This window comes from Duganella violaceipulchra, from assembly GCF_019166075.1.
GTDB classification, from domain to species: Bacteria; Pseudomonadota; Gammaproteobacteria; order Burkholderiales; family Burkholderiaceae_D; genus Rugamonas; species Rugamonas violaceipulchra.
The window spans coordinates 171,936-229,606 of sequence record NZ_JAHTGR010000001.1; the positions used below are offsets into that span (position 1 = coordinate 171,936).

42 protein-coding genes (2 of these 42 cut by a window edge) are annotated in these 57,671 nt (G+C 66.7%); 28 read left to right on the forward strand and 14 right to left on the reverse strand.

Annotated features, from left to right (window positions below; translation table 11 throughout):
* Window positions 1-419, reverse strand: partial view of a 3-oxoacid CoA-transferase subunit A gene (locus KVP70_RS00710; RefSeq protein ID WP_217940109.1) — the 5' portion only. Its footprint begins 247 nt before the window's first position; 419 of the gene's 666 nt are visible here — the first part of the coding sequence; the start codon lies at window positions 417-419; its stop codon lies beyond the left edge, outside the window.
* A gap of 135 nt (window positions 420-554) precedes the next feature.
* On the opposite strand from KVP70_RS00710, the gene KVP70_RS00715 reads away from it, so the two are divergent.
* Window positions 555-1,394 carry an IclR family transcriptional regulator domain-containing protein gene (locus tag KVP70_RS00715; RefSeq protein WP_217940110.1) on the forward strand — a complete coding sequence of 280 codons (840 nt, stop codon included), beginning with the start codon at window positions 555-557 and terminating at the stop codon, window positions 1,392-1,394.
* On the opposite strand, the gene KVP70_RS00720 is transcribed toward KVP70_RS00715, so the two are convergent.
* On the reverse strand, window positions 1,391-2,482 hold the full coding sequence (locus tag KVP70_RS00720; RefSeq protein ID WP_217940111.1) for a porin: 1,092 nt from the start codon (window positions 2,480-2,482) through the stop codon (window positions 1,391-1,393). The two genes, KVP70_RS00715 and KVP70_RS00720, sit on opposite strands and share 4 nt — an antisense overlap.
* 209 nt (window positions 2,483-2,691) lie before the next feature.
* Here KVP70_RS00720 and KVP70_RS00725 point away from each other — a divergent pair, with 209 nt between their 5' ends.
* Complete coding sequence (locus KVP70_RS00725) at window positions 2,692-3,867, forward strand: ABC transporter substrate-binding protein (RefSeq protein ID WP_217940112.1); 1,176 nt, start codon at window positions 2,692-2,694, stop codon at window positions 3,865-3,867.
* A 13-nt stretch (window positions 3,868-3,880) separates the two neighbouring features.
* Here the strand turns inward: KVP70_RS00725 and KVP70_RS00730 are convergent, their stop codons facing one another.
* Entirely contained in the window at window positions 3,881-5,608 is a 1,728-nt protein-coding gene (locus tag KVP70_RS00730) for a tannase/feruloyl esterase family alpha/beta hydrolase (protein ID WP_217940113.1), read from the reverse strand.
* An 11-nt stretch (window positions 5,609-5,619) separates the two neighbouring features.
* On the reverse strand, window positions 5,620-6,780 hold the full coding sequence (locus KVP70_RS00735) for an ABC transporter substrate-binding protein (protein ID WP_217940114.1): 1,161 nt from the start codon (window positions 6,778-6,780) through the stop codon (window positions 5,620-5,622).
* 119 nt (window positions 6,781-6,899) lie between these two features.
* Here KVP70_RS00735 and KVP70_RS00740 point away from each other — a divergent pair, with 119 nt between their 5' ends.
* On the forward strand, window positions 6,900-7,946 hold the full coding sequence (locus tag KVP70_RS00740) for an RNA-guided endonuclease InsQ/TnpB family protein (RefSeq protein WP_217940115.1): 1,047 nt from the start codon (window positions 6,900-6,902) through the stop codon (window positions 7,944-7,946).
* Window positions 7,947-8,092: 146 nt separating this feature from the next.
* Window positions 8,093-8,584, forward strand: a complete 492-nt coding sequence (locus KVP70_RS00745; protein ID WP_229224498.1) for a MarR family winged helix-turn-helix transcriptional regulator — start codon at window positions 8,093-8,095, stop codon at window positions 8,582-8,584.
* Window positions 8,585-8,591: 7 nt separating this feature from the next.
* On the opposite strand, the gene KVP70_RS00750 is transcribed toward KVP70_RS00745, so the two are convergent.
* A complete protein-coding gene (locus KVP70_RS00750) occupies window positions 8,592-10,397 on the reverse strand; it encodes a sigma-54-dependent Fis family transcriptional regulator (protein ID WP_217940116.1) in 1,806 nt (601 codons plus the stop codon).
* Between the two features lie 290 nt (window positions 10,398-10,687).
* Between KVP70_RS00750 and KVP70_RS00755 the strand changes: the two genes are divergently transcribed.
* The 8 genes from KVP70_RS00755 to KVP70_RS00790 all read left to right on the forward strand — a co-directional run bounded on the left by KVP70_RS00755 (window position 10,688) and on the right by KVP70_RS00790 (window position 22,941).
* The gene (locus KVP70_RS00755) at window positions 10,688-12,157 is read left to right on the forward strand and encodes a benzaldehyde dehydrogenase (RefSeq protein ID WP_217940117.1); all 1,470 of its coding nucleotides are present in this window, start codon (window positions 10,688-10,690) and stop codon (window positions 12,155-12,157) included.
* 24 nt (window positions 12,158-12,181) lie between these two features.
* The gene (locus tag KVP70_RS00760) at window positions 12,182-12,949 is read left to right on the forward strand and encodes a coniferyl-alcohol dehydrogenase (protein ID WP_217940118.1); all 768 of its coding nucleotides are present in this window, start codon (window positions 12,182-12,184) and stop codon (window positions 12,947-12,949) included.
* A 62-nt stretch (window positions 12,950-13,011) separates the two neighbouring features.
* A complete protein-coding gene (locus KVP70_RS00765) occupies window positions 13,012-14,715 on the forward strand; it encodes a DUF1302 domain-containing protein (RefSeq protein ID WP_217940119.1) in 1,704 nt (567 codons plus the stop codon).
* Window positions 14,716-14,728: 13 nt separating this feature from the next.
* A complete protein-coding gene (locus KVP70_RS00770; RefSeq protein WP_217940120.1) occupies window positions 14,729-16,087 on the forward strand; it encodes a DUF1329 domain-containing protein in 1,359 nt (452 codons plus the stop codon).
* Between the two features lie 15 nt (window positions 16,088-16,102).
* Window positions 16,103-17,218 (forward strand): YCF48-related protein, encoded by a 1,116-nt coding sequence (locus KVP70_RS00775; RefSeq protein WP_229224499.1) that lies wholly within the window; start codon window positions 16,103-16,105, stop codon window positions 17,216-17,218.
* A gap of 37 nt (window positions 17,219-17,255) precedes the next feature.
* Window positions 17,256-19,685 (forward strand): efflux RND transporter permease subunit, encoded by a 2,430-nt coding sequence (locus KVP70_RS00780; protein ID WP_217940122.1) that lies wholly within the window; start codon window positions 17,256-17,258, stop codon window positions 19,683-19,685.
* 83 nt (window positions 19,686-19,768) lie between these two features.
* Complete coding sequence (locus KVP70_RS00785; protein ID WP_217940123.1) at window positions 19,769-21,661, forward strand: carboxylesterase/lipase family protein; 1,893 nt, start codon at window positions 19,769-19,771, stop codon at window positions 21,659-21,661.
* Window positions 21,658-22,941 carry a thiolase family protein gene (locus KVP70_RS00790; RefSeq protein WP_217940124.1) on the forward strand — a complete coding sequence of 428 codons (1,284 nt, stop codon included), beginning with the start codon at window positions 21,658-21,660 and terminating at the stop codon, window positions 22,939-22,941. Before KVP70_RS00785 ends, KVP70_RS00790 begins: the two co-directional genes overlap by 4 nt.
* Here the strand turns inward: KVP70_RS00790 and KVP70_RS00795 are convergent.
* Complete coding sequence (locus tag KVP70_RS00795) at window positions 22,918-23,373, reverse strand: MarR family winged helix-turn-helix transcriptional regulator (protein ID WP_020702876.1); 456 nt, start codon at window positions 23,371-23,373, stop codon at window positions 22,918-22,920. The two genes, KVP70_RS00790 and KVP70_RS00795, sit on opposite strands and share 24 nt — an antisense overlap.
* Window positions 23,374-23,492: 119 nt before the next feature.
* Between KVP70_RS00795 and KVP70_RS00800 the strand changes: the two genes are divergently transcribed.
* From KVP70_RS00800 to KVP70_RS00810, 3 genes are read left to right on the forward strand one after another with little or no spacing between them, the layout of a single operon-like run.
* The gene (locus KVP70_RS00800) at window positions 23,493-24,326 is read left to right on the forward strand and encodes a p-hydroxycinnamoyl CoA hydratase/lyase (protein ID WP_217940125.1); all 834 of its coding nucleotides are present in this window, start codon (window positions 23,493-23,495) and stop codon (window positions 24,324-24,326) included.
* Between the two features lie 35 nt (window positions 24,327-24,361).
* The gene (locus KVP70_RS00805; protein ID WP_217940126.1) at window positions 24,362-25,816 is read left to right on the forward strand and encodes an aldehyde dehydrogenase; all 1,455 of its coding nucleotides are present in this window, start codon (window positions 24,362-24,364) and stop codon (window positions 25,814-25,816) included.
* A 14-nt stretch (window positions 25,817-25,830) separates the two neighbouring features.
* The gene (locus KVP70_RS00810; RefSeq protein ID WP_217940127.1) at window positions 25,831-27,699 is read left to right on the forward strand and encodes a feruloyl-CoA synthase; all 1,869 of its coding nucleotides are present in this window, start codon (window positions 25,831-25,833) and stop codon (window positions 27,697-27,699) included.
* Between the two features lie 4 nt (window positions 27,700-27,703).
* Here KVP70_RS00810 and KVP70_RS00815 read toward each other — a convergent pair whose 3' ends face one another.
* Entirely contained in the window at window positions 27,704-30,829 is a 3,126-nt protein-coding gene (locus tag KVP70_RS00815) for a glycoside hydrolase family 2 TIM barrel-domain containing protein (protein WP_217940128.1), read from the reverse strand.
* A 73-nt stretch (window positions 30,830-30,902) separates the two neighbouring features.
* Entirely contained in the window at window positions 30,903-33,866 is a 2,964-nt protein-coding gene (locus tag KVP70_RS00820; RefSeq protein ID WP_217940129.1) for a TonB-dependent receptor, read from the reverse strand.
* Between the two features lie 389 nt (window positions 33,867-34,255).
* Between KVP70_RS00820 and KVP70_RS00825 the strand changes: the two genes are divergently transcribed.
* From KVP70_RS00825 to KVP70_RS00835, 3 genes are read left to right on the forward strand one after another with little or no spacing between them, the layout of a single operon-like run.
* Window positions 34,256-36,412, forward strand: a complete 2,157-nt coding sequence (locus KVP70_RS00825; RefSeq protein WP_217940130.1) for a putative Ig domain-containing protein — start codon at window positions 34,256-34,258, stop codon at window positions 36,410-36,412.
* Between the two features lie 24 nt (window positions 36,413-36,436).
* Window positions 36,437-38,710: a discoidin domain-containing protein gene (locus tag KVP70_RS00830; protein ID WP_217940131.1), complete on the forward strand. Its 2,274-nt coding sequence runs from the start codon at window positions 36,437-36,439 to the stop codon at window positions 38,708-38,710.
* 11 nt (window positions 38,711-38,721) lie between these two features.
* The gene (locus tag KVP70_RS00835) at window positions 38,722-39,336 is read left to right on the forward strand and encodes an NF038129 family PEP-CTERM protein (RefSeq protein ID WP_217940132.1); all 615 of its coding nucleotides are present in this window, start codon (window positions 38,722-38,724) and stop codon (window positions 39,334-39,336) included.
* Window positions 39,337-39,339: 3 nt separating this feature from the next.
* On the opposite strand, the gene KVP70_RS00840 is transcribed toward KVP70_RS00835, so the two are convergent.
* A complete protein-coding gene (locus tag KVP70_RS00840) occupies window positions 39,340-40,785 on the reverse strand; it encodes a glycoside hydrolase family protein (protein WP_217940133.1) in 1,446 nt (481 codons plus the stop codon).
* A 22-nt stretch (window positions 40,786-40,807) separates the two neighbouring features.
* The gene (locus KVP70_RS00845) at window positions 40,808-42,421 is read right to left on the reverse strand and encodes a glycoside hydrolase family 43 protein (protein ID WP_229224500.1); all 1,614 of its coding nucleotides are present in this window, start codon (window positions 42,419-42,421) and stop codon (window positions 40,808-40,810) included.
* Between the two features lie 95 nt (window positions 42,422-42,516).
* On the opposite strand from KVP70_RS00845, the gene kduI reads away from it, so the two are divergent.
* The 10 genes from kduI to KVP70_RS00895 are packed head-to-tail and all read left to right on the forward strand — an operon-like array spanning window position 42,517 to window position 53,550.
* Window positions 42,517-43,365 (forward strand): 5-dehydro-4-deoxy-D-glucuronate isomerase, encoded by an 849-nt coding sequence (kduI, locus tag KVP70_RS00850; protein ID WP_217940134.1) that lies wholly within the window; start codon window positions 42,517-42,519, stop codon window positions 43,363-43,365.
* 8 nt (window positions 43,366-43,373) lie between these two features.
* Window positions 43,374-44,129 carry a 2-dehydro-3-deoxy-D-gluconate 5-dehydrogenase KduD gene (kduD, locus tag KVP70_RS00855; protein WP_217940135.1) on the forward strand — a complete coding sequence of 252 codons (756 nt, stop codon included), beginning with the start codon at window positions 43,374-43,376 and terminating at the stop codon, window positions 44,127-44,129.
* Window positions 44,126-45,151 (forward strand): sugar kinase, encoded by a 1,026-nt coding sequence (locus tag KVP70_RS00860; RefSeq protein WP_217940136.1) that lies wholly within the window; start codon window positions 44,126-44,128, stop codon window positions 45,149-45,151. Before kduD ends, KVP70_RS00860 begins: the two co-directional genes overlap by 4 nt.
* Window positions 45,138-46,187, forward strand: a complete 1,050-nt coding sequence (locus KVP70_RS00865) for a hypothetical protein (protein ID WP_217940137.1) — start codon at window positions 45,138-45,140, stop codon at window positions 46,185-46,187. The genes KVP70_RS00860 and KVP70_RS00865 overlap by 14 nt, the downstream gene beginning before the upstream one ends.
* A 3-nt stretch (window positions 46,188-46,190) precedes the next feature.
* Entirely contained in the window at window positions 46,191-47,405 is a 1,215-nt protein-coding gene (locus KVP70_RS00870) for an AGE family epimerase/isomerase (protein WP_217940138.1), read from the forward strand.
* On the forward strand, window positions 47,402-48,343 hold the full coding sequence (locus KVP70_RS00875) for a carbohydrate kinase family protein (protein ID WP_217940139.1): 942 nt from the start codon (window positions 47,402-47,404) through the stop codon (window positions 48,341-48,343). Before KVP70_RS00870 ends, KVP70_RS00875 begins: the two co-directional genes overlap by 4 nt.
* A 7-nt stretch (window positions 48,344-48,350) precedes the next feature.
* On the forward strand, window positions 48,351-50,279 hold the full coding sequence (locus KVP70_RS00880) for a glycoside hydrolase family 97 protein (RefSeq protein ID WP_217940140.1): 1,929 nt from the start codon (window positions 48,351-48,353) through the stop codon (window positions 50,277-50,279).
* On the forward strand, window positions 50,276-51,535 hold the full coding sequence (locus KVP70_RS00885; RefSeq protein WP_217940141.1) for an oligosaccharide MFS transporter: 1,260 nt from the start codon (window positions 50,276-50,278) through the stop codon (window positions 51,533-51,535). The genes KVP70_RS00880 and KVP70_RS00885 overlap by 4 nt, the downstream gene beginning before the upstream one ends.
* A gap of 10 nt (window positions 51,536-51,545) precedes the next feature.
* Window positions 51,546-52,709, forward strand: coding sequence for a glycoside hydrolase family 88 protein (locus KVP70_RS00890; protein WP_217940142.1), 1,164 nt, complete (start codon window positions 51,546-51,548; stop codon window positions 52,707-52,709).
* A 25-nt stretch (window positions 52,710-52,734) separates the two neighbouring features.
* Window positions 52,735-53,550 (forward strand): hypothetical protein, encoded by an 816-nt coding sequence (locus KVP70_RS00895; RefSeq protein WP_217940143.1) that lies wholly within the window; start codon window positions 52,735-52,737, stop codon window positions 53,548-53,550.
* Here KVP70_RS00895 and KVP70_RS00900 read toward each other — a convergent pair.
* The 4 genes from KVP70_RS00900 to KVP70_RS00915 form a co-directional block, all read right to left on the reverse strand.
* Complete coding sequence (locus KVP70_RS00900) at window positions 53,540-54,607, reverse strand: LacI family DNA-binding transcriptional regulator (RefSeq protein WP_217940144.1); 1,068 nt, start codon at window positions 54,605-54,607, stop codon at window positions 53,540-53,542. The genes KVP70_RS00895 and KVP70_RS00900 overlap by 11 nt on opposite strands.
* A 376-nt stretch (window positions 54,608-54,983) precedes the next feature.
* Window positions 54,984-55,439: a cache domain-containing protein gene (locus KVP70_RS00905; RefSeq protein ID WP_217940145.1), complete on the reverse strand. Its 456-nt coding sequence runs from the start codon at window positions 55,437-55,439 to the stop codon at window positions 54,984-54,986.
* Between the two features lie 114 nt (window positions 55,440-55,553).
* Window positions 55,554-56,843, reverse strand: a complete 1,290-nt coding sequence (locus KVP70_RS00910; RefSeq protein ID WP_217940146.1) for an NAD(P)/FAD-dependent oxidoreductase — start codon at window positions 56,841-56,843, stop codon at window positions 55,554-55,556.
* A protein-coding gene (locus KVP70_RS00915) for a glutamine synthetase family protein (protein WP_217940147.1) crosses the window boundary here: on the reverse strand, window positions 56,840-57,671 show its 3' portion. Its footprint extends 515 nt past the window's final position; the window shows 832 of its 1,347 coding nt (coding positions 516-1,347); its start codon lies beyond the right edge, outside the window — the gene reads right to left on this strand; the stop codon is at window positions 56,840-56,842. Before KVP70_RS00915 ends, KVP70_RS00910 begins: the two co-directional genes overlap by 4 nt.

The following is a 57,671-nucleotide window of genomic DNA, read 5'->3' on the forward strand; positions in this document are numbered from 1 at the left end:
TCGATCAGGCGCGTCTCCTTGCCCTCGGCCAGCAGCGTGCCGTAGCCGGTCGGCGAGAAGAAACCGCCGATGCCGGCGCCGGCGGCGCGGATGCGTTCCGCCAGGTTGCCTTGCGGGGTCAGTTCCAGCTCGATCTCGCCGGCGCGGTACAGCGCGTCGAAATGATGGGAGTCGGCCTGGCGCGGGAACGAGCAGATGATCTTGCGCACCCGTTTGGCCTCGAGCAGCGCGGCCAGTCCCGTTTCGCCGTTGCCGGCGTTGTTGTTGACGATGGTGAGGTCGCGCGCGCCCTGCGCGATCAGCGCGTCGATCAGCGCGGACGGCATGCCGGCGTTGCCGAAGCCGCCGATCATGACCGTCGCGCCGTCGTGGATGTCAGCCACGGCGCCCTCCAGTGATGCAAAAGTTTTGTCGATCATATGCCTGCCTTTTAAGTTCAATGTGCGATAATCGAACTAATGATTGATTACCGCACATCCAGTGTAGCAACGTAATCGCGCCACGGTCAACAAAAAAACACCTATCGAACTTGCCTACTGCATTAAAATCACGCCATGTCCAAGACCACCAAACCTAAAACCAGCGTCGCCGAGGCTGAGCCGGAGCACGAACCAAGCATCTCCGAACAGATCGACGCGCTGACCGATCCCAGTTTCATGACCTCGCTGGCGCGCGGCCTGGCCGTGGTGCGCGCCTTCAGCGATTCGCGCAAGCCGCAGACCATCGCCAACATCAGCCAGAAAACCGGCATTCCGCGCGCCGCCGTGCGGCGCTGCCTGCATACGTTGCGCGAACTGGGTTATGTGGATGCGGAATTGAACAATTTTTCGCTGCGTCCCAAGGTGCTAACGCTGGGTTATTCCTACCTGTCGTCGACGCCGTTGACGGTGTCGGCCCAGCCCTACCTGAACAACATCAGCCGCGCGCTGAACGAATCGAGCTCGCTGGCGGTGCTGGACGACGACGAAGTGCTCTACGTGGCGCGTGCCGCCACCTCGCGCGTGATGTCGGTGGCGCTCAACACCGGCAGCCGCCTGCCCGCCTACTGCACCTCGCTGGGCCGCGTGATGCTGGCGCACCTGCCGCCGGCGGAGCTGGACCAGTACCTGGCCCGCACCGCGCTGCGGCCGATGACCGAAAACACGGTGGTCAACCAGAAGCGCCTGCGCGAGATCCTGGCCGGCGTGCGCCAGGCTGGCTATGCCGTCAATGACGAGGAACTGGAACTGGGTCTGCGCTCGATCGCGGTGCCGGTGCGCGGCGCGTCCGGCACGGTGCTGGCGGCGCTGAACGTGGGCGCGCAAGCGTCGCGCGTCAGCGTCAAGCAACTGGAAAAAGAGTTCCTGCCCGTGCTGCTGCGCGGCGCCCAGGAACTCTCGATACTGCTGCCTTAGAAGCTGTGACGCAGGCCGGCCATGACGCCGTTCTGCGTCAGGCCTGCGCCGACGGTGCCGCCCGCATCCAGCGCCACTGCCGATGCGCCGGAATTCTGCATGCGGCCCAGCGCTCCATACACGGCGGTGCGCTTCGACAGGTAGTAGGTCAAGCGGGCCACCACCATGTTGGCATCCGAGCTGCTGTTCTTGGTATCGCGGCGCGCCACCTGCACATCCAGCGTGGACAGCGGCGTCACCGGATAGCTCACCCCCAGGAAGTACAGGTCCGACTCGGTCACGCCGGTGACAGCGCGCGTGGTGCGGTCGACGATGCCGCCACCGATCTTGGCCGCGCCCACCTTGGCATAGCCGTTGACGGTGATGCGCTTGTCGCTGTTGTCGCTGCTGGTCAGGCCGCCGGCCGCGCCGACGTTGCCGTACATGATGTCGTAGGAAGTGTTCAGGCCATATTCCGGGGTCTCGTAGCCCACCATGCCGGTGATCTGGCGGCAGGCCTTGGAGTTGCCGGCCACCTCGCCAGGGCAGCCGGTGGCGGCAGGACCGCCCGCGGCCGACGCATCGCGCCCGGTGCTGTAGGTGGCGCCAACCACGAAGTTATTGAAGTTGCCCAGGTAGCCGATGGCGTTGTCGCTGCGCGCGTTCGGCAGGTAAGCATCGATGCTGCCGATCGCGAACAGGTTAGGCCCCAGCACGTCGCCCTTCATCGAGGCGATATAGGTCATGTTGATCTGGCGGCCCAGCGTCACCGTGCCGAACGCACCCTTCAAGCCCACCGACGCCTGGCGGCCGAACAGGCGGTTGCCCTGCCCCATGGTGCCGGTGTCCATCGACAGTCCCATCTCCAGCGTGAACACGGCCTGCAGGCCGTCACCCAGGTCTTCGGCGCCGCGGAAGCCCAGGCGCGAAGGGAAGGAACCGGTCAGCGACGGCATCTTGGTGATGCTGGCGCCGGCGGCATTGGCGTTGGTCGTATAGACCAGGCCTGTGTCTACAAGGCCGTACACCGTGACGCTGCTTTGCGCCATGGCGCCGGTTGCGCTGACCCCAGCCAGCAGCGCCGCAGCGCATCGGATTGCGTTCTTCATTCCAGTCTCCTGTTGTTATTGAATACGTGATTTTTAATGATGTGCGATTATCGAACAATAGGTTGTTAATCGCACATAGATTGGATACTATGCAGGAAGCGCGGCGCTGTCAACCAACGCCGCGTGGCAGAATTGAGTCCCGCCACCGCATCCACTAGCCGCGCCGGGCCATTCTTCATAGAGAAAACAGAAACGCACAGGAGACCAGCATGACGTTGAAAAAATTTGTAGCAATCGCGACACTCGCCACCACCGCGTGGTCGGCGATGCCGCTGGCGCAGGCCCAGGACACCATCAAGATCGGCGTGATCGCCGCCTTCTCCGGCCCCTTCGCCGATTACGGCAAGCAGATGGAGGGCGGCATCAAGGCGTGGATGGCGCAGAACGGCGCCACGGTGGCTGGCAAGAAGATCGAAATCATCTACAAGGACACCACCGGTCCCTCGCCCGAAATCGCCAAGCGGCTGGCGCAGGAGCTGGTGGTGCGCGACAAGGTCGACTTCCTGGCCGGCTTCGGCCTGACGCCGGAAGCGCTGGCCGTGGCCCCCATCGCCGAGCAGGCGAAGAAGCCGATGATCATCATGAACGCCGCCACTTCCGTCATCACCACCAAGTCCAACTACATCGCGCGCTTTTCGATGACGCTGCCGCAAATCTCCGCGCCGATGGCGACGTGGGCGGCAAAGAACAACATCAAGAAAGTGGTCACGCTGGTGGCGGACTACGGCCCCGGCATCGACGCCGAAACGGCGTTCAAGAATGAACTGGTCAAAGGCGGCGGCGCTGTGACCGAAGCGATCCGCGTCCCGCTGCGTAATCCTGAATTCGCGCCCTATATCCAGCGCATCAAGGACGCCAAGCCGGATGCGGTGTTCATCTTCGTTCCGGCCGGCGAGCAAGGCATCGCCTTCATGAAGGGCTACCGCGAGCGCGGACTGGCCGCGGCGGGCATCAAGGTCATCGCCACCGGCGACCTGACCGACGACCACGTGCTGCCGGCCATGGGCGACGCCACGCTGGGCGTGATCACCACCTTCCACTATTCGGCCGCGCACAAGTCGCCGGAGAACACCGCCTTCCTGAAGAGTTTTGCGACCGCCAATCCGGGCGCGGGACGTCCGAACTTCATGGCCGTGGCGGCGTATGACGGCATGGCGGCGATCTACGAGGTGACGCGCAAATTGAACGGCAAGATCGACGGCGACCAAGCCATGGCCATCCTGAAGACCATGCAGCTCAACAGCCCGCGCGGACCGATCAGCATCGATCCGCAAACCCGAGACATCGTGCAGACGGTCTATGTGCGCAAGGTCGAAAAGGTTGGCAGCGAATTCTATAACGTCGAATTCGACCAGTTCACCAACCAGAAAGACCCAGGCAAGTAAGTCGTCCGCCCTGCTACTTGCAGCTGAAGCTGGCCGCATCTTCGATACTGCCGCTGCCGTTGTACTTCGCCACCTGCGGATAAGGGCACAGCGGCCGGGTGCGCGTCGCCGACCACGAAGCCGGCACGTCGGCATTGGCGCCGCCGGCGTTGCCGGGGCCACGCGCACTTGCCACAACGCGTTCCGGCGCCTGCCCCTTCTCCACCCAGCTCACCAATGGCGTCAACATGTCGAACTGGTCGGTGGACGGACCGCCGGAACAATGGTTCATGCCCGGCACCCGGAAGAAGCGCGCAAAGCCGGAGGCGTCGCCGCCGTTGGCCGCGCGCAGATTGTCGTACCACGCCGTGGTGTCGTCGCTGGAGAAGATCGGGTCGCTGGTGCCGTGGTACAGCATCATCTTGGCGCCGCGGTTCTTTATGGCGCTGTAGTCCGTCAGATGCGGCGGCAGCATGAAGGACATCGCGCTTTCGGTATAAACACCGTCGGTCGCCGCGACCTGCGCCAGCAGCGTGTCGATGCTGGATGTCAGCGCGAAGCTGGCGCCGTTGAAGGTGGCCGGATTCACGGGCGGCACCTTCCAGATCATCGCCACCGCACCCGAGTCGAGCTGCAATGGACTGAAGAACTTCCAGAACGCCCAGTTTCCGGTTCCCAGGCCCGAGTCGTATGGGAAGCTTGAATAGAACTTGCTCTTGGCGCTGGTGACGGCGCCCGTGAACAACTGCCCGATTGCCGTCTTCTGCGCGGTGCTGAGACAGCTGCCGTCGCGGCCTTGCGCGCCGCAGGACGGCACGTCGCGCTCCAGGCTGAAGGCTGCCTGGCAGGCCCCGGTGTCCTGCACCATGCCGTCCTTAACGCCGTCCAGCGCATCGCACTTGTCCAGCACCGCGTTCGACACCAGCGCGCGTTCGGCCGCCGTAAAGCCGGTCGACAGGTCGCCCGGCGTAGTCGCCAGCGCCGCATAGGACTGGCCGCCGGCGATGTTGGCGATCGCCGCCAACGGCAGCCGGAAGCCGGGATCGCCGACCAGATAGCCGTCGAACTGTTCGCCGTAGCGGGACGCCACCACCATGGTGTGACGGCCGCCGTTGGAACAGCCGCCGAAATAGGAACGATCCGGACCTTTGCCGTAGGCGGTCTGGATCACGCTCTTGGCCATCGGCGCCAGCTTGGCCGAAGCCTGGTAACCATAGTCCAGGCGCGCCTGCGGATCGAGACCAAACAAAGGCGTCGCCGCCCCGTGGCCCGCATCGGAACTGATCACCGCAAAGCCCTGGTTCAATGCGCTGTCCAACTGCCCGCCGCCGCCGACCTCTCCGACCGCCGTGAGCACCGAGCCATCCAGGCCACCATTGGCCTGGTAGAAAAAGCGCCCGTTCCAATCCACCGGCAGGCGCATCTCGAAACCGATCGCGTAGTTCTGTCCATCTACCGGACCACCCCGCTGGTACATGGATCCCTTTACCAGGCAATGTGCCGGCACCGGCTTGCCTGCGATCGTCAGCACACCCGCAGCCACCGAGGCCGCGCTGGCAATCGTCGTATTGGGATAGGCGATCTCGCCGGCCAAATCCGCACAACCAGCCAGCTTGGCGCCGCCAGCCACAGCCAACTGCGGCAACGCCACCGAGGCGTTGGGAACCGTGCCGCCATCTCCCCCGCAGGCACCCAGGGCTATCGCCGACAGGCAAAGCGCCCCCAGCGGCGCGCCGTTCAAGACACGTCGTTCGTTCATCATGAGGAGTCTCCTTAGTTGGGGCTGACGTCGCGCAGCACGGCGATCGGTTCGTTCACCAGCTTGCCGTTGACCTTCTTCACTTCGCGGATGTACATGTTCTGCACGATGTCGCGCGTGGCAGGGTCGATGCTGATCGGTCCACGCGGACTGTCGCGCTTCATCCCGGCGAGCACCTGCATCGCCTTGTCGCCATTGACGGCGCCGCCGAGTTTGCGGACCGTCTCGTAGATCATGCCCATCGTGTCGTAGGCCGCCACCGTGACGAAGGTGGCCGGCGGACGGCCCGGGTTGGCCTGCGCGTAGGATTTGAGGAAGGCCTTGTTCGTGTCGTTGTCCAGCGTGGGCGCGTAGTTCAGCACCGTTACCGCACCCAGCGCGCGGTCGCCCAGCGCCTCCAGCGTAGGGGTTTCGCTGGTCATGTCGCCGACTCCGAGGAACTTGATGCCCGCCTTGTCCAGGCCCTTGTCGCTGAAGGCTTTCAGCAGGCCGATGCCGTCCTCCACGCCAGGCGCGAAGAAGAACAGCGCGTCCGGCTTTTCATCCTTGATGCGCTGAATGAACGGGGAATAGTCAGGATTGGCCAGCGGCGCCCGCGCCGAGCCCACTACCTTGCCGCCGCCGGCGTTGAACTCCTTGGTGAAGCGCGCCTCCGCATCCAGCCCGGTGCTGTAGTCGCTGACCAGCGTGTAGACTTTGCCGATCTTGTTCTTTGCCGTCCAGGCGCCGAATGGTCCGGTCATCTGATGCATGGTCATGCTGGTGCGCAGCATGTACGGCGACTTGGTGGTGATGCCGTTGGTGACCGCGTTCATGACGATCATCGGCATCTTGGCCTGCGTGGCGATGGGCGCTACCGCCATCGCGCTCGGCGTCAGCGAGAAACCGATCAGGAAGCTCACGTGGTCTCGCGTGATCAGCTCCTGGGCGGCCCGCTTGGACTGGTCGACATTGGTGCCGCCGTCGTCGCGGTAGATGATCTCGATCTTCCTGCCGGCCACCTGGTCGCCATATTGCAGCATATAGGTCTTGATGCCGTCCTCGAACGGCTTGCCGGTGTTGGCGAACGGCCCGGTGAGCGCGGCAATGACGCCGATGCGGATGGGTTCATCGGCCAAGGCCTGGCCGGCCAACAGTATGGTGAAAAGTACGGCAATAGGTGCGCAGCGTTTCATCAGATTTGCTCCGAGAAACCTCGTCCTTCAGGGCGAGGAGTGAAAGGGACCGACTCCTTGGGAGTCGATGCGAGAGAAGAAAATATGGAACTCATGCGTTCCGTAGTGGTCAAATAAATATGAAACTGGTCTACCGATATCGCGTCAAATCCTTGACCGGCCTGCTGAACCAGCAAGCACGGACGGTCAATTTCGTCTGGAACTACTGCAACGACCGGCAAAAGGATGCGTTGCGCTTCTGCCGGCGCTGGCATACGGGATTTGACCTGATCAAGCTGACCACCGGTTGCTCCAAAGAGCTTGGTCTGCATTCGGGCACGGTCAACGACATCTGCCAGCGCTACGCCAACTCGCGCGCCATGTCGCACCGGCCTTACCTGCGCTATCGCGGCCGCAAAGCGATGGGCTGGGTGCCGTTGAAGGGACGTGAGCTCAAGCGCGAAGGCAACGCCTTCCGGTTTGCCGGCCGCACATTTCGTGTGTTTTACTCGCGCCCTCTGCCGGAAGGGAAAATCCTCGATGGCACCAACTTTTCGCGCGACCGGCGCGGCAACTGGTTTCTCAATATTGTCGTCGAGGTGGAACCGGCACCGGTTCGCGCCCCCGCACGCGGGGTCGGTATCGATCTCGGCCTGAAGATGCTGGCGACTTTGAGCGACGGCAGCACCATCGAAGCGCCTCGCTTTTACCGGGAAGCCGAGGCGGCGCTGGCGTGTGCCCAGCGCGCGCGCAAGAAGCGGCGGACCAAGGCCATCCACGCCAAGATCGCCAACCGCAGGCTCAATTTTCTGCACACCCGTACCAGCGCGATCATCGCCGCCTTCGACTATATCGTGGTCGGCAACGTCAATGCGCAGGGACTCGCCCAAACCAGCATGGCGAAGTCGGTCTACGATGTCGGCTGGTCGTCCTTCCGTACACAACTGGCGTACAAGGCTGTTAAGCATGGCGCCTGGTTCGAGGAAGTCGACGAACGTTTCACCACCCAGGTCTGCTCGCATTGTGGTGCATTGCCCGATACGAGGCCAACCGGTATCGCAGACCTTGGAGTAAGAGAGTGGTGCTGTAGCGATTGCGGTGCTGTACATGATCGTGATCTCAATGCTGCGGTCAATATTCTCCGTCGCGGACGTGCGACGCTAGCGGTAGGAATCTCCGCTCTATAGGGCGGAGAGGACGTCAACGTGTCTCCTCGATGGTTGGTGTTGAGATAATTAGTTATGTCTTATAATGATTATAGACTATACGCATTTTCGCGACATTGCAAGCAGCAGGATGGCCGGAGGGGCGCTTTCTTTGTTAGAATCGGACCATGACCACGCAGCCCAAAAAAAAGAAACCAACATTGATCGACGCCGTCCAGGAGGCGGCGGAGCAGCCGCTGGACCAGAGCATGCTCCTGGGCCTGGTGGGCTATAACTGTCGCCGCGCCTACATCAACATCCTGCCGTTGTTTGAAAAGCGGATGGCGAAGTACGAGCTGCGGCCGGTGGATTTCAGTGTATTGAGCCTGTTGAAGGCGAATCCCAACATCAACCAGAAACGGCTGTCGGATGCGGTGAACGTGTCGCCGCCCAACCTCGCCATCCTGCTCGACAGGCTGCAGGAACGGGGACTGCTGCTGCGCCAGCGTAGCCCGCTGGACCGGCGCTCGCAGACGCTTGCGCTGACGCCCGCAGGCCTGAGCATGTGCGCCAAGGCGGAAAAGACCGCCAGCGAGTTGGAAGTGGATGCGACGTCCGCGCTGACCGACGCCGAGCGCGCGCAGCTCGTCAAGCTGCTGCAGAAGATCTACCTGCAGTGACCGGGCTTCAGCCCTGCTGGAGCTTCTTCATCCGGTAGGATAGCTGCGGTCGCGTCAAGCCCAGCGTGCGCGCCGCCGCCGACAGGTTGCCGTCGGCCCGCTTCACCGCCGCCAGTATCAGCGTGCTTTCCAGATTGTCCAGCGACCAGTCCTGCTCATGTTCCGACGCTTGCCGCAACATCTCGGGCAGCACGTCAAGCAGCGACCCGGCGGGGGCAGCCGGTGGCGCGGCTGTTTCGTGGCTGGTCAGGCGTCCGGTCTGGGCCAGCGAAAAATACGAAGTCCGCGATTCTTCTCCGCTGGTGAACAGGTGCGGCAAATCGATGGGGCCATCCTCGTCGGCGTAGATCACGCCGCGCTCCACCAGGTTTTGCAGCTCGCGGATATTACCGGGGAAGTCGTAATTGAGCAGCGCATCGACCGCGCGCGCCGTGAAGCCGGTCACGCGGCGCTGGTGCTTCTGGCCGTAGTGACGCATGAAGTAACCCATCAACAGCGGGATGTCGTCGCGCCGGTCGCGTAGCGGCGGCAGGCGGATCGGGAACACGTTCAGGCGGAAGAACAGGTCTTCGCGGAAGCGGCCCTGGCGGATCTCGTCGCGCAGATCGACGTTGGTGGCCGCCACCAGCCGCACGTCCACCTTCACGCTGCGCACGCCCCCTACCCGTTCGATCTCGCCCTCCTGCAGCGCGCGCAGCAGCTTGCCCTGCGCCACCAGGCTTAGCGTGCCTATCTCGTCGAGGAACAGCGTGCCGCCGGATGCGCGCTCGAAGCGGCCGGGCCGCGACTGGCTGGCGCCGGTGAAGGCGCCACGCTCCACGCCGAACAGTTCCGACTCGATCAGCGTCTCGGGAATCGCCGCACAGTTGACCGCAACGAAAGGCTGCTCCTTGCGGGCGCCGATCTGGTGCAGCATGTAGGCGAACAGCTCCTTGCCGACACCCGACTCGCCGGTGAACAGCACCGTGGCGGCGGTCGGCGCCACACGCTTGAGCATATGGCAGGCCGCGTTGAAGGCCGATGACACGCCGACCATTTCCTTGTCTCCGTACGGACGCCCGTCATCTCCCGGCAGCACCGCCGCCTGCTGATGCTGCCCCGGCCCGCCGTAAGCGGTGGTGCTGACGAACGATTCCGCGTTCAGGAAGCGCAGGTCTTCCTCCACATTGTCCCATTCGTCGGCGGGCTTGCCGATCAGGCGGCAGTGCTTGTGACCCATCGCCGTGCACTCGACCTCGCGGTAGATGGTCAGCCGTCCGATCATCGCGCTGGTGTAGCCGATTGCGTAGCCGGTCTGCATCCAGCACGCCGGCTCCGTGCCGACGCCGAAATCGGCGGTATGCACCTCGGCCTCGCTGGAATGGTGCCACAGGAATTCACCGTGGTAGGTGCCGCGTTCGAAGTCGAATTCAAAATGCAGCGGCTCGACCTTGACCGCGCCTTCCAGCGAATGCATGCGCGGCCCGGCCGCGAACAGCGAGCCGGGTTCGGCGTCGGGCCAGCGCTCGCGCAGCAGCTGCGCATCGCGCGCGCCGGCCGAATAGCCTACTCGTGTCAGCAGGCCACGCGTGCGTTCCGGGCCTATGCTCTCCAGCAGTTCGCGCCGCATCGCTCCCAACGACGAAATGTGCAGCAGCTGCATGCGCTGGCCGTTGAGCCAGATACGGCCATCGCCGGGCGAGAAGTGCAGGCTTTGCGTCAAGTCTTCCAGCGTAGGCGCCGCGCCGGCTTTCAAGTGCTGGCTGTCGCCCTGCGCCAGCACCTTGCCGGCGCGCGACATCTCCGCCAGCGACACGCGAGGAGGTTTGCTCATGTCTCTACTTTCGTCATCGTTCACCAAATCATACATCGGCAGTTCTCCCATTTGATCATTTCATCAATCGCCGGCTCATCTTCTTTTTGCTGCGCTGCGCTGCGTCGAACCATCGAATGCGGCACCGGCGCCCAGCGTAGACGCCACATGGTGCGCCGCAATAAGCACAGTGCACAAAGAGCTGGCACATAACTTGTAATAGCTAAGGCAAGAGCGGTAAGCAGACCATCATGCAACTAGCGTGCTAGCAGGCTGACTTCCCCACCCACCCATCATCAAAAGGAGACAGCATGAACAACGCGAATGCGCTTTTGCACCCATCGATCTGGCAGGGCCTCATCTTCAACGGCGACTGGATCGCCGCCCAAGGCGGCAGCCACACCTTCGCCGAACCCGCGACCGGCGAACAGCTGGGCCGCGTAGGCCTGGCCAACGCCGACGACGTGGCGCGCGCCGCCACGCAAGCACGTGCAGCGCAGGCCGCGTGGGCCACCAGCGACTACAAGGAACGCGCCGCCATCTTCCGCCGCGCGGCAGCCGTCATCGTCGAACACCTCGACGAACTGGCCACATGGATCATGCGGGAGACCGGCGCGATCCGCGCCAAGGCCGATCACGAACTGCGCGAAGCCGGCGCCCACCTGCTGGAAGCGGCGGCGATGCTCACCCAGCCCAAGGGCCAGCTGCTGGCCTCCGCCAGCGGCGAGATGAGCATCGCACGACGCGTGCCGCACGGCGTCATCGGCGTAATCTCGCCGTTCAACTTCCCGCTGATCCTGTCGATCCGCTCAATCGCGCCGGCACTGGCGACCGGCAACGCCGTGGTCCACAAGCCGGACCTGCAAACGCCGGTCAGCGGCGGCGTGCTGATCGCCCGCGTCTTCGAAGCGGCCGGCCTGCCTAAAGGCCTGCTGCACGTGCTGCCCGGCGCCGCCGAAGCGGGACAGGCGATGTGCAGCCATCCCGACATCGCCATGATCGCCTTCACCGGCTCGACCGCGGTCGGCCGCAGTGTCGGCGAACTGGCGGGCCGCAACCTGAAGAAAATGTCGCTGGAACTGGGCGGCAAGAACTCGCTGATCATCCTCGACGACGCCGATCCCGATATCGCCGCCGCCGCCGTGGCCTGGGGCGCGTATCTGCACCAAGGCCAGATCTGCATGGCCTCCGGCCGCATCCTGCTCCAGCGTGGCATCGCCGACGCCGTCATCGAACGCCTGGTGGCCAAGGCCAAACATCTTCCGGTGGGCGATCCGATGAGCGGCAAGGTGGCGCTTGGGCCGCTGATCAACGCGCGCCAGGTGCAGCGCGTGCACGCCATCGTGCAGGACAGCGTGGCCGCCGGCGCCACGCTGCTGGCCGGCGGCACCTACGAGAACCAGTTCTACCAGCCCACCGTGCTGACCGGCGTGCGCCCCGGCATGCGCAGCTTCGAAGAGGAGCTGTTCGGCCCTGTGGCCTCGGTCACCGTGTTCGACACCGACCAGGAAGCCATCGCGCTGGCCTCCGCCACCACCGGTTGCCTGGCGCTGGGCGTGATCACGCCGACGCTGGCGCGCGCCATGTTCATCGTCGACCGTGTGCCGGCCGGCCATGCCCACATCAACGACCAGACCGTGGTGGCCGAAGCGCACGCGCCGTTCGGCGGCGGCGGCACCTCGGGCAACGGCGGCCGTCACGGCGGCACCTCCGACTGGGACGAGTTCACCCAGTGGCAGTGGCTGACGGTGAAGACCGAAGCGCCGCGCTATCCCTTCTAACGCCTATACCAACAAGGAAACCACATGAAGCTACGTAACAAAACCATCGTCGTCACCGGCGCAGCATCCGGCATCGGCGCCGAAGTGGCGCGCCTGGCGCGCTTCGAAGGCGCCACCGTGATCGGCATGGACCGCACCGAGCCAGGCCTGACGCTGGATGGATTCATCTCCGTCGACCTGGGCCAGCCCGCCAGCATCGACGCCGCCGTCGCCCAGCTGCCGCAGCGCGTGGACGCGCTGTGCAATATCGCCGGCGTGCCCGGCACCGCCGATCCGGCCCTGCTGGCGCGGGTCAACTACCTCGGCCTGCGCCACCTGACCGAAGCCGTGCTGCCGCGCATGCCGGCCGGCGGCGCCATCGTCAACGTCGCCTCCATCCTGGGCGCGGAATGGCCGGAGCGGCTAGCGCTGCACAAACAGCTGGCCGCCGTCCGTGGCTTTACCGAAGGCCAGGCCTGGCTTGACGCACATCCCGTTCCAGCCGACACCTGCTACCAATATTTCAAGGAGGCGCTGATCGTCTGGACCTACGTCCAATCGCAGAAATGGTTCCTGCAGCATTCGGTACGCATGAACAGCGTGGCGCCCGGCCCCGTCTTCACGCCGATCCTGGGCGACTTCGTGTCCATGCTGGGCGAGGAACGCGTGCAGCGCGACGCCCACCGCATGAAGCGCCCGGCCTACGCCGACGAAGTGGCCGCCGTCATTGGCTTCCTGTGCAGCGACGAATCGCGCTGGATCAGCGGCGTCAACCTGCCCATCGACGGAGGACTGGCTTCGACCTTTATCTGATGCCTGTCATCCGCCCGGCCGCGCGTTAGCGGCCAACCAAAACTATAACTAGGAGACTGACAATGCAAGCGAACAAACGCCTGAGTCCAACCCTGTTGGCATTGGCCGTGGCGGCCGCCATGCCGGCCGCCCACGCCTTCGAGTTCGAGACCGACAATCCCGATCTCAAGATCAGCTGGAACAACACCTTCAAGTACAGCAGCGCCTACCGCCTCAAGGACGCCGACGCGCGCCTGCTGGCGGGCGGCTATCCTTCGTCCGGCGCTGGCGACTTCACCGGCTATAACCTCGACGACGGCAACCAGAACTTCCGCCGCAAGGGCATCGTCTCCAGCCGCGTCGACTGGCTGTCCGAGTTGGACGTCGGCACCCGCAACCTGGGCATGCGCATCAGCGCCGCCGCCTGGTACGACAGCTCCTACACCGGCAGCAACGACAACGCCTCCGCTTCCAGCAACGCCGTCACGCTGACTGGCAAGGCCGGCAACACCTTCGCCGAGGGCACCCGCCTGCTCCACGGCCGCAACGCCGAACTGCTGGACGCCTTCGTCTTCGCCAAGGGTTCATTGGGCGAGCTGCCCGGCACCGTGCGCGTCGGCCGCCACACGCTGCAATATGGCGAGAGCCTGTTCTTCGGCGCCAACGGCATCGCCAACGCGCAGGGACCGGTGGACCTGGTCAAGCTGCTTAGCGTGCCGGGCGCGCAGTTCAAGGAGATCCTGCGGCCGGTTAATCAGGTATCGGGCCAGTTGCAGGTGCTGCCAAATGTGTCGATCGGCGGCTACTACCAGTTCGAATGGCGCCCGACCCAGATCCCGGGCGTCGGCAGCTACCTCAGTTCCTACGACGCCGCCGGCGCCGGCAGCAGCGCCTTCCTGGTGGCGCCGACCAACAGCGGCGCGCCGGCCTTCTACACCGTCGCCGACCTGAAGGCCAAGAATTCGGGCCAGGGCGGCATGCAGATCAAGTTCTCGCCGGCCGGCTCGGACGTCGAATACGGGTTCTACGCGGCCCGCTATCACGACAAGACCCCCTACTTCTACCTGGGCTTCAAGCCCGGCTTCCCGCCCGGCGCGCCGTCCACCGTGCAGGCCGTGTACGCGGAAGGCATCCGTACCTTCGGCGCCAGCGCCAGCACCGTGCTGCTGGGCGCGAACGTGGCGGCCGAGGTCTCGGTACGCCGCAACACGCCGCTGGTCAGCGATCCAACGCCGAACTTCCTGTCGCGCGCCGGCACCGGCGTGTTCGCCGACAACAGCGGCAATCCTGCCTACGCGGTCGGCAATACGGCGCACGTCAACCTGTCGGCGATCTACGTCATGCCGACCAACCCGTTGTTCCAGGGCGCTTCGCTGCTGGGCGAACTGGCGTGGAACCGCGCCACCAGCGTCACGTGGCAAGGCTCGCTCGATCCGAACACCACGCGCGACGCCACCTCGGCGCGCATGATCTTCGAGCCGGCCTACTACCAGGTGATCAATGGCCTCGACCTGTCGATCCCGATCGGCGTCGGCTACAACATCGACGGCCGCTCGCGCGCCGTGTTCAACTTCAACGGCGGCAGCTCGCACGGCGGCGACTTCAATATCGGCGTCAACGCCACCTACCACCAGGACTGGAAGTTCGGCATCAGCTACGTGCGCTTCCTCGGCGCGGCAGGCACCTTCCTGAAAAATAATCCGGGCACCAACACGCCCATCCTGAGCTTCGCCCAGTCGCTGGCGGACCGCGATTACATCTCCTTCAACATCAAACGCGCATTCTAAGGACAAAACCATAATGAAGACGACCCTGAACCTCACCGCCGCCGCGCTGATGCTGGCCTTCGCCCTGCCGCACGCCGGCGCCGCCGTCACCGCCGAGGAAGCGGCCAAGCTACACTCCACACTGACCCCGCTGGGCGCCGAAAAGGCCGGCAACAAGGACGCCACCATTCCCGCCTGGGACGGCGCCTATGCCAAGGTGCCGGCCGGCTTCAAGGCGGGCGACTTCCGCGCCGATCCCTTCGCCGCCGAGAAGCCGACGCTGGACATCACCGGCAAGAACGTCGACCAGTACGCGGCCAAGCTGTCGGCGGCCACGGTGGCGCTGCTGAAAAAATATCCGACCTACCGCATCGACGTCTATCCAACCCATCGCACCGGCGGCGCGCCGGCCTGGGTGTATGAGAATACCTTCAAGAACGCCACCCGCGCCAAATCCATCGACGGTGGCTTCGGCGTGGAAGGCGCGTTCGGCGGCATCCCGTTCCCGATTCCGAAGACCGGGTACGAGGCCATGATGAACCACCGCCTCGCCTGGACCGGCGAAACCACCGTATTCCCGCTGCGGACCACCATTGTCACGCCGGACGGCAAGCGCGCCACCGCCACCGAGGCCGAACAAACCATCATGCGGCCGTACTACTTCAAGGACGGCAGCCTGGAAAAATTCGACGGCATCTTCCAATTCGGCCGCCTGATCACGCGCGCGCCTGCCTCCAAGGCCGGCGAAGGTATCCTGGTCCACGACGGCATCAGCGAGGCGCAACCGCGCGCGATCTGGCAGTACCTGGTGGGCCAGCGCCGCGTGCGGCGCGCACCGTCGGTGTCCTACGATACGCCGGACTCGGTCACTTCCGGCATCGGCCTGTTCGACGAGGCGTTCATGCTGTTCGGCCCTATCGATCACCATGAGCTCAAGCTGGTCGGCAAGAAGGAGATGTACATCCCCTATAACAACAACCGTGCGGCAGCGGCCAAGATCACCGACCTGGTAGGCCCGCAGTTCCTCAATCCAGACCTGGTGCGCTGGGAACTGCACCGCGTGTGGGAAGTGGAAGCGAGCCTGATCCCCGGCAAGCGTCACGTGGTCACCAAGCGCCGCTACTACCTGGACGAAGACACCTGGCAAATCATCCTGGTCGACGGCTACGATGCGCAAGGGCAGATCTGGCGCGGCAACTACACGCTGACGCTGCTGGCGCCGGACCTGCCGGCCGTGGTGGGCAACGTCATGTGGGGCACCTACAACGTGCAGACCGGCGCCTACCTGTTGAACGAGGCCTCCAACGACCTGGCGACCCAGTACAAGACCATTCCTCGACTGCCGGCCAGCTATTTCGGTCCCGAGGAACTGGCCAACCAGGGTTCGCGCTAAGTGAAGGGGCGCTCGATGAACAAGTTGAATCCACACGCGGCCCGCCACGCGGCGCTGGCGGCGCTGTTCGCCGCATCCAGCGCGCTGGCGCCGGGGGCCTGGGCCGAAGGCGCCGTCGGAGCGGCGGTCGCTCCAGCGGCGTTGATCCAGCCGGCACTAGTCACGCCCAAGGCCTTGAACGCGGCCATGCTGGCCATCGCCGCCGCCGGCCAGCGGCTGGTGGCGGCCGGCGAGCGCGGCACCATCCTGTACTCGGATGATGCCGGCGCCTCCTGGCGCCAGGCCAGCGTGCCGGTCGGCGTCAGCCTGACGGCCTTGCAGTTCATCGACGCCAGGCACGGATGGGCCGTCGGCCACCAAGGCGTGGTGCTGCACAGCGCCGACGGCGGCGCCACCTGGAGCAAGCAGCTGGACGGCATCCAGGCCGCCGCGCTGGTGCTCAAGGCGGCCGCCGAGGTCACGCCCCAGGACCTCGAACGCGCCTTGGCCGACGCCCGGCATCTGGTGGCGGACGGCCCGGACAAGCCCTTCCTCGACCTGCACTTCGCCAACGCCCGCAACGGCTACGTGCTGGGCGCCTACAACCTGCTGTTCAAGACCGACGACGGCGGCGCCACTTGGCAACCGTGGCAACAGCACGTCGCCAATCCCAAGGGCCTGCACTTGTACGGCATGCGCGGCACAGGTGACGCGCTCTATCTGGCCGGAGAACAGGGCCTGCTGCTGCGGTCCATCGACCAGGGGGGCAGCTTCAGCGCCCTCGCCAGTCCATACAAGGGCAGCTACTTCGGCCTGCTGGCCGCGCGCGGCGGCGCGCTGGTCGCCTTCGGCTTGCGCGGCAATGCCTACTGGTCCGGCGACCAGGGCGCCAGCTGGAGCAAGGTCGATACCCGCGTCCAGGCGTCGCTGGCCGGTGGCGCCGAACTGGCCGACGGCACGCTGGTGCTGGTCAGCCAGGGCGGCGACGTGCTGCTCAGCCGCGACCAGGGCCGCAGCTTCGCCGCGCAGAGCGGCGCCGCATTGCCGCCCGCACTGCCGCTGGCCGCCGTGGCGCAAGCCCGCGACGGCGCGTTAGTGGTGGCCGGCTTGCGCGGCCTGCGCCGGGTAGCCGTGCCTGCATCGCCGCGCTAGCGCCTTCCCCCCTTCACACGAATATGGCTGGAACATCATGCACACAGATCAAGATTTGGAACAACAGCCGGTGGTACGACGGCTACAAGACTTCGACACCAGCTCCGGTAACTTGGGGGAACGCGCGCTGTTCAACTACCGGCCGCTGGTCATCCTGCTTTGCCTGCTGGCGACCATCGTGCTGGGCTACCAGGCCACGCGCATCAAGCTCAATGCCAGCTTCGAGAAGATGATCCCCAGCGCCCATCCCTACGTGGTCAACTACCTCGCCAACAAGGCCGACCTGAATGGACTGGGCAACTCGGTGCGCATCGCCGTCGAAGCGACCGGCGGCACTATCTACGACCGCGCCTACCTCGACACGCTGCAACGCCTGAACGATGAAGTGTTCCTGCTGCCGGGCGTGGACCGGCCCTTCATGAAATCGTTGTGGACGCCCGGCACCCGCTGGGCCGCCGTCACCGAGGAAGGCCTGGACGGCGGCACCGTCATACCGGATGGCTACGACGGTTCGGCCGCCACGATGGCGCAGCTGCGCGCCAACGTGGCGCGTTCCGGCGAGATCGGCCAGCTGGTGGCGGCGGACTTCAAGTCCAGCATCGTCTTCGTCCCGCTGCTGGAACAGAATCCGCAGACCGGCCAGGCGCTCGACTACGGCGCCATGTCGGAGCGGCTGGAACAGATCCGCGCCAAATACCAGAAGGAAGGCGTGCGTATCCACATCACCGGTTTCGCCAAGATCGTCGGCGATCTGATCGAAGGCCTGCAACAGGTGTTGATGTTCTTCCTGCTGGCGATCGCCATCGCCGGCGCGGTGCTGTTCTGGTACACGCGCTGCTGGCGCAGCACCACGCTGGTGGTCATGTGTTCGCTGGTAGCGGTGCTGTGGCAGTGCGGCCTGCTGGCCGCGCTGCATTACGAACTTGATCCGTATTCCGTGCTGGTGCCCTTCCTGGTGTTCGCCATCGGCATGAGCCACGGCGCGCAGAAAATGAACGGCATCATGCAGGACGTGGGCCGCGGGACGCACCGCGTGGTGGCGGCGCGCTACACCTTCCGCCGCCTGTTCGCCGCCGGCCTCACCGCGCTGCTGTGCGACGCGGTCGGCTTCGCGGTACTGGTCAGCATCCAGATCAAGGTGATCCAGGACCTCGCCATCATCGCCAGCATCGGCGTGGCGGTGCTGATCTTCACCAACCTGGTGCTGCTGCCGGTGCTGCTGTCGTACACCGGCGTCAGCGCCAGGGCGGCCGCGCGCAGCCTGCAAGCCGACAGCGCCGACGGCGCGGCCCAGCCCTGGCTGTGGACCTTCCTCGACCGCTTCACCCAGCGCCGCTGGGCCGCCGCCACGGTGGCCGCCAGTGTGCTGCTGGGCGGCCTGGGCTACCTGTACAGCCTTAACCTGAAAGTAGGCGACCTCGATCCCGGCGCGCCGGAACTGCGCGCCGATTCGCGCTACAACCGCGACAACGGCTTCATGGTCGCCAACTACGCGGCCAGCTCCGACATCCTGGTGGTGATGATCAAGACCGCGCCCGACCAGTGTACCCGCTACGCCACGCTGGCCAGCGTGGATCAGCTGGCGTGGCAACTGGAACAGCTTCCCGGCGTCGATTCGACCAACTCAATGGCGGCGTTGAGCAAGCTGGCCACCATCGGCTACAACGAAGGCAACTTCAAATGGTATGACCTGATTCCCAACGCCGGAGCGTTGGGCGCGGTGCAGACCAGGGCCCCGCGTGAAATGTTCAACCAGAGCTGCTCGCTGCTGTCGCTGTACGTCTACCTGAAGGACCACAAGGCCGCCACGCTGACCCGCGTGGTCGACGTGGTCGAAGCCTTCGCCGCCGCCCACAATACGCCGGACGTGCAGTTCCAGCTGGCCGCCGGCAGCGCCGGCATCGAGGCCGCCACCAACATCGTCGTCAAGCAGGCCATGCACGACATGCTGTTCTGGGTCTACGGCGCGGTGATCCTGCTGTGCTACGCCACCTTCCGCAGCTGGCGCGCGGTGCTGGTGGCCATCCTGCCGCTGGTGCTCACCTCCATCCTGTGCGAGGTGCTGATGGTGGTGCTGGGCATGGGCGTCAAGGTCGCCACGTTGCCGGTGATCGCGCTCGGCGTCGGCATCGGCGTGGACTACGCGCTGTATGTGCTGAGCGTGATGCTGACTCGCATGCGCGCCGGCGCCAGCCTGTCCGACGCCTACCTGCACGCGCTGCGCTTCACCGGCCGGGTGGTGATCCTGACCGGCGTGACGCTGGCCGTGGCGGTGGCCACCTGGCTGTTCTCGCCGATCAAATTCCAGGCCGACATGGGCGTCCTGCTGGCCTTCATGTTCTTGTGGAATATGGTGGGCGCCCTGGTGCTGGTGCCGGCGCTGGCCTACTTCCTGATGCCGCCCAAGCCCGCGCGGCAGGATGAAGCGACGCAAGCGCAGGAACGCGCCGTGGCCGGTATCCACTGACGCCATGGCTACCCGCACCGCCGCCGGCCATGCCGCCCCGCCCCCGCCACATATCGCACTCTCGCTAAAAGAGGAATTCAATCATGCCTGACATCCTGCTCTATGCCGCCGGCGCCCTGGCGCTGGGCGCACTGCTCTGGCGCCTCCGCCGGAAATCCGTCACCGTCGCCGCCAGCCCTTCCACGACCGCAATTCCAGCGGCCGATTCACTGCGCCACACCGCGCTGGGCCACGTGGTGGGCCGCGCAGATCGCCACCACACCCACGCCTGGCTTGGACTGCCGTATGCGCAGCCTCCGGTCGGCCCGCTGCGCTGGAAGGCCCCACGTCCACCGCAGCCCTGGTCGGGCATACGCGAAGCGCTGGTCTGCGGCCAGCCCGCGCTGCAACTGGGCGGCCCCACACTGGAACTGCCGCCCGACCAGTGGGGCCAACTGGCCGGCTCGGAAGACTGCCTGACATTGAACGTGTTCGCGCCGCAGCTGACAGCCGACGAAGCGCGGACTGCCGGGCTGCCGGTGATGTTCTGGATCCACGGCGGCGCCAACACCGCCGGCACCGCCGCCACCTACACCACGCTGCGCAACCTGGCCGGCCAGGACCAGGTGCTTGTGGTGTCGGCCAACTACCGACTCGGCATCCTCGGTTGGTTCAGCCTCGACGAACTGGCGCAGGACGACGATAGCCCCGCCGACCGCTCCGGCAACTTCGGCACGCTGGACCTGGTGGCGGCCCTGCAATGGGTGCGCCAGCATATCTCGGCGTTCGGCGGCGATCCCGATAACGTCACCGTGTTCGGCGAATCGGCCGGCGGGCTGAATGCCTACACCTTGCTGGCCAGCCCATTGGCCAAGGGCCTGTTCCACCGCGCCATCCTGCAATCGCCGCTGGCGGTCAGCTACTCTCCGGCACAAGCCCGCAATTATACGGATGACGCCCTGCCCGGCCACGCCCTCAGCTCGCGCGAGCTGCTGTGCCAGTGGTTGCAGCGCGACGGCGGCGCCGCCGACCGCACCGCCGCCAAGGCGCTGATCGCGTCCATGGCGGCCGCCGACATCGCCGACTACGTGCGCGCCCTGCCGCCGGCTGCCTTGCTGGCGCCGATCACGCCGGGAGCGCTCAGCTTCTACGACGCGCCGTGCGTGATCCAGGACGGCCACGTGCTGCCGGCCATGCCGCTGGCCGAGGTGTTCGCCGACCGTAGCCGCTACAACGCGGTGCCGGTCATCATCGGCACCAACCGCGACGAATACAAGCTGTTCATGTCCAACAATCCCGATTATGTGCGCATGCTGTTCGGCCGCATCCCGCTGATGCGCGACCGCGCCCGCTACCAGCGCCACGCGGCCTACATGTCCGCTCTGTGGCAAGCCGCCGGCGCGCTGGAACCGGCCAGCGCCATGGTGGCATCCGGCCACCGCGATGTATGGACCTACCGCTTCGACTGGGACGAACAGCCCGCAGTGCCCTTGATCGCGCCGCGCGTGCTGCTGGGCGCCGCGCACGTGCTCGATGTCGCCTTCGTCCTGCGCGACCTCGATGGCGAGTTCGATCCCTTCCGCTCCTTCAACGCCTCCAACCTGCCTGGCCGCAAGGAAGTCTCCGACGCCATGGCCGGCTACTGGACGCATTTCGCCCGCCACGGCGAGCCAGGCTGCGGCCCGGCCGGCGCGCTGCCTGAATGGTGGCGCTGGAGCGGCGACGCCAGCGCCGCGCGCCTGATGGTGTTCGACACCAGCGCCGACGGCGGCACCCGCATGGTGGCACACGAAAACAGCCTGTCCACGCTGAAGGCGGCACTGGCGCGCGATCCAGCGCTGCACGATGATCCACGCGAGCGCTGCGAGCTTTACGGCCGCATGTTCCTGTGGTCGATCTTCGGCGGTTATGAAGCGCCGCACGCGCTGGAGGCTTTCGCCCTCACCCATGGCTACACCGGTCCGACCGGGCAACTACGCCCAAGCTACTGGCCATGAGCAGGACCGCCAACCAGGGCTTCTTCCACAGCTACGACGACTTGTGGCTGATCGACGGCCTGCGCACGCCATTGGCCGACTATTGCGGCGCCTTCAGCCAGGTCTCACCCACGGATCTCGGCATCAAGGCGGCGCGCGCGGTCCTCAAGCGCAGCGGCGTGCCGGCCACCGACATCGGCTCCGTCATCAGCGGCAGCATGGCGCCGGGCGACTGCTACCAGTACATGCTGCCGCGCCATATCGGCCTGTATGCCGGCGTGCCGTTGACGGTGCCGGCGCTGAACGTGCAGCGCATCTGCGGCACCGGCTTCGAGTTGTTCCGCCAGGCCGGCGACCAGATCGCGCTGGGCTATGCCGACGCCGTGCTGGTGGTGGGCACCGAATCGATGACGCGCAATCCTATCGCCGCTTTCAACCACCGCAGCGGTTTCAAACTGGGGGCGCCGGTCGGCTTCGAGGATTTTCTGTGGGAGGCGCTGACCGATCCCGCGCCAGGGATCACGATGCCGCAGACGGCCGAGAACCTGGCGCGCCGCTACGGCATCACCCGCGCCGAGGTGGACAAGTTCGCCGCTCAGTCGCACGCCCGCGCGCTCGACGCCAGGGCTGCCGGCTTCCACGCCGGCGAGATCGTCGCCGTCGGTAACGAGGTCTTCACGCTGGACGACTATGCCGACCGCCGCATCCGGCTATCCGGACCGATGACCGAGCTGGCGCAGGACACCCATCCACGCATTTCGCCGCCATCGGTGCTGGCCACCCTGCGTCCGCTGTATCCGCACGGCGTGCAGACCGGCGGCAACAGCTGCGCGCTGGCCGACGGCGCGGCCGCCGCCATCGTCGCTTCCGGCGCCTACGCCATGCATGGCGGGCATAGACCGCAGGCACGCATCGTGGCGGCGGCGGTGGTCGGCGTGCCGCCCGAAGTGATGGGCATCGGCCCCGCACCGGCGATCCGCCTGCTGCTCGACCGCTGCGGCTTGAATATGCAGCAAATCGGCCTTTTCGAAATCAATGAAGCGCAAGGCGCGCAGATCATCGCCTTGGAGCGTGAGTTGAAGCTGGACCGGGACCGCCTCAACATCCACGGCGGCGCGATCGCGCTGGGCCATCCGCTGGCGGCGACCGGCGTGCGCCTGACCATCACGCTGGCGCGCGCGCTCGACCTGCGGCGCCAGCGCTACGGCGTGGCGGCGGCTTGCGTCGGCGGCGGCCAGGGCATCGCCCTGCTGCTGGAGAACCCGCGCTGGCGCCAGTTACAGCACGATGGCACTCAGTGAACGCAGCAGCACGCGCAGTTGCGCATGCAGATCGCCGCGCTGGTCGGCGTCCAGTTCGGCCAGCATCGCGCGCTCCAGCTCCGCCACCGCCGCATCGCCCTGGCGCAGCAAGGCGCTGCCCTCGGCGCTGAGGCGCAGATGGATGATGCGGCCATGATTGGCGTCGGCCTGGCGCACGATCCAGCCGCGCGCCTCCATCGCCTTGACCATCTCGTTGGCCGATTGCGGCGAGATCATCGATCGTTCGGCCAGCTGCGCGTTCGACAGCTGTTGCTGGGTGTCGAGCACCGACAACGCCGTGTACTGGGCCGCCGTCATGCCCAGCAAACCGAGGCTGTCGCGCAGGCGCCGGCTCAGCACATGGTCGATGCGGCCGATCAGATAGGCGATGCCGGTGGGCTTGTCGTGCGCGGCGGAAGGAGGTTTTTTCATCGTGATCCAGAATTCAAAAGAAAGCGTTCGAAAAGCGCTTGCATTACAGCCCAAGCAGCATATATTATAAGTCACGTATCAGGCAACCTGATATCAACCTAACATAAAGTGAGACCGAGATGAGCCAATACAACAACCGCTGGAGCACCGTAAAAGTCGAGATCACCGGCGGCATCGCCTGGGTGATCCTGAACCGCCCGGAAAAGCGCAACGCCATGAGCCCGACGCTGAACCGCGAAATGATCGACGTGCTGGAGACCCTGGAGCTGGACCCCGACGCCCAAGTGCTGGTGCTGACCGGCGCCGGCGACAGCTGGACCGCCGGCATGGACCTGAAGGAGTACTTCCGCGAAAACGACGGCAAGCCGGAGATCTTCCAGGAGAAGCTGCGCCGCGACTGCTCGCAGTGGCAATGGAAGCTGCTGCGCATGTACAGCAAGCCGACCATCGCCATGGTCAACGGCTGGTGCTTCGGCGGCGCCTTCTCGCCGCTGGTCGCCTGCGACCTGGCCATCTCCGCCGACGAAGCGGTGTACGGTCTGTCGGAGATCAACTGGGGCATCCCGCCCGGTAACCTGGTCAGCAAAGCGGTCGCCGACACCATGGGCCACCGTCAGGCGCTACACTACATCATGACCGGCGACACCTTCACCGGCAAGGAAGCCGCAGCAATGGGCCTGGTGAACAAGAGCGTGCCGCTGGCGCAGCTGCGCGAAGCGACCATCGAACTGGCGGAAAAACTGCTGGCCAAGGCGCCGACAGTGCTGCGCATCGCCAAGCATGGCTTCAAGCGGTGCCGCGAACTGACCTGGGAGCAAAGTGAGGACTACCTGTACGCCAAAGTCGACCAGTCCAACTACCGCGACCCGGAAAAAGGCCGCGCCCAGGGCCTCAAGCAGTTCCTGGACGATAAGACCATCAAACCAGGTCTGCAAACCTACAAGCGCGCATAAGACGCCCACCACGCCAACAACACAGGAGATACGCCATGCTTGAAGCCCGTTTGCTGATCGGAGGCCTGGACCAGGCCTCGTCCACCGGCGCCACTTACCAGCGCCTCAACCCGGCTACCGGCGACACCGCCTCGGTGGCCGCCGCCGCCACGCTGGACGATGCCGACGCCGCCGTCGCCGCCGCGCAGGCGGCCTTCCCCGGCTGGTCCGCCACCGCGCCCAATGAACGCCGCCGCCTGCTGCTCAAGGCGGCCGACTGCCTGCAGACGCGGGCCCCCGAGTTCATCGCGGCCGGCGTGGCCGAAGCGGGCGGCGTGGCCGGCTGGTACGGCTTCAACGTGATGCTGGCGGCCTCCATGCTGCGCGAGGCGGCCTCGCTGACGACCCAGATCGCCGGCGAGGTGATCCCGTCCGACGTGCCGGGCCTGATGGCGATGGGCGTGCGCCAGGCTTGCGGCGTGGTGCTGGGCATCGCGCCGTGGAACGCGCCGGTGATCCTGGGCACGCGCGCCATCGCCACGCCTCTGGCCTGCGGCAACACGGTGGTGCTCAAGTCCTCCGAGATCTGCCCCGCCCTGCACCGCCTGATCGGCAAGGTGTTCGAGGACGCTGGCTTCCCGGCCGGCGTGGTCAACGTCATCAGCAACGCGCCGCAGGACGCCGCCGCCGTGGTGGCGCGCCTGATCGCCAATCCCGCCGTCAAGCGCATCAACTTCACCGGTTCGACCAAGGTGGGACGCATCATCGCCCAGCAGGCCGCGCAGCATCTGAAGCCGGTGGTGCTGGAATTGGGCGGCAAGAATCCGCTGCTGGTGCTGGACGATGCCGACCTCGATGAAGCGGTGCAGGCGGCCGCCTTCGGCTCCTTCTTCAACCAGGGCCAAATCTGCATGTCGACCGACCGCATCATCGTCGACAACAGGATTGCCGACGCCTTCGTCGAAAAACTGCGCAACAAGACCGCCGGCCTGCCCGCCGGCAAACCGGGCCAGGAAGGCGCGGTATTGGGCGGCATGGTAGACGCCTCGGCCGCCAGCCGCGTGGCCGCCATGATCGCCGACGCCCAGGCCAAGGGCGCGCGCATCGTCTGTGGCAGCGCCGCCAGCGACGGCAACCTGCTGCAACCGGCCATCATCGACCACATCACGCCCGAGATGACGGTGTACCAGGAAGAGTCGTTCGGTCCCATCGTCGGCATCATCCGCGTCGATGGCGACGAGGCGGCGCTGGCCGAGGCCAACGCCAGCGAATACGGCTTGTCCGCCGCCGTCTTCAGCCGCGACATCTCGCGCGCGCTGGCACTGGCGCGCCGCATCGAATCGGGCATTTGCCACATCAACAGCTCCACCGTGGCCGATGAAGCGCAGATGCCGTTCGGCGGCGTCAAGGCCAGCGGCTACGGGCGCTTCGGCGGCAAGGCCGGCATCGCCGAATTCACCGACCTGCGCTGGATCACCATCCAGAGCGGCCACCGCCACTACCCGGTCTGATGGAGGAGCATGCAATGACGCAGCTCCCCTCCACCACCGCGACGCTGGACCTGTCGCGCTATCGCCCGGTGCGCGTCGGCGGCGCGCCGGTGCGGATCGAGTCCGACGCCCAAGGCGCCTGGCGCCTGGCGTCGGAGGAAGCGCTGGGCGCCTATCCCGACCGTCTCACCGATTGCCTGGTGCGCGGCGCCGAGCGCCATCCCGACCGCACACTGGCCGCGCGGCGCTGCGCCGACGGCGCCTGGCAGCACCTCAGCTACCGGCAGATGCTGGAACAGGCGCGCGCCGTCGGCCAGGCCTTGCTGGACCGGGGCCTGTCGGCCGAACGTCCGCTGATGATCCTGTCCGGTAACGACCTGCAGCACCTGCAACTGGCGCTGGGCGCGCTGTACGCCGGCATACCGTATTGCCCGGTATCGCCGGCCGCCTCCGGCGCCGCCACCGATCACACCAAGCTGACCCACTTCGTGCGCCATCTGACGCCAGGCATGATCTACGCAACCGATGGCAGTGCCTGTGCGGCGGCGTTGGCGGCGACGGCGCCGGACGACGTCGAGATCGTGATCGACCACGGCGACGCCGGCCGCGCCAGCACGCCGCTGGCGCAACTGCTGGCGGCCGTACCGCGCACGGTGGACGCGGCCAACGCCGCCGTCGGCCCGCACACCATCGCCAAATTCCTGTTCACGTCGGGATCGACCAAGCTGCCCAAGGCGGTGGTCACCACCCAGCGCATGTTGTGCGCCAACCAGCAGATGCTGCTGCAAAGCTTCCCGGCCTTCGGCGACAGGCCGCCGGTGTTGCTGGACTGGCTGCCCTGGAGCCACACCTTCGGCGGCAGCCATAACGTCGGCATCGCGCTGTACAACGGCGGCAGCTACTACATCGACGACGGCAAGCCGACCGCGCGCGATTTCGCCGTCACGGTGCGCAACCTGAAGGAGATCGCGCCGACGGTGTTCTTCAATGTGCCCAAAGGTTGGGAGCTGCTGACGGCCGCGCTGGACGAGGACCCGGAACTGTGCCGTCATTTCTTCTCGCAGATGGAGCTGTTCTTCTTTGCCGGCGCCGGCCTGTCGCAGGCCGCGTGGGATGCGCTGGAGCGCGTCAGCGAAACCCGCTGCGGCCAGCGTATCCGCATCATGGCCGGCCTGGGCATGACGGAGACGGCGCCCTCCTGCACCTTCACCACCGGCCCGGTGATGATGGCGGGTTACGTCGGCCTGCCGGCGCCGGCCTGCGAGGTCAAGCTGGTGCAGGTGGACGGCAAGTACGAGGCGCGCTTCCGCGGCCCGCACGTCATGCCGGGCTATTGGCGCGCGCCGCAGGCGACCGCCGACGCCTTCGACGAGGAAGGCTACTACCGCAGCGGCGACGCGGTGCGCTTCGTCGATCCGGCACGGCCGGAACTGGGCCTGATGTTCGACGGCCGCATCGCCGAGGACTTTAAACTCAGCAGCGGCACCTTCGTCAGCGTCGGGCCATTGCGGGCGCGTGTCATCAGCGCCGGCGCGCCCTACATCCAGGACGTGGTGGTGGCCGGCATCGATCGCGACAGCATAGGCTTGCTGGTGTTCCCGCGCCTGGACCAGTGCCAGTCGCTGTCCGGGCTGGGCGCCGATGCGGAGGTCGCAGCGGTCCTCGCCAGCGCCCCGGTGCGCAGCCACTTCCAGCAACTGCTGGTGCATTTGAACGCGGTGGCGACCGGATCGGCGTCCCGCGTCGAACGTATGCTGCTGCTGGAGGAAGCGCCATCGGTGACGGCCGGCGAACAGACCGACAAGGGATCGATCAACCAGCGCCTGGTGCTGGAGCGGCGCGCGGCGCTGGTCGAGGCTTTGTATGCCGGAACCAGCGCCGGGGTGCTCCGCGCCCGGTCATAGGCGATCAGCGCTTGCCGTAGGGTGCGATGGTGAAGCTGTACGACGCGGGCACCAGGCCGATGCGGTACTTGACATGGGGCCGTCCGTCCAGGCTCCATCCGGTGTCGCCGCCGACGCCGGCCTGCGCCATGTCGATCAACAGCGAGCCATCGCCATGCGGGGCGATCTCGGAACTCTTCCAAGCGCCGCGCGGACGCAGGTACAGGTCCTCGTAGGGGAAGGCCAGCGCGTTCACCGACAGCGGTTGTGCGCCGGCCACCTTGACGCCATCGCCGGCGCGGTCGAACAAGGCCATCCACCGCACCCCGGTCTTGTTACCACTCTCTTGCGGCCGGATATAGCCGTGGTACTGTTCCGCCACGCTGCCCTCGTACAGCCCCAGGGCATAGCCGGTCTGGCGGTCGGCGTAGGACTCCTGCGGTCCGCGGCCATACCAGCGCACACGCTCCAGCGCGGCGGGCTGATTGAAACGCAAGCCCAGTCGCAACGGGTCGGGCAAGTCGTCGCGCAACGGCGTGAAGCTGGCGGTCACGCGCAGCTCGCCAGAGGCCGACAGCGCATAGGCGGTTTCCCAGTGCGCAGCGCCGGCGCCAAAGCTGTACAGCACCTTGACGCTGTCGGCGCCCACTGTCACGGCGCGCACCTGGCGCTGCTCCGTGAATTGCTTCCAGACGCCGTGGCTCTTGTCGACGCCCGCGCCCTCGTCGTTGTCGGTCAGGCCGCGCCAGAAGTTGGGTGTGCCGCCGTTGAGCAAGCGCTTGCCGCCGGCGTCATAACTGACTTCCCCCGTGCGCGTGTCGATGCGCAGCGTGGCGGCAGAGGAGACCAGGCGTATGGCGTCGCCGTCACGCACCGGCTTGACCAGCGCCGCCGTCCGCGCCTGCTGCTTGGCCGGCGCCAGCACGAACTGCGACCAGCCACCCACGCTGCCGGCGGCCACGCCCGCAGTCGACGCGCCGCGATAACGCGCCCGCACGGTCAGCACCGCCTCGGCGCCGGCGTGGCTGGCCAGCGCCGGCAATTTGATCGGCACCTCCTGCCGGCTGCCGGCCGCCACCCGCACGCCTTCCAGCCGGCCCTGCGCCGACGGCACGCCGCCAAACGCGACACTCCAGTCGAAATCGAACTCGGACAAATCCTTGAAATCGTAGCGGTTCACCACCGTCAGGCGCCCCGACCTCGGGTCGCCTTCGAACACCACCGGCGAATAGACCTTCTGCAGCTCGTAGTATTCCGGATCGGGCGTGCGGTCGGAGCGCACCACGCCGTCGCCCACCACGCTGTTGTCGCCGCGCGCCGGGTTGACGTCGAAGCCCGAAGCCCAGTACGGCCTGCCCTGCTGGTCCTTCGCATACACGCTCTGGTCGACCCAGTCCCATACAAAGCCTCCTTGCAGCTTGCGGTAGGAACGGATCACCTGCCAGTAGTCTTCCAGGTTGCCCAGCGAATTGCCCATCGCATGCGCGTACTCGCACTGGATCATCGGCTGGCGGTAGCGCGGGTCCTGCGCGTAGTCCGCCATTTTCTCGATATCGTCGTACATCGGCGCGTAGATGTCGACGTAGCTGTTGGGCAGGTGCTGCTCGCCCAGCGTGCCGTGGCCAAGATAGCTGACCAGGCGGGTCGGATCGTTGTCGCGCACCCACTGCGCGGCGTTCTCGAAGTTCGGGCCGGTGCCGGCCTCGTTCCCGAGCGACCAGACGATGATGGACGGATGGTTGCGGTCGCGCTGCACCATGCGCGACACCCGGTCCAGGTGCGCCAGCTTCCAGTGTTCCTTGTAGCCCAGCTGGATGGCGGCGCGCCTGGCCGGATCACCGGTCTTGTCGCCCATTTCCATATAGCCGTGCGATTCGATGTTGGCTTCGTCGAACACATACATGCCGTACTGGTCGGCCAGGTCGTACCAGCGCGGGTCGTCCGGATAGTGCGAGGTGCGCACGGCGTTGATGTTAGCCTGCTTCATCAGCTCCATGTCCTTGCGCATAGTCTCCATCGACATCACGCGATATGTGACCGGATCGTGTTCGTGGCGGTTGATCCCCTTGATCATCACGCGCTTGCCGTTGACGCGCACCTCGCCGTCGGCCACCTCCACCGTGCGGAAGCCGATCTGGCGCGACGACGCCGAAACCAGCCGGCCGTCGCCGTCGCGGTACTCGACCAGCATGCGGTACAGATTGGGCGTCTCGGCCGACCATGGCTTGACGCCGGCGATCACGCCCGCGACCGGCGCGGCCTTGCCGGCGGCGATGGCGCCCTTCGCGCTCAACGCCACCCGCTCGCCGTCGTACAGCGTCACGGCGATCTCGCCGTTGGCCGGCTGGCCCGCCATCTCGGCGTCCAGGCGGAACTCGCCGTCGGCGTAGCGCCGCCGGTCCAGCTGCGCCGTCACCTGGACATCGCGCAGGCGCGACTTCGGTTCGGCGTACAGGTAGACGCTGCGCTCGATGCCGGAGACGCGCCAGAAGTCCTGGTCCTCCAGATAGGAGCCGTCGGCCCAGCGGTACAGTTCAATGGCGATGGTGTTCTTCCCCGGCCGCACGTAGCGGCTCAAATCGAACTCGCTGGGCAGCTTGGAATCCTCGGCGTAGCCGACCGCCTGGCCGTTGACCCACACATAGTAGGCGGCGCCGGCCGCGCCCACCTGCAGGAAGACATCGCGCCCGCTCCAGTCGGCGGGCACGTCGAAATCGCGCCGGTAGGAACCGATCTCGTTCAGTTCGTGCGGGATCAGCGGCTCGTTGGCGGGAAACGGGTACTGGATATTGGTGAAGATCGGCAGGCCGTAGCCCTGGGTCTGCATCATGCCGGGCACCTGGATGGTCTTCCAGGCGCGCACATCGTAGTCGGACCGGTAGAAATCGCGCGGCCGCGTCTCCGGCGAGGTGGAATAGGCGAACGACCAGGTGCCGTCCAGCGAGCGATAGTATTTCGACGCCGCCATCTCGCCGCGCAGGGCCAGTTCGCGCGTTTCAAAATTGAAGAAGGTGGTCTTCATCGGCTCGCGGTGCAGCGCGACCACCTCGGGCCGCTCCCATTCGGCGCGCGGCGCCGGCGGGGTTTGCGCCTGCGCGGCTGGCGCCAAGGCCAGCGCGGCCAGGAAAATCGGGAAAGTGCGTATCAACATGGGGGCTCGCGTATCAATGTGTGCAACGCGGATGGCGGGCCTGCGCCCGCCATCCGCCACCTGCCTGCCTGGCTTATTTGCCGTACTTGTAACGCAGCGCCAGGCTGAAGGTGCGGCCGTTGGCGTAGTGCTGGCGCTCTATGCCGGTCTGGTAGGCGCCCGGTTCGCCGACGAAGCGGTTGAGCGCCTTGTCGAGGATGTTGGAGGCGTTGAACGACACGGTGAAGTTTTCGTCGATATTGTAGTTGATCGAACCATCGAGGATGCCGGTGGCGGCGATGCCGCGCGCATCGATCGGATTGGCCGAAGCGCCGAACAGGATCGAATCCGAACGCCAGGTGTAGACCAGGCGCGCCGACCACTTGGTGTCCTCGTACATGCCGGAGACGCTGTAGCTGTTCTTGGACTGGAACGGCTGGATCGAGTCGACGATGCGCGGCGCGGCGGCGGTGCCGAAGTTGACCGGGTTGGAGGTCTTCACGTAGGTGTAGGAACCGGCCACGCCGAAGTTCCTCAGCGGCGCGGCAAAGCTGTCGAAGAAGTACTGGCCCGCCACTTCCACGCCGCGCGCATTACCCTTCTCGGAGTTGACCGACTTGGTCATCTGGTACTGGCCGCCGCCGCAGCTGTTGCCCTGGCTGCCGCTGTAGGCAGGCACGCCGGCCACGGTCTGGCATTCGACGATGCCGTTGAAGAAGCCATCGATCTCCTTGTCGAAGAGCGCCGCCGACACATAGTTGGTCTTGCTGAAATAGCGCTCCAGCGACAGGTCGAAGCTGTCGGCGGTCTGCGGCCGCAGGGCCGGATTGCCGATGTTGCCGGTGCCGTTCACCGGGTTGACGGAGATGGTCGGGTTCAGCTGGTCGATCGGCGCGCGCGTCAGGCCCTTGCCGTAGCCGAAGCGGGCCAGGAAGTCCGGCGTGATGTAGCCGGTCACGTTCAGCGTCGGCAGCGCGTTGGTGTAGGTGGTTTCGGAAGCGGTCTCCGTAAACACGCCCGGCGTGGCCAGGGCGTTCATGGCGACGGCCCGGCTCTGTGTGCGGACCACGCGCACGCCGGCGTTACCGGTGATGCGGTCATCCAGCGCCGCGAATTCGCCCATCAGATAGCCGGCCAGCGTGTTCTCGTGGAAGTAGCGGCGGGCGCCGACGTTTTCCACATAGGCGTTGTCCATCGGGATGCCGGCCTTCGGGAACAACGTCGCGACCTGGCTGCCCAGCAGCGCGCCCGGCGCGTACACCACATAGCCGCCCCCGTAGCCGGCGTCGCCGTCCATGAAGTTGGTCGGCGACTGCTGCGTCACGCCCAGCGTGTCGGCGGAGATGCCGTTGCTGCGGGCGGCGTTCAACGGCAAGCCGTCGACCGTCAGCGGCTTGCCGGAGAAACTGTAGCTGTTATACCGGCTTTCCTGGGTCGCGTAACGGGCGCCGGTTTTCACGGCGCGCAGGAAACCCTCGCCCACCGTATATTTCGCGCTGATGGCGCTGGCGCTGCCCTTGTCGTCCCACTTCACGTTGGTGCCGTTGGCGTAGTCGCGGAACACGAAGTTCGAGGCGTCGCCCAGGTTCGGGCCGGAGAAGTTGAGCTGGTGCGGCGCGCCGTCGGCCAGGCGGGTGGTGTTCCAGTACAGGCCGGCCTTCGAATCCATGTTGACGGCGCGGTTGTCCTGGGTCTTCTTCGATTTGATGTAGTTGAACTCGGCCTTGACCGCCAGCTCGGGGGTCGGATTCCAGTCGGCGCCGCCGGCGGCGATCCAGGTGGTGTAAGGCGTATGCTCGTCGCCGCCAACGGTATTGACGGTGGAATTGAGGGCGGTGCCGCCCAGCAGGCGCTGGGTGGCCAGCACGTCGTTGCTGCCGCCGTTGAGATTACGGTTGGCCAGGCCCTCGGTGAAGGCGAACGGCGTGGTGGTCAGGTTCTGCACGTTGGCGCCATCGACCGAGTTCAGGCCGCGGTAGTTCTGGTGGTACAGGTAGTAGGTGTAATTGAACTCGGTGAAGAAGCGCAGCGTGTTGTCATGGCGGTAGTCGGCGGCCAGGTTCAGGCCGCGCCGGACCCGCATGATGGTTTCCTGGAAGGCGTTGTTGCTGACGGCCGGCGCCGTCATGACGTTGGCGGCCTGCTCCGTGGTCAGGCCGTTCAGGTCGGGCGTATTGGGACCGACGGTGGACGAGATCGCCTTGGTGGGCACGTTGGCCAGGTAGCTGACGTCGGTGCGGCCGACATAGCTGGCCATCGGCTGGTTTGGACGGTTGCCGGTGTTGGCCGTGGCCAGGGTCTGGTATTCGGCGCTGTCGGCGCGCACCGCGCGCTTGAAATTGGCGCCGCCATTGGCCGGGTTGTTGTCGGAACGGCCGGTGCTGCTCTGGTACACGGCGGCGGCCATCACGCCCAGCTTGCCGCCCCCTTCCAGCGTCCATTTGTTGGCGACCAGGCCGAACAGCTCGGGGTCCTTTTCCTTGGCCAGGTCGTTGTAGCGGCCGGACACGCCCAGCGACACGGTCGGGCCCTTGAAGTCGCTCGGATTGCGGGTGCGGATGTTGACCAGGCCGCCGATGCCGCCTTCGATATGCTCGGCCGTCGGATTCTTGTACACGTCGACGCCGGCGATCATGGCCGGGATCGCGCCTTCGATATTGTATTCGCGGCCGCCGGCGGTAAAGTAGGCGCGGCCATTGACCTGCGACGCCGTCTGGCCGGACAGGCCGCGGATGGTCAGGCCCGAGCCGACGCCGACCGGCGAGGCGCCCTCGCCGCCGTAGCGGTAGCCCTGCACGCCGGGCACCCTGGTCAGGGTCTCGGCCACGTTCAGGTCGGGCAGCTTGCCGATGTCCTCGGCGGTGATGGAATCGACGATTTCCACCGAGTCCTTCTTGATCGCCATCGCGTTGCGGGCGCTGGCGCGCATGCCGGTCACCACCACCGTGGTGTCCTGCGCCTGGCTTTGGGCCAGCGCGCACGGCGCCACGAACAGCCCCTGCGCCACGGCCAGTGCCAGCGCGGAAACCGGCAGCGTTTGTTGCATCTTCATCTTCATCTTTATGTCTCCGTTGTTGTGTGATCCGCGCTTTGTGCGCGTGATGGGGCAGTGCCACCCCTGCCACCTTTTTCCTGCTGCGTACCCGACAATTCCACCAGGAAAGTTATCGATAACAGAATTTATGGTAGCCACATCTTTTTCAGATGTCCACGGTTTTCTGTGATATCGATAGCCCGGCGATCACTTGTAGCCTGGGAGCCACAACCCCAAGCACAGCTATGCGAATACGATATGGCTCGCCGCAAAAACGCTATACGACAGGCGCCGGGAGCTTGCCTAAACTGCATCCGGCTGCCGCTCGATGCCGCTATTTTTTTCAACGGATTTGTTATCGATAACACGCAGCCTGATTCCTAGGACTTATTACTAAAAAAAGAGGAGACCAAATGAAAAGACTCATGCTGTTCGCCGCTCTATCGCTCAGTTTGCTTGCGGTCGCGCCGGCCAACGGGGCCAACGCCATCGCAACCCTGGCCACCGCCTACCAGCCGGCGATTAACGAAACCGTGGACGCCAGCGGTTTCAAGCATCCCGGCGTCGGACTGACCAGGGACCTGCTGGAGAACATGCGCACCCAGGTCCTGGCGCAAAAAGAACCGTGGAATACCCACTTCAACCAGATGACCTTGTCGTCGGCGGCGGCCAAGACCGTCACCTCCAGCAACCAGAGCGGCGCCAACCCCGACCTGCCGGGCACCTACGCCTTCAACAGCCAGGGCGTGGAGTCGAAATTCATCGCCGACGGCCTCAAGGCCTACACCCAGGCGCTGCTCTATTATGTGACCGGAGACGACACCTACCGCGCCAACGCCCTGCACATCATCCGCATCTGGTCGCAGATGGACCCGGCACAGTATGCGTACTACACCGACGCGCACATCCATTCCGGGATTCCGCTCAACCGCATGGTCGCCGCCGCCGAGATCCTGCGCTACACCAGCACGCAGACCCCGGCGCTGCAGTGGACCGCGCAGGACACGCTGGCCTTCACCACCAACCTGATCACCCCGGTCATCGAAACGCTGCAGCACAACAACGGCTACTTCATGAACCAGCATCTGTATCCGCTGATCGGCGCCATGTCGGGCTATATCTTCACCGGCAACCGCGAGCGCTACAACGAAGGCGTTGAATGGTTCACGGTCAACAAGACCGCCGTCGACCAGGGTCAGAACGGCGCCATCAAGCAGCTGTTCCGCCTGGTGGACAGGAACGACCTGACCGGCGAGGCGGTCGATCCGCCGGTGGTCCAGCATGTGGAGATGGGCCGCGACCAGGCGCACGGCGCCGGCGACGTCACCAATATGGAGATCCTGGCGCGGCTGCTGCTGGGACAAGGCACCAAGGTCGATCCGATCGACGGCACCGCCTCCACCGCGCCCGGCGCGGTCGGTCCCTACGAGTTCCTCAACGACCGCATCCTCGACGCCGCCGAATACTTCGGCACCTATATGCTGGGCTACGATACGCCGTGGGTGCCAACCGCCGCGCACACCGACGCCAACGGCAATCCCACCATCGTCTACAAACAGCTGGCCGGCGGCTATCGCGGCCGGCTGACGCAGAACACCTGGGAGCTGTACTACTACTACCAATACACGCGTGGCGTGAACATGGCGCAGCGCGCGCCCAACTTCACCCGGATCTATGCCGAACGCGTGTCCTACAACTGGGACGGCGTCGACGGCGGCGGCGACTTCTGGCTGTTCATGCCGCAGGCCGCGCAAGCCGAAGGCAACAAATACCTGGTCAAGCCCATCGTCGAACCGTACCGCGAATTCGAAGACCGCACCACCGCGCTCGACGCCAACACGGTCTCCAAGATGGAAGGCGCCACCGGCTACGTGGAAATCTCCGCGACGCCCGAAGGCAGCAAGATCGCGCTGGTCGGCTACGGCAACGGCGCGCGCAGCGTGGCGTTCCGCGTGCGCACCAACGGCAGCGCGACCGTCGACGTCTTCGGCGACACCATCACCCTGCCCGACACCAAGGGCCAGTGGCGCTACGTGGTCTACGCCTTCAACGCCTACCAGGGCTTCGGCGATCTGGTGTACCTGACGGTCAAGGGCGCCGGCACCATCGTGCAGCTCGACCACGTCAATCTGCAGGCGGCCACGTTGCTGACGCCACCAGCCTTCAACGCCGGCGGCGCGGAGCTGACGCTATACACCTACGCCGGCTCCAGCGCGGCGCTGGCATACAGCTTCGCGGCCACCGACAGCAACGCCGCCGATGTGCTGAGCTATCAGGCCGACAACCTGCCGCCGGGAGCCACCTTCAACAACGGCACCGGCGCGTTCTCCTGGCAGCCGACGCAGCCGGGCACCTACGCCTTCGTGATCAGCGCCTCCGACGGTTCCAGCGTGGCCGCGAAACGTGTGACGATCGTGGTCGGTGCCGACCGCCAGGCCGCAGTGACCGCCGCCATTGCCTCCTACCAGCCGAACACGGTCTACATCGCCGCCACGCTGGCGGTCTACAACAGCGCCTACACCAACGTCATGGCGACCATCTCCAGCGCCGGCGACGCCGACTTCGGGTAGAAACTGACGGCGCTGAGCAGCGCGGTGGCAGGCCTGCGGCAACTGACACCCTTGCTGGCCAACGGCAGCATCGACTACACCAATATGCTGACCACCTCGACCTTCGGCACCGCCGTGCCCAACGCGCTGGATAATTCGCCCGACACCTTCGTCGGCTACAGCAGCGCCCAGAACCTGACGCACACGCTGGACTTCGGCCCCGACTTCACCATCTCGGCCGACAGCTTCGGACTCCAGGTGCGCGCCAGCTTCCCCGATCGCATCGGCGGCGTGACCATCTACGGCTCCAACGACAAGGACCAGTGGACCCGCCTGACGCCCGGCCTGACCAGCGTGACCGAAGACATGCAGACGCTCGACGTGCAGCAGGACCTGCGCGCCCTGTCCTTCCGCTTCCTGAAGATTCAGATGATCGAACCGTCCAGCAACTTCCTCGAACTGTCCGAGTTCCACATCTTTGGCCAGCGGCACGAGACCGTCAACAAGCTGGCGACGGTGACGATCGGCTCCGACCAGGCGCTGAGGAACCGCATCGTCCCCGGCAACACGGTCAAGCTGACTTTCAAGGCGACCGCGCCGATCAACACCGTGCGGGTCAGCATGCAGGGACAGCCGGCCACCGTCGCCAGCAGCGATAACCTGAACTGGACCGCGACCTGGGTGGCCGCCGGCGGCGCGGCGGCGGGCACGGTGAAGTTCAAGCTCGATTACAAGACCGCCGAAGGCGTTGACGCCAACACAACCGTCTTCACCACCGACGGCAGCTCGCTGTACATCGCCGACCAGTCGGCGCTGATCGCCAATCCGCCGGCGATCGCCGCGCTGCAGGATTCCAGCGGCAGGAACCAGGCAGACCTGCTGGCCGCCGTCAACCTGCTGTTCGATTCCAACCTCACCACCTTCACCGACTTCCGCCTCAACGGCAGCGGCGCCGGCGGCTACGTCACCTTCGACTTCAAGGCAGGCGGCACGGCCACGCTGTCCAAGGTGGAAATCCTGGCCCGCCAGGATAGCTTCTACACGCGCATCAAGGGCGCCGTGGTGCAAGGCTCGAACGACAACGCCAACTGGGACACCATCTCCACCGCCGCCGCGTCGACGATGGACTGGCAGACGCTGACCATCGCCAGCCCGCAGCCTTACCGCTACATCCGCATCGTCAACGGCAACAGCTGGTACGGCAACATGGCCGAACTGCGGCTGCACGGCGTGGTGGCGTCGTCGAACAAGATCGCCTCGACGTCGATCGCTTCGCCACAAAGCCTGCGCAACCGCATCGTGCCGGGCAACACCGTCAAGCTGACCTTCGCCGCCAAGGAAGCGATCAACAACGTCAGCGCGACGATCCAGGGCCAGGCCGCCACGGTCAGCAGCGCCGACAACGTCAACTTCACGGCCAGCGCCACGCTGGGCCAGGGCGTGGCCACCGGAGCGGTCACCTTCGCCATCCGCTACCAGCAGCAGAACGGCGCGGACGGCCTGCCGAACACCGGCACCACCGACAGCAGTTCGCTGGTGCTGGTCGACGAGGCCGACGTGATACGCGACGTGGCCACCATCGCCACGCTGATCGACTCCACCGCCAACCGGACGGCCGCCACCACGCTGGCCAACGTCAACGCGCTGTTCGACGGCAACCTGGGCACGCTGTCGGATTTCCGCATCGGCGGCAGCAACTCGGGCGTCGGCAGCTACATCACGTTCGACTTCAAGGCGGGCAACCTGGTCACGCTGGGCGGTGTCGAGCTGGCGGCGCGGCAGGACAGCAACTACGCGCGCATCAAGGGCACCGTGATCCAGGGATCGAACGACAACGCCGCCTGGACCACGCTGACCGCGCCGGCCGCCGCCACGCTGGACTGGCAGACCCTGGCCGCGGCCAGCGGCGCCTACCGCTACCTCCGCATCTACAACGCCGGCACCTGGTACGGCAACATGTCGGAGCTGCGCTTCCACGGCGCCGTGACGACGCCGCCGGTGCTGCGGGACGTCGGCGCCGCCGTGAGCATGACGCAGCAAGGCGCTACGTTCAACCGCGCCAGCGGCAAGTACGTCGGCGCCGTCACACTGACCAACAACGGCGGCACGGCGCTGGCCGGCCCGCTGCGGCTGGTGCTGGGCGGACTGACCAGCGGCGTCACGCTGGACAACGCCAGCGGCGCCAGCGCGGGCGTACCTTACGTCACCCTCGCCGGGCCGCTGGCGGCCGGCGCCAGCGCCAACGTGGCGCTGACCTTCAGCAATCCGAATCGCACCGTGGTCGGCTACACGCCGGCCCTCCTGCAAGTTCTCAAATAAGGATCACCATCATGACCTCACCTGTACACTCCCTGCTGCGCCGCGTGGCGCTGGCCGCGCTGCTTGCAAGCGGCGCGGCCAGCGCAGCCACCATCCATGTCGCCATCGACACGGCGGGCCTGGGCACCGCCAGCGGCTACCTCGACCTGCAACTCAGCGCCACTGCCGGCGTGCCGCTGGCCACCGCCGTGATGTCCAACCTGGCCGGTTTCGACAGCTCGGCCTACATCGATTCCTGGGGCGTCACGGCGCTCGGTGGCGGCTACCAGTTCCGCAACGATACCTCGAACGACTTGTTCCACGCGGTGGCGTTCGGCGGCGTGCTGTCGTTCGACCTGACGTTCAACGGCGAACCCGATCCGCTGACGCGCTATGTCAGCCACTTCGTGGTCTCCGCCTATGACGACGGCAACACGCCGCTCGGCCACTACAACCCGGTGAGCGGCGCGCTGGCGGACTTCAGCTGGACGCCGGGCCTGAGCGCGCAGCAGGCCGGCACGATAGGCGTCGCGATCGCCGACGCGCGGGTGTCCCTGGTACCGGAACCGGCCACCTGGACAATGATGGGACTGGGATGGATGGCGATGACGGCGGCATCGCGCCGCCGTCGGGGTCGCGGCGCCTGACCGCTACTTGAAGCTGACGCCTTCGACAAACGGGCCGATATCGAGCACGTTGATCTCGGGGGCCGTCAGCTTGCGCCCGCCCACGGTGACATTGTCGATGACGACGTTGCGCACCTTGCGCTGCGCGTCGTGGCCGTACATGACCGAGGCGCTGGGCGCGCCCTCGCCCGTGAAGCTGATGTTCTTCAGCAGGACATTCTCGATGCCGCGTCCCGGGCTGGTGTTGTACTTGGGCGTGTAGGCGATGTGCAGGTTGAACAGCTTACCCTCCTCGATGCGGTCGACGCGGATATCCTCGAACGTCACGTCCCGCACCAGGTTGTCGTCACCGGCCATGATGCCGATCGCTCCCTCGTATTCCGGATCGTCCTCGTCGTGGTCGAGGATGTCGATATTGCTGAAGCGGATGCGCTCGAGCACCTCCGCCTGCGGGTGGGCCGGCGTCGGCGTGTTGCCGTGGATGCCGATCATGACCGCGTGCGCCACGTCGGCCCACAAGGTGCTGTCCTTGACTACGATGTCGCGCGTGTTGCCCCAGATGTCCCAGCGGTGGTTGTACAGCGTCACGCTGTCGTCCGAGGTGCGGATAAAGCTGTCGGCCACGGTCACGCGCTCGCAGGCGAAATGCCCCAGCCCATCCGACCATTTGCCCGCGCCGATGGTGCGGATGCTGCGTTCCTCGATGTCCTGCGAGGTGATGCAGCGCATGGTGCCGTGCGGCTGGTTGAAGAAGATCGGCCCGTCGATCAGCACATGGCGCGAATTCTTGATGGCCAGCATATCGACGCTGTCGAACAGCCCATCGCTGATGACCTTGACGTTTTCCACGCCGTTGATGATCAGCGGCCGTTTCAGCAGCGCCGAGCCGTCGATGTAGACGGTGGAGTTGGAGCGCACATTGAACTCGCCGTCATGCACGCCCGGCCCGAAGTACACCACCGGCTGCGTGAAGTCCGGCGGCGCGCCGTTGCCGATCAGTTCATTGGCCGCGCGCGGCGGCGGCGCCGGCATGTCCTTGCGGATCGCATGCGTGAACAGGTGCAGGTTGTGCAGGTGGTCGTCGTCGAACTCCACGCTCAGGTTTTCCGGGCGCGCCAGCGTGAAGTACGCGGTGCGGCCGCGCACCACCGGCTTGACGCCCTTGCCGGTTGGCCGGATCTTCACTTCGCTGAAGCGGCCGTTATTCTTCTGCACCGCCACCTCGACCGGGCCGTCGAAATTGAAATAGACCATGGAGGCGTCGCTGGGGTTGTCCAGGTCGACCTTGACCTTGTATTCGTACAGGTCCTGCCAGACCCCGCCCGGCGTGCGCACCCGCACCGTGTAGTCGTCGTTGTGGTGCGTGTAGCGCACCGCTTCCACGAACGGGAAAACCTGCAGCTGCGAGGCGGCGGCAGGACCGCAGGCCAGGAACAGCGCGGCGACGGCGCTGGCGATTCGAGTGTTCATCTGCTATCTCCTTTTATATTTTTTAACGGCCGACACGGAAGTAGTCGACATCGATATAGGATTGCCGGTCGGGCGTCCCTTCGGCGGCAAGGCTCATCAAGCCGACTTGCGCGCCCACCCAGCGGCCGGCGACCGCCTGGAACGGCGCGCCCGCCGGCGTGTAGGCCACGCCATCCAGGCTGTATGAAAACTGCACCAGCGCGCCCTCGTCCACCCGCGCGCGCAGGTAGACCGGCCCCTTGACGGCCACCGGCAGCGCTTCGACCTGCTCCTCGCAAGCCAGCGCCGGCCTCTCGCAGCGCGCCAGTGCCAGTTGCGTGACGCCGCCGCTCTGGCGCAGCCCAAGCCAGGCATACTGCACGCCCAGCACCACCAGCCCGGCGCGCCGCAGCCGCGCGCCGTGCGGTTCCAGCTTGGTGTCGACGGTGAAGGCCGGCGCCGGGAATTTCTGCGTCAGCAGCGACGGCGCCATGCGCGCGCTGCCGGCGGCCGGCTGCGCGTACAGCCGCAGGTGGCCGCGCCGCGCATCGAGCGCGTGCCAGCCCTTGGCCGGATTGGCGTTCCACTGCCATTGCAGGCCAAGGCGCGGCGACGCGAACTCGTCTCCGGTCGGCGGCGCCAATATGCCGCGGTCCTTGCCGGCCGGCTTGTCGTAGCTCTCCACCGGCTCGCCGACGCCGGACTGCCCGACTTCGGCGCCGATCACCGGCCAGCCGTCGCGCCAGCGCATCGGCTGCAGGTGCACCACGCGGCCATAGGCGCCCCGGTCCTGGAAGTGCAGGAACCAGTCCTTGCCATCCGCGCCGTCCACCCAGGCGCCCTGGTGCGGGCCGTTGATGGCCGAGGTGCCGCGCGCCATCACGATGCGGTCCTCATACGGCCCTTCGATGCCGCGCGAGCGGAACACCGACTGCCAGCCCTGCTCGACGCCGCCGGCCGGCGCAAACACGTAGTAATAGCCGTTGGCCTTGTACAGCTTGGGCCCTTCGATGGTGTGGTAGCCCGGCAGCAGGTCGCCTTTGATGATGTCCTTGCCGCGCGTGTCGAGCAGCGCGCTGGCGTCGGCGTTCATGCTGCGCAGGGTCAGGATGTTGTTGATGCCGGAGCGGCTCCTGGCCCAGCCATGCACCAGCCACGCCCTGCCGTCGTCGTCCCACAGCGGCGCCGGATCGATGATGCCTTTGCCCGGCAACAGCAGATGCGGCGCGCTCCACGGTCCGGCAAAGCGCTCCGCCGTCATGACGTACACGCCGAAGTCGGGATCGGGATAGAAGATCCAGAATTTTCCCGCATGATGGCGCAGCGCCGGCGCCCACACGCCCTTGCCCGGCTGCGGCACGGCGAACACCGGCGCCGGCGGCAAGGCCGGCAGCGCATGGCCCACCAGCTCCCAGTTGACCAGGTCCGACGATTGCAGCAGCGGCAGTCCCGGCGCGTTGTTAAAGCTCGACGACACCAGGTAGTACATGTCGCCGACGCGGATGGCGTCCGGGTCCGCATAGTCGGCGTGCAGCACCGGGTTGCGATAGCGGCCGTCGCCCAGGTCGGCCACCCAGGGCGCCGCCGGCGCGGAAAACGCCGGCAGCGCCAGCATCAGGCCGGCAACAGCGGAACCGGCAGCGATTACGGTTTTCAAAAACAGTCTCCTCTACATATTGCACTTCCAAGGGAAATGCCATTATACTTGTTATCGATAACAGATCATCAGAAAAATTGCGGCAAGGAGAGCCTATGTACCAGAAAGTATTACACGCCACCCATCCCAGCATGATGGAATCGGCCAGCAACGAACAATTGCGCCAGCGTTACCTGCTCGACGGCCTGTTCGTGCCGGGCCAGGTGGTCCTCAACTATTGCCACCACGAGCGCTTCGTCATCGGCGGCGCCGCCCCGCTGGACCGGCCGCTGCCCCTGCCCGCACACGCCGAGCCGCCCGCCGCCGCCGGCCAGCCACTGCTGGCGCGCCGCGAGCTGGGCGTGATCAACGTCGCGGCCGGCGCCGGCCGCGTCCGGGTCGACGGCCAGCTGCACGAACTCGCCCCGCTGGACGGCCTGTACATCCCGATGGGCAGCGCCGAGGTGCTGTTCGAATCGGTCGATCCGGCCAATCCGGCGCGCTACTACCTGGTCTCCACGCCGGCCCACGCGCGCCATCCGCTGACCCGCATCAGCCATGCGCAGGCGACGCCGCTCGAACGCGGCAGCGCCGCCACCTCCAATGCCCGCACCATCTACCAGTACGTGATCCCGGGGGGGTGCGATTCGGCGCAGTTGCTGATGGGCCTGACCGTGCTGCACACCGGCAGCGTGTGGAACACCATGCCGCCGCACCTGCACGAGCGCCGCTCGGAAGTGTATTTCTATTTCCGGCTGGCGGCCGACCAGCGCGTGTTCCACTTCATGGGCGAGCCGGACGCCGCGCGCCACCTGGTGGTCGCCGACGAGCAGGCGGTGGTGTCGCCGCCGTGGTCGATCCACATGGGTTCGGGCACGTCCAGCTATGCGTTCATCTGGGCCATGGGCGGGGAAAACCTCGACTATACCGATATGAACGTGCTCGACATCTGCCAGCTGAAGTAGGAGCAGCCATGTCCGATCTCTTCAATCTACACGGCAGGACCGCGCTGGTCACCGGCGCCAATACCGGGCTGGGTCAGGCGATCGCCGTGGCGCTGGCCGAAGCCGGCGCCGACATCGTCGCGGCTGGCCGCAGCGCGGCCGACGACACCGCCGACCGGGTGCGGGCGCTGGGCCGGCGCTGCCTGTTCTTGCAGGCCGACTTCGGCTCGACCGCGCCGCTGCAGGCGGTGGCCGACGCCGCCATCGCCTTCAACGGCGGCATCGACATCCTGGTCAACAACGCCGGCACCATCCGCCGCGCCGACAGCCTCGACGTCACCGAGGAGGACTGGGACGCGGTCCTCAACACCAACCTGCGCTCGGTGTTCTTCCTGTCGCAGGCGCTGGCCAGGCACATGGCCGCGCGCGGCGCCGGCAAGATCATCAACGTCGCCTCGCTGCTGTCGTTCCAGGGCGGCGTCCGGGTGCCGGCCTATACCGCCAGCAAGAGCGCACTGGCCGGCATGACGCGCGCGCTGGCCAACGAATGGGCGGCGTTGGGCATCAACGTCAACGCCATCGCGCCCGGCTACTTCGAGACCAACAACACCACGGCGCTGCGCGAAGACGCCGGACGCTCGGCCGCCATCCTGGCGCGCATACCGGCCGGCCGCTGGGGCCGTCCCGACGACCTGGCCGGCATCGCCGTATTCCTGGCCAGCCGCGCCAGCGACTACGTGCATGGCGCGCTGATGCCGGTCGACGGCGGATGGCTGGCCCGATGAGCGGCCACTATCGGCAAGACGGCCATGTGCTGTGCTTTGGCGAACTGCTGCTGCGCCTGTCGGCGCCGCGCGGCGAGCTGTTGCTGCAATCGCCGGCGCTGCACACCTGCATCGGCGGGGCCGAGGCCAACGTGGCGGTGTCGCTGGCCCGCTTCGGCCACGAGGTGGCGATGGCCGGCGTACTGCCGGACAATCCACTGGGCCACGCCGCGCGCGACGCGCTGCGCGGCCACGGCGTCGATACCCGTCCGCTGGTGTTCCAGCCCGGCCGCATGGGCCTGTATTTCCTGACGCCCGGCGCCGTCCAGCGGCCGGCGGAAATCGTCTACGACCGCGCCGGCTCGGCGTTCGCGCAATATGACCCCACCCGCTACGACTGGCCGGCGCTGCTGCGCGGCGCCAGCCTGCTGCACCTGTCCGGGGTGACGCCGGCGCTGGGCGGACGCGCCGCGCAGGCCGCGCTGGCGGCCGCCCGCGCCGCCTGCGAACTGGGCGTTCCGGTCTCGTTCGACGGCAACTACCGCGCCTCGCTATGGGCAGCACAGGGCCAGGACGGCGCCGCCGTGCTTGCCGAGCTGATGCGGCATGTCGACCTGGCGTTCGCCGGCCAGCGCGACATCGCGCTGCTGCTGGGCCGCCCCGAGCTGGCCGACGTGGAGCGCCAGACGCAGGCCGTGGCGGCGGCCTTCCAGGCGTTTCCGCGCCTGCGCCACCTGGCTTGTACCGTGCGCGTGCAACACGGCGTCGAGCGCCATGAGCTGTCGGCGCAGCTGCACACCCGCGACGCCAGCCTGGCCACCGCCGCCCGCACCATGGACGGCATCGTCGACCGCATCGGCGCCGGCGACGCCTTCGCCGCCGGCCTGCTGCACGGGTTGCGGCGGCGCTGGCCGGCGGCGCGCGCGCTGGAGTTCGCGCTGGCCGCCGCCACCGTCAAGCACGCCATCGCCGGCGACTTCAACCTGGCCAGCGAAGCGCAAGTGCTGGCCGCCGACAACGGAGGTCTCGATGTACGCCGCTGACGCCGGCCATCCGGCCACGGCGCGCGGCTGGCGCCTGCTCTGGGACCATGGCAGCGCCGAGGTGCAGCCGCTGGGCGGCATGCTCGGGCCGGTGAGCCTGCGGCTGGACGATGAGCGCGAGCTGGACCTGATGCACGTCGCGCCCTGGGCCGGCACCACCGGCGCCGCCGGCCTGCCCGGCGTGCTGCGCCGCCTGCGCGGCGAATGGCCGTGTGTGCCCTTCGGCCGCGCCGACACCCCGCTCAACCTGCCGCCCGGCTGGCGTACCCGGGCCGGTGACGACGCCTGGATGCATGGCTACGCCGCCAACCAGCGCTGGACCTGCGTCGAGGCCAGCGCGCTGCGCGTGCACCTGGCGATCGACTATCCGGCCGACAGCGCCATCGCCCGCATCGAACGCGTGATCGCCGCCGATCCGGCCGCCCCCGCGCTCGACATCAGCCTCGGCATCTGGGCCCGGCGCCCCGCGCGCATGCCGGTCGGCCTGCATCCGACCTTCCGCATTCCGCCGGCGCCGGGCCGGGTGCGGGTGGCGCTGGGCCCGCATGCCGGCATCCACAGCTATCCGACCTGTCCGCCCGGCGCCGTCTCGCGGCTGTTGCCGGACACGCGCTCGGCCACGCTGTCGGCGCTGGCCGGCGTCGACGGCGCGCTGGACCTGACGCGCCTGCCGCTGGCCATGCCCGCCGAGGAACTGCTGCAAGTGCGCGCCGTGGAAGCCGCCGGCGGCCAGCCGCCGTTTGCCCTGCACTACCTCGATTACGACGCCAGCGTCGGCCTGTGGTGGGACACGCAACAACTGCCGGACCTGATGCTGTGGATCAGCAACGGCGGCCGCATCCACTATCCGTGGCAGAGCCGCCACCTGGCGATCGGCGCCGAGCCGCTCAACGGCCTGTTCGACCTCGGCCGGGTGGCGCAGGCGCCGTCCGGCCACCCGCTGGCCGACCGCCTCGGCCTGGCGCTGCACCCCGACCAACCGTGGCACACGCGCTACCGCATCGCGGCCTGGCCGAACGCCCGCCAAGGAGACTGAACCATGCTGCCCGATTTCCGCTCACGCCAGACGCTGCTGTCGCACATCGACCACACCATGCGCTTCTACCACCCGCGCTGCATCGACCCCAGCGGCGGCTTCTACCACTTCTTCCGCGACGACGGCACGGTCTACGACCACCACACGCGCCACCTGGTCAGCAGCACCCGCTTCATCTTCAACTACGCCAAGGCCTGGCGCCAGTTCGGCGGCCCGGCCTACCTGGAGGCGCTGCACCACGGCCTGGCCTTCCTGCGCCTGGTCCACCGCAATCCGCGCACCGGCGGCTATGCCTGGCAGCTGTCGTGGAACGACGGCGCCAAACAGGTCATCGACGGCGACAACCACTGCTACGGCCTGGCCTTCGTGCTGCTGGCCTATGCGCAGGCGCTGGCGGCCGGCGTCGGCGAGGCGCGCGCCTACATGGCCGAGACCTTCGCGCTGATGGAGCGCCGCTTCTGGCAGCCGGAGCACGGCCTGTACGCCGACCAGGCCAGCGCCGACTGGAGCGTGCTCGATCCCTATCGCGGCCAGAACGCCAATATGCACGCCTGCGAGGCGCTGATCGCGGCCTTCGAGGCCAGCGGCGAAACCCATTACCTGAAGCGCGCCGCCCTGCTGGCCCACAACATCACCGTGCGCCAGGCGGCGCTGGCCGGTGGCATGATCTGGGAGCACTACCACGCCGACTGGTCGGTGGACTGGGACTACAACCGCCACGACAAGAGCAACATCTTCCGGCCGTGGGGCTACCAGCCGGGCCACCTGACCGAATGGGCCAAGCTGCTGCTGCAGCTGGAACGGCACCCGGTGGCGCTCGACGGCCAGACCGCATGGCTGGCGCCGCGCGCGGCCGAACTGTTCAACCTGGCCGTGGCCAAGGCATGGGATGCGGAGCACGGTGGCCTCCACTACGGCTTCGGCCCGGACGACGAGATCTGCGACGCCGACAAATACTTCTGGGTCCAGGCCGAAAGCCTGGCGGCGGCCGCCGTGCTGGCGCGGCGCACCGGCGACGACGGCTACTGGGTCTGGTATGACCAGCTGTGGGCCTACAGCTGGCGGCATTTCGTCGACCACCGGCACGGCGCCTGGTACCGCGTGCTGGGCCCCGCCAACGAGAAACTCAGCGACCAGAAAAGCCCTGCCGGCAAGGTCGATTACCACACCATGGGCGCCTGCTATGAAGTGCTGCAGGTGCTGGGGCACGAGGCGTGAGCGGCCTGCCAGTCTTCGTGTCGGCCGGCGAGGCGCTGACCGACCTGCTGCGCGACGGCGCCGACAGCTGGACCAGCCAGGTCGGCGGCTCGACCTGGAACGTGGCCCGCGTGATGGCCCGCCTCGGCGTGCCGAGCGCCTTTGCCGGCGCCGTCAGCGACGACGTGTTCGGCGACGCGCTGGCGCGCGCCAGCGCCGACGCCGGACTCGATCCGCGCTTCCTGCAACAGCTGGGCCGTTCGCCGCTGCTGGCCATCGTCCACCAGCGCCATCCGCCGCGCTACTTCTTCGTCGGCGACGACAGCGCCGACCTGCACTTCGATCCAGGCCTGCTGCCGGCCGGCTGGGAAGGCGCGGCGTCGTGGGTGCATTTCGGCGGCATCAGCCTGGCGCGCCCGCCGCTGCGCGACCAGCTGTTGGCGATGGCCGCGCGGCTCAAGCAACAGGGCGTGTCCATCAGCTACGATCCCAACTACCGGGCGCTGATGGACCAGCGCTACGATCCGGTGCTGCGCCAGATGGCGGCGCTGGCCGACGTGATCAAGGTGTCGGACGAGGACTTGTGCGGCCTGTTCCGCTGCAGCGAGCCGGAACCGGCGCTGGCCGCGCTGCGCGCCATCAATCCAGACGCGCTCTACCTCTACACGCTGGGCGCGGCGGGCGCCCGCCTGCTGCGGGGCGCGCAGGAGTGGCGCGCGCCCGCGCCGGCGGTGGCGGTGGCCGACACGGTCGGCGCCGGCGACGCCAGCATCGCCACCCTGCTCTACAGCCTGATGCGCCACCCGGACGCCGGCCTGGACCAGCACCTGCGCCATGCCGTGGCCGGCGGCGCGGCGGCCTGCCTGGGTGCGGGCGCCGCGCCGCCGACGCTGGAGCAACTGCATGGCTTGCTGCCGGCCGTGTCGGTCTACAATCATCACCATAACGATAATCATTGAGACAACCATGAAGATACTTGCCAGTTTCCTGGCCCTGCTGCTGGCGGCGCTGCTGCCGCCGGCCGCCCACGCCGGCCCGGCGCCGCAACAACACCTGGCCAGCGTCTCCTCGCCCGACCAGAAGCTCCAGTACATCTTCTATCAAGCCGTGCTGCCCGGCGGCGCGCGCCGGCTGTACTACCGCGTCAATTACCGGCACATGCCGGTGATCCTCGACTCGCTGCTTGAACTGCGGCTGGACAACCACCTGTCCGAAAGCGCGATGGCGCTGAAGGTGGACCGCCGCGCCAGATGGTTCGACAATCTCGCCGTCACCGGCAGCCACACCAGCGCGCACAACGCCAGCTGGGCGCCGGGCTACGGCGAGCAGGCCGTGATCCCGGACCGCTACAACCTGCTGACGATAGACCTGGCCAAGGACGACAATCCCGACTACAAGCTGCAGTTGGAAGTGCGGACCTACGACGAGGGCGTGGCCTTCCGCTTCAGCTTTCCCGAGCATCCGAAGGGCAGCTACTACCGCATCACCGCCGACGACACCGAGTTCGCGCTGCCGGTCGGCGCCAAGGCCTGGTATCACGGCTGGGCGCAGGCGCCCTACAAGCTGCTGGAGCTGGCCGACTGGCCCGACGAGTCCGAACGTCCGCTGACGCTGGAACTGCTGGGCGGCATCCACGTCAGCCTGCTGGAGGCGCAGATGATCGACTACGCGCGCACCAAGTTCAGATTGAGCAAGGAGCGTCCGAACACGTTGGTCGCCTCCATGCACGACGCGGCCGACCTGATCTCGCCGTTCTCCACGCCGTGGCGCGCCATCATGGTGGCCGAATCGGCCGCCGCGCTGGCCGAGCACAGTTATTTCATCCTCAACCTGAATCCGCCGTCACGCATCGCGCAACCGGACTGGATCAAGCCCGGCAAGATCATGCGGGTGATGACCCAGACCACCGCCAGCGCCAGGGCCAATATCGACTTCGCCGCCCGGCGCGGCCTGCAATACATCCTGTTCGACTGGAAGTGGTACGGCCCGGCCTTCAGCTTCGACTCGGACGCCAGCAAGGTGGCGATCCCGGACTTCGACCTGCCGGCCATCATAGCCTACGGCAAGAGCAAGGGCATCGGCGTGTGGCTGTATGTGAACCAGCAGGCCTTGCTGACGCAGTCGGACAGGCTGTTCAAAACCTACCGCGACTGGGGCGTCCAGGGCGTCAAGTTCGGCTTCGTGCAGGTGGGGTCGCAGCGCTGGTCGGCCTGGATCAACCAGGCGATACGCCAGGCGGCCGACGCCCATATCATGCTCAACATCCACGACGACTGGCGCCCGACCGGCGAGCAGCGCACCTGGCCCAACCTGCTGACCGCCGAAGGCGTGCGCGGCAACGAAGAGATGCCCGACGCCACCCACAACACGGTACTGCCGTTCACCCGCTACCTGGCCGGCGCCGCCGACTACACGATCTGCTATTTCGATCCGCGCATCAAGACAACCCACGCGCACCAGCTGGCGCTGGCGGCGATCTACTACAGCCCGCTGCAAACGCTGTACTGGTACGACAAGCCGGAAATGGAACACAACGATCCGGAGCTGGAGTTCTGGGACCGCGTCCCGACCACTTGGGACCAGACCAGGGTGGCACAGGGCGCGCCCGGCCAGTTCATCACCACCACGCGTCGCAAGGGCGAGGACTGGTTCGTCGGCAGCATCACCAACAACGACGCCCGCACGCTGGCGGTCAGGCTGGAGTTCCTCACGCCCGGCAGGTCGTACCTGGCCAGCATCTACTCCGACGACGCGGGCGCGCCCGGCGCCACGCACGTGAAGGTTGAACGCCGCGTGGTCGACGCCTCGACCGTCATCGAAGCGCGCCTGGCGCCGTCTGGCGGCCAGGCGATCTGGATCAGGCCCCTCGCGGCCACAGAAGGGAGCCGGCCATGACCGACAAGCAGAACCATTTCCGCTTCCTGTGCAGCTTCGTCTTCATCTACTTCTTCGCGCAGGCGATGAGCGTGTCGCTGCTGACGCTGTGGCTGCGCAGCACGCTGCAGCTGAGCGGCGCCGAGGCCGGCGTGGTGTTCTCGGCCAATTTCATCGCCGCCATGTGTTCGCAACCCATTTACGGCTTCGTCTCCGACAAGGTCGGCATGCGCAAGCACATCCTGTGGGCGGTCGCCACGCTGTGCAGCCTGTGCGGCCTGTTCTTCGTCTACCTCTACGCGCCGCTGCTGAAGGCCAACCTGCTGCTGGGCGCGACGGTCGGCGGCGCCTATCTCGGCGTCACCTTCATCGCCGGCAGCTATGCGGTCGAATCGTATGTCGACCGCATCGGCCGCCGCCACGGCTTCGAGTACAGCCGCGTGAGACTGTGCGGCTCGCTGGGCTTCGCCAGCGCCGCCATGCTGACCGGCCGCCTGTACAACATCAACCCCGGCATCAACTTCTTCATCGCCTCCGGCGCCGGCCTGCTGCTGCTTGCCATGCTGGCGCTGTGGCGCACCGGCGGCGGCGCCGACCAAGCCACCTCCGCCGCCGGCAAGGTCAGGCTGGCCGACGCGCTGGGATTGCTGCGCGATCCGAAGTTCTGGCGCTTCATGGTGTTCATCCTGGGCGTGACCAATCTGTACCTGGTGTTCGACCAGCAGTTCCCCAGCTACTTCGCCTCGCTGTTCCCGACGCCGCAACAGGGCGCCGCCATGTTCGGCTACCTGAACTCGGCGCAGATCTTCATCGAAGCCGGCGGCCTGTTCCTGGCGCCGCTGCTGGTGCGGCGCATCGGCGCCAAGCACGGGCTGCTGCTGGCCGGCGCCATCATGCTGCTGCGCATAGGCGGCTCCAGCGTCGCCGTCGGCCCGCTGTCGATCTCGGTGCTGAAGATGCTGCATTCGCTGGAACTGCCGATCCTGGTGGTGTCGGTGTTCCGCTACATCGCCCACCACTTCGACAACCGGCTGGCCTCGACGCTGTACATGGTCGGCGTCAGCTTCGGCCACTCGCTCGGGCTGGCGATCCTGTCGCCGCTGGCCGGCAAGAGCTACGACCTGCTCGGCTTCCCGGCCACCTACCTGGCGCTGGCCGGGCTGGGCGCGCTGTTCCTGGCGCTGTCCGCATGGGCGCTGGAGGCGACGCCGCCTGAAATCAAACGCCTGTCCTCACCCTCACCGCTTGCAAAGGAATCGAATGCCTCCGTCTCTTAACCCCGCAGTCATGGAAACACTGAGGAACGGCAGCGCCCCCCGCCGCGACGACCAGCGCCTGGTCGAGCAGGCACTGGCCAGCGCGCTGGCCGCCATCGACCGCAACCTGGCCCACTTCGGCGAGCAGTTCCCGGCGCCGTCCAGCGTCGGCGGCGTCTATCCGGCGATCGGCAACGATGAATGGACCAACGGCTTCTGGACCGGCATGCTGTGGCTGGCCTACGAGGCCAGCGGCGCCCCGCGCTACCGCGAAGCAGCCGAGCGCCATGTGCTCGGCTTCCACCGCCGCCAGGCCGAACGCCACAACGTCGCCCACCACGACCTGGGATTTTTGTACAGCCTGTCCTGCGTGCCGGCCTACCAGCTGACCGGCAGCACCGTCGCGGCCGAAGCGGCGCTGGGCGCGGCGCGCCTGCTGCTGGAGCGCTACCAGCCGCGCGCAGGCATCATCCAGGCCTGGGGCGACCTGCACGATCCCGAGCAGGCCGGCCGCATGATCATCGATTGCAACCTGAACCTGCCGCTGCTGTACTGGGCCAGCAACTACAGCGGCGAGCCGGCCTTTCGCGACGCCGCCAACCGCCATATCGAGGCTGCCGCGCGCCACATCGTGCGCGCCGACGGCTCGACCTTCCACACCTTCTTTTTCGATCCGGCCACCGGCGCGCCGCGCCACGGCAAGACCCACCAGGGCCACGCCGACGACTCGTGCTGGGCGCGCGGCCAGGCCTGGGGCATCTGCGGCTTCCCGCTGGTGTACCGCCACAACGGCGACACCCGCCTGCTGGAACTGTCCAAGGTGCTGGCCAACTACTACCTGAACCGGCTGCCGGACGACGGCATCTGCTACTGGGACCTGGTGTTCACCTCGGGCGCCGAGGAACGCGACAGCTCCGCCGCCGCCATCGCCGCCTGCGGCCTGCTCGAACTGTCGAGCAATCTGCCCTTGCTCGATCCGCTGCGCAACGACTACCAGGACGCGGCGCTGCGCATGGTGCGCCAGCTGTCCACGCATTATCGCGGCGACGACCACACGCCGGGCGGCGGCCTGCTGCGCCACGCGGTCTACCACAAGCCGCAGCGCATGGGCGTCGACGAGAGCTGCATCTGGGGCGACTACTTTTATCTCGAAGCCCTGCTGCGCCTGAGCCGCAACTGGGCATCCTACTGGTGATCTACTGATGAAACACGGAGCGCACATGACATTGAACCATCGCCTGCTGGCCATTGACGAAGGCCGCCAGCGGCTGTCGCTGATCGACACCAGCGATCCGGGCGCGGGCTGGACCCGCGACCTGGCCGACTTCCCGCTGGCGCGCGACATGCAACGACTGGAGGACGGTCGCGCGCTGATCGGCTACGAACGCGGCTACTTCGAAATCGACATCCATAGCGGCGCGGTGCTCGACGCCTGCGAGCGCTGGTCCGACGTCACCTCGGCCCGGCGCCTGGACGACGGCCGCACCCTGCTGACCGGCTACAACCTCGACGGCGAAGGCGGCATCAACGTGCTGACGCTGGCCCCCGGCGGCGCACTGCTGGGCAGCGCGCGCCGCGCCGGCGACTACGTGCGGCTGATGCGCCCCACCCCGGAGGGCGGCTACCTGCTGTGCATGAACGATCACATCCTGGAAACCGACAGTGCGCTCAACGCGCTGCGCGAACTGCGCGCGCCGGGCTTCGAGCATGCGTGGAGGGCCGAGCGCTGCGCCGACGGTTCGACGCTGGTGGCGGCCGGCTACGGCGCCTTCATGGCGCGCTTCGACCGCGCGGGGCGGCTGGCGCACATCTTCGGCGGTGCCGTGGAACTGGGGGCGGAGGTGGCGCCGTTCTTCTACGCCAGTTTCCAGCAACAGGCCAACGGCCACCTGCTGGTCGCCAACTGGCAGGGACATGGCCCGGACAACGGCGGCAAGGGCCGCCAGCTGCTGGAGTTCGATCCGGCCGGCCGCCTGCTGGGCGGCTGGTCCGATCCCGAGCGCATCTCCTCGCTGCAGGGCATCCTTATCCTGTAAGCAGATCCGGCGCGGCGGCGGGGTCGGACGACTCGCGCGTGATCAGGGTGAATGGCAGCAGCTGATGCTGCACCGGCGCCGTCTCGCCGGCGCGGCGACGGCGTATCTGCTCGATCAGCATGTCGACCGCCGCGCGCGCCATGTCGCCGATCGGCTGGTGGACGGTGGTCAGTTCCGGCCAGACCGCGGTGGCGACTGGCGTATCGTCGAAGCCGCACACCACCAGGTCTTGCGGCACTTGCAGATGAAGTCCGTGGGCGACCGCGATCACCGCCGCCGCCATGTCGTCGTTGGCGGCGAAGATGGCGGTCGGCCGGCTCTTGTTGCCCAGCAGCTGGCGCGCCGCGTTCAGGCCGGAGCGATAGGTGAACAGGCCGGGGGCGACGCGTTCCGGCGCCACCGACAGGCCGGCCTGCGCCATCGCATCCAGATAGGCCTGGTAACGCAGCTGGGCCGGGGTGTGCAGGGGATCGCCCTGCACGAAGGCGATGTCCTTGTGCCCCAGCGACAGCAGGTACTGCATCATCGCCATGGCGCCCGCGTAATCGTCGATGCGCACGGCCGAGACGCCGGCCAGCGGCCGGCCGGTGGCGATGGCAACGGTCGGCATGCCAATCTGGTCGAGCTGCTTGAGGGCGGATTTGGAGTCGCACAGCGGCGGCGGCACCAGGATGCCGTCGGCGCCGTTGGCGATCAGCCGGGCGATGGCGTTGCGCTGGCTGCGCATGTCGTCGCAGCGCTCCAGGATCAGCTGTCCGCCGCTCTGGCTGCACCGCTCCATTGCGCCGACCAGGAAGGCGCTCATATAGGCAGAGCTGGGATTGCTGTACAGCAGACCGACGCCCAGCGTACCGACGCGGGCCGCGCGCGCGGCGGTATTGACCTGGTAATTGAGCGACGCCGCGGCGGCCGTGACCTTGTCGCGCGTGGTCTCGGACACATAGGTGTTGCGGTTCATCACGCGCGACACCGTCATCGCCGAGACGCCGGCAACGCGCGCCACGTCGTAGATCGTCGCGCCACTTTGGCTGCGGTCAGTTTTCTTTACAGGCACCATATTCCTTTGCTGGCAAATCCGTGCACCGTCGATCATCGTTGGCACACGCAAGTGGCGATTATATGCGGTCGCGTCGGGAAAACCCAGTGGTGTCAGGCTGGCAGCCTTTGTTTAGTTGCTAACTGGCGATGTTGCACCGGCGACCGCCGGTGGCGATTCCACCTTCCCCCCCAAAAAAGCCGGCGGCGGGGTAACGCCGCCGGATCAAAGCGGCCTGCAGGCCGCCACAAACTACACTTACGAGAGAGGCAAAGCATCGTTACCACAACCGGCAACATCGCAAGTTATCGATAACAGACGGAATCGTATCACAGCTGGTGCCGGTTTGCCGCGTTTTTTTCACCGGCAAATGACGCGGCGGGAAGTGGCGTCCCGTTTACTTTCCTTTGTAGATGCCGGCTTCCAGGATGATGTCGCCCTGCTTGACGAAGTAGGTCGATTTCTTCTCGATCTCGCCGGTGGCCGGGTTGTTGTAGCGGTAGTCGACCCAACCCTTGCCCTTGGCCTGGGCCGTGTCGATAATCTCCTTGCGGAACAGCTTGCCGTCCGCATCCGGCAGCACCACCATGTTCTTGCCGACCAGCTTGGGGTTGGTCGGATGTGCCAGTTGGGTGCCGTCCAGCGCACGCACGGTCAGGTAGGTGTGCTCGTTGACGAACTCGGGATTCTTGTTGTTGACTTCCTTGATCAGGGCTTCCTTGCCATTCTTTTGCAGATAGCTGGCGCCCTTGTCCACCATCGCCACGGCGGCGGCGGCCGTGTCGGCGGCCAGCGCCGGCAAGGAGGTCAGCGCGGTTGCGGCCAGCAGTACGGACAGGATAGTATTTTTCATTGTGTGTCTCCGAAAGTAGTAAATCGCCGCTGCAATGGCGGCAAGGAACTATATCAGTTCTACAACGGGCGCCGGCCACTCCCCCGCTACGTGATTTCCCTCATTGGCGACGGCCTAGCGCAGCCGTTCCAGCATCAGGAAATACCACATCCCCAGCGCCAGCATGTGCCGCCCCAGCCAGTCGCCGACCGGCGCGCGCACATGGCTGAAGCGCTGGAACACGTCGAACTGGTCCATCGTTCCCGCGATGGCCTTGGCCATGACCTCGCCCACGATATGCGAAGTGGCAAGGCCGTGACCCGAGTAGCCCTGCGCGTACCACACATTGTGCGCCAACTTGCCCAACTGTGGAATCCGGTTGATGACGATGCCCATGTCGCAGCTCCATTGGTAGTCGATCGCCACCCCGCGCAGCTGCGGGAAGGTGCGCTCGATGCACGGCCGCAGTTCGGCCGCGATATCGCGCGAGGCCTGGCCCGAGTAGTTGGCGCCACCGCCGAACAGCAGCCGGCCGTCGGCCGTGGTGCGGTAGTAGTCGAGCACGAAGCGGCTGTCGTACACCGCCACGTCCTGCGGATTGATCTGCCGCGCCAGCTCCCCCAACGGCGCTGTGGCGACGATGCCGCCGGCGGCCGGGAAGATCATGCCGCCCAGCCGGCGCCGCTCCAGCTTGTGGCTGACATCGCCCGCCAGCAGGATCTGGTCGGCGACGATGCGCCCGCCCTCCAGCCGCAGCGACGGGGTGGCGCTGTGGATGATCTCCAGCACCGGCGACTGTTCGAAGATCAGCCCGCCCAGGCTGGCCAGCGCGCGCGCCTCGCCCAGGCACAGGTTGAGCGGATGCAGGTGCAGGTTGCGCTGGTTGTAGATGCCGCCGTGGTACAAGGGCGTGGCCAGGAAGCGGCCCATGTCGCGCGCCTCGACCAGTTCCACCATGTCGCCCATGTCGCGCCGGACCAGCTCTTCGTAGGTCGCGCACATCGCATGCATGTCGCCCGGCTTGTAGGCTGCATGAAAGTGGCCGAATTTGAGGTCGCACTCGATGCCGTACTTGGCGATGCGTTGGCGGATAATGTCCTGCCCGCGCCAGCGCAGGTTCCAGATGAAGTCCTCGGCCACCTCGCGCCCGGCCCGGCGCGTCAGCTGCCGCAGGATCGCGCCGTCGCCCGACAGGCTCCCCGTGACCTGCCCGCCGTTGCGGCCGGACTGGCCCCAGCCGATGCGGTGCGCCTCGACCAGCGCGACCCGCTTGCCCTGCTCCGCCAGCTCCAGCGCCGTGGCCAGGCCGGTGAAGCCGCCGCCGATGACGGCGACATCAACCCGCACTTCACCGTCCAGCTTCGGATAGCGCGCCGTGCTGTTGGCGGTGGCGTTGTAGTAGGAATGGATGCGTTCGGTACTCATGCCAGCTCAAGGTAGCGTTGCAGCTCCCAGTCCGTGACGCTCTGGTTGAACTGGGCCACTTCCCATTGCCGGGTCTGGACGAAATGGTCCACGAATTCCTCGCCCATCAGTTCCCGCGCCAGCGGCGAACGCTCCATCGCGGCGGTGGCCTCGGCCAGCGTGCGCGGCAGGCGTTCGACCTGCTCGGCGCCGCTGTTGGCGCCGGTCACCGGCTGCAATTCCAGCGCCAGCTTGTGCTCGATGCCGTACAGCCCGGCAGCCAGCGCGGCGGCGATCGCCAGATAGGGGTTGGCGTCGGCGCCGGCGGTGCGGGTCTCCAGCCGCATGCTGTAGATGCCGCCGGGGATCACGCGCAAGGCGGCGTTGCGGTTATCCACCGCCCAGGTCGGCTTGACCGGGGCCAGGTGATGGTCCACCAGCCGTTTGTAGCTGTTGATGAACGGCGCCAGCATCGGCAGCAGATGCGGCAGGCAGTGCAGCTGGCCGGCGATGAAGTGGCGCATGGCGTCGCTCATGCCATGTTCACGCTGCGCATCGTGGAAGCAGTTGCGGCCGTCGCGCCACAGGCTCTGGTGCAGATGCTGGCCGCAGCCGGCGTAGTCGGTCGAATACTTGGCCATGAAAGTGTTCAGCAGGCCGTGGCGGCGGCCGATCTCGCGCACCGATTCCTTGAACAGCACGGCGCGGTCGGCGGTCTTGAGCGCGTCGCCGTAGCGGATCGCCGCTTCGAAGTTGCCGGGGCCGGCCTCGGTGTGCAGCGCTTCCAGCGGCACGTCGATGGCGTTCAGGCTGGTGAACAGTTCGCGCACGAACGCTTGCCGGGCGCCG

Coding starts and splice junctions, on each gene's coding strand:
- KVP70_RS00715 (WP_217940110.1), top strand. CDS start 555: ATGTCCAAGACCACCAAACCTAAAACCAGCGTCGCCGAGGCTGAGCCG.
- KVP70_RS00720 (WP_217940111.1), bottom strand. CDS start 2,482: ATGAAGAACGCAATCCGATGCGCTGCGGCGCTGCTGGCTGGGGTCAGC.
- KVP70_RS00725 (WP_217940112.1), top strand. CDS start 2,692: ATGACGTTGAAAAAATTTGTAGCAATCGCGACACTCGCCACCACCGCG.
- KVP70_RS00730 (WP_217940113.1), bottom strand. CDS start 5,608: ATGATGAACGAACGACGTGTCTTGAACGGCGCGCCGCTGGGGGCGCTT.
- KVP70_RS00735 (WP_217940114.1), bottom strand. CDS start 6,780: ATGAAACGCTGCGCACCTATTGCCGTACTTTTCACCATACTGTTGGCC.
- KVP70_RS00740 (WP_217940115.1), top strand. CDS start 6,900: ATGAAACTGGTCTACCGATATCGCGTCAAATCCTTGACCGGCCTGCTG.
- KVP70_RS00745 (WP_229224498.1), top strand. CDS start 8,093: ATGACCACGCAGCCCAAAAAAAAGAAACCAACATTGATCGACGCCGTC.
- KVP70_RS00750 (WP_217940116.1), bottom strand. CDS start 10,397: ATGAGCAAACCTCCTCGCGTGTCGCTGGCGGAGATGTCGCGCGCCGGC.
- KVP70_RS00755 (WP_217940117.1), top strand. CDS start 10,688: ATGAACAACGCGAATGCGCTTTTGCACCCATCGATCTGGCAGGGCCTC.
- KVP70_RS00760 (WP_217940118.1), top strand. CDS start 12,182: ATGAAGCTACGTAACAAAACCATCGTCGTCACCGGCGCAGCATCCGGC.
- KVP70_RS00765 (WP_217940119.1), top strand. CDS start 13,012: ATGCAAGCGAACAAACGCCTGAGTCCAACCCTGTTGGCATTGGCCGTG.
- KVP70_RS00770 (WP_217940120.1), top strand. CDS start 14,729: ATGAAGACGACCCTGAACCTCACCGCCGCCGCGCTGATGCTGGCCTTC.
- KVP70_RS00775 (WP_229224499.1), top strand. CDS start 16,103: ATGAACAAGTTGAATCCACACGCGGCCCGCCACGCGGCGCTGGCGGCG.
- KVP70_RS00780 (WP_217940122.1), top strand. CDS start 17,256: ATGCACACAGATCAAGATTTGGAACAACAGCCGGTGGTACGACGGCTA.
- KVP70_RS00785 (WP_217940123.1), top strand. CDS start 19,769: ATGCCTGACATCCTGCTCTATGCCGCCGGCGCCCTGGCGCTGGGCGCA.
- KVP70_RS00790 (WP_217940124.1), top strand. CDS start 21,658: ATGAGCAGGACCGCCAACCAGGGCTTCTTCCACAGCTACGACGACTTG.
- KVP70_RS00795 (WP_020702876.1), bottom strand. CDS start 23,373: ATGAAAAAACCTCCTTCCGCCGCGCACGACAAGCCCACCGGCATCGCC.
- KVP70_RS00800 (WP_217940125.1), top strand. CDS start 23,493: ATGAGCCAATACAACAACCGCTGGAGCACCGTAAAAGTCGAGATCACC.
- KVP70_RS00805 (WP_217940126.1), top strand. CDS start 24,362: ATGCTTGAAGCCCGTTTGCTGATCGGAGGCCTGGACCAGGCCTCGTCC.
- KVP70_RS00810 (WP_217940127.1), top strand. CDS start 25,831: ATGACGCAGCTCCCCTCCACCACCGCGACGCTGGACCTGTCGCGCTAT.
- KVP70_RS00815 (WP_217940128.1), bottom strand. CDS start 30,829: ATGTTGATACGCACTTTCCCGATTTTCCTGGCCGCGCTGGCCTTGGCG.
- KVP70_RS00820 (WP_217940129.1), bottom strand. CDS start 33,866: ATGAAGATGAAGATGCAACAAACGCTGCCGGTTTCCGCGCTGGCACTG.
- KVP70_RS00825 (WP_217940130.1), top strand. CDS start 34,256: ATGAAAAGACTCATGCTGTTCGCCGCTCTATCGCTCAGTTTGCTTGCG.
- KVP70_RS00835 (WP_217940132.1), top strand. CDS start 38,722: ATGACCTCACCTGTACACTCCCTGCTGCGCCGCGTGGCGCTGGCCGCG.
- KVP70_RS00840 (WP_217940133.1), bottom strand. CDS start 40,785: ATGAACACTCGAATCGCCAGCGCCGTCGCCGCGCTGTTCCTGGCCTGC.
- kduI (WP_217940134.1), top strand. CDS start 42,517: ATGTACCAGAAAGTATTACACGCCACCCATCCCAGCATGATGGAATCG.
- kduD (WP_217940135.1), top strand. CDS start 43,374: ATGTCCGATCTCTTCAATCTACACGGCAGGACCGCGCTGGTCACCGGC.
- KVP70_RS00860 (WP_217940136.1), top strand. CDS start 44,126: ATGAGCGGCCACTATCGGCAAGACGGCCATGTGCTGTGCTTTGGCGAA.
- KVP70_RS00865 (WP_217940137.1), top strand. CDS start 45,138: ATGTACGCCGCTGACGCCGGCCATCCGGCCACGGCGCGCGGCTGGCGC.
- KVP70_RS00870 (WP_217940138.1), top strand. CDS start 46,191: ATGCTGCCCGATTTCCGCTCACGCCAGACGCTGCTGTCGCACATCGAC.
- KVP70_RS00880 (WP_217940140.1), top strand. CDS start 48,351: ATGAAGATACTTGCCAGTTTCCTGGCCCTGCTGCTGGCGGCGCTGCTG.
- KVP70_RS00885 (WP_217940141.1), top strand. CDS start 50,276: ATGACCGACAAGCAGAACCATTTCCGCTTCCTGTGCAGCTTCGTCTTC.
- KVP70_RS00890 (WP_217940142.1), top strand. CDS start 51,546: ATGGAAACACTGAGGAACGGCAGCGCCCCCCGCCGCGACGACCAGCGC.
- KVP70_RS00895 (WP_217940143.1), top strand. CDS start 52,735: ATGACATTGAACCATCGCCTGCTGGCCATTGACGAAGGCCGCCAGCGG.
- KVP70_RS00900 (WP_217940144.1), bottom strand. CDS start 54,607: ATGGTGCCTGTAAAGAAAACTGACCGCAGCCAAAGTGGCGCGACGATC.
- KVP70_RS00905 (WP_217940145.1), bottom strand. CDS start 55,439: ATGAAAAATACTATCCTGTCCGTACTGCTGGCCGCAACCGCGCTGACC.
- KVP70_RS00910 (WP_217940146.1), bottom strand. CDS start 56,843: ATGAGTACCGAACGCATCCATTCCTACTACAACGCCACCGCCAACAGC.